At 63.3% G+C, this 51,551-nt stretch carries 37 protein-coding genes and 1 pseudogene; 19 read left to right on the plus strand and 19 right to left on the minus strand.

What is annotated here, in order from left to right:
* Window positions 1-21 precede the first annotated feature (21 nt).
* Window positions 22-1,077 (plus strand): tetratricopeptide repeat protein, encoded by a 1,056-nt coding sequence (locus tag APH36_RS24910; protein WP_060500907.1) that lies wholly within the window; start codon window positions 22-24, stop codon window positions 1,075-1,077.
* Between the two features lie 10 nt (window positions 1,078-1,087).
* Window positions 1,088-1,812, plus strand: a pseudogene (locus APH36_RS31220) (response regulator); the annotation flags it as partial.
* 5 nt (window positions 1,813-1,817) lie between these two features.
* Here the strand turns inward: APH36_RS31220 and APH36_RS24920 are convergent.
* On the minus strand, window positions 1,818-3,881 hold the full coding sequence (locus APH36_RS24920; protein ID WP_060500911.1) for a PAS domain-containing sensor histidine kinase: 2,064 nt from the start codon (window positions 3,879-3,881) through the stop codon (window positions 1,818-1,820).
* A gap of 194 nt (window positions 3,882-4,075) precedes the next feature.
* On the opposite strand from APH36_RS24920, the gene APH36_RS24925 reads away from it, so the two are divergent.
* Entirely contained in the window at window positions 4,076-4,762 is a 687-nt protein-coding gene (locus APH36_RS24925; RefSeq protein WP_060500913.1) for a type 1 glutamine amidotransferase domain-containing protein, read from the plus strand.
* A 133-nt stretch (window positions 4,763-4,895) separates the two neighbouring features.
* Window positions 4,896-5,702 (plus strand): CSS-motif domain-containing protein, encoded by an 807-nt coding sequence (locus tag APH36_RS24930; protein WP_060500914.1) that lies wholly within the window; start codon window positions 4,896-4,898, stop codon window positions 5,700-5,702.
* 22 nt (window positions 5,703-5,724) lie between these two features.
* Here the strand turns inward: APH36_RS24930 and hppD are convergent, their stop codons facing one another.
* Complete coding sequence (gene hppD, locus APH36_RS24935) at window positions 5,725-6,801, minus strand: 4-hydroxyphenylpyruvate dioxygenase (protein ID WP_016714000.1); 1,077 nt, start codon at window positions 6,799-6,801, stop codon at window positions 5,725-5,727.
* Between the two features lie 299 nt (window positions 6,802-7,100).
* On the opposite strand from hppD, the gene APH36_RS24940 reads away from it, so the two are divergent.
* Complete coding sequence (locus APH36_RS24940) at window positions 7,101-8,687, plus strand: EAL domain-containing protein (RefSeq protein WP_060500916.1); 1,587 nt, start codon at window positions 7,101-7,103, stop codon at window positions 8,685-8,687.
* Between the two features lie 33 nt (window positions 8,688-8,720).
* The gene (gene rarD, locus APH36_RS24945; protein ID WP_060500918.1) at window positions 8,721-9,608 is read left to right on the plus strand and encodes an EamA family transporter RarD; all 888 of its coding nucleotides are present in this window, start codon (window positions 8,721-8,723) and stop codon (window positions 9,606-9,608) included.
* Here the strand turns inward: rarD and APH36_RS24950 are convergent.
* Entirely contained in the window at window positions 9,571-11,142 is a 1,572-nt protein-coding gene (locus APH36_RS24950; RefSeq protein WP_060500921.1) for a TerC family protein, read from the minus strand. The genes rarD and APH36_RS24950 overlap by 38 nt on opposite strands.
* Before the next feature lie 270 nt (window positions 11,143-11,412).
* Between APH36_RS24950 and APH36_RS24955 the strand changes: the two genes are divergently transcribed.
* The gene (locus APH36_RS24955; protein ID WP_060500923.1) at window positions 11,413-11,994 is read left to right on the plus strand and encodes a LysE family translocator; all 582 of its coding nucleotides are present in this window, start codon (window positions 11,413-11,415) and stop codon (window positions 11,992-11,994) included.
* Here the strand turns inward: APH36_RS24955 and APH36_RS24960 are convergent.
* From APH36_RS24960 to APH36_RS24970, 3 genes are all read right to left on the minus strand, one after another.
* Window positions 11,987-12,775: an AraC family transcriptional regulator gene (locus APH36_RS24960; protein ID WP_060500925.1), complete on the minus strand. Its 789-nt coding sequence runs from the start codon at window positions 12,773-12,775 to the stop codon at window positions 11,987-11,989. The two genes, APH36_RS24955 and APH36_RS24960, sit on opposite strands and share 8 nt — an antisense overlap.
* Window positions 12,776-12,817: 42 nt before the next feature.
* Complete coding sequence (locus tag APH36_RS24965) at window positions 12,818-13,936, minus strand: glycosyltransferase 61 family protein (protein ID WP_060500927.1); 1,119 nt, start codon at window positions 13,934-13,936, stop codon at window positions 12,818-12,820.
* A 73-nt stretch (window positions 13,937-14,009) separates the two neighbouring features.
* A complete protein-coding gene (locus tag APH36_RS24970) occupies window positions 14,010-15,164 on the minus strand; it encodes a hypothetical protein (protein ID WP_060500929.1) in 1,155 nt (384 codons plus the stop codon).
* 457 nt (window positions 15,165-15,621) lie between these two features.
* Between APH36_RS24970 and APH36_RS24975 the strand changes: the two genes are divergently transcribed.
* The 3 genes from APH36_RS24975 to APH36_RS24985 all read left to right on the plus strand — a co-directional run bounded on the left by APH36_RS24975 (window position 15,622) and on the right by APH36_RS24985 (window position 19,064).
* Window positions 15,622-17,241, plus strand: a complete 1,620-nt coding sequence (locus APH36_RS24975) for an NADP-dependent glyceraldehyde-3-phosphate dehydrogenase (RefSeq protein WP_060500932.1) — start codon at window positions 15,622-15,624, stop codon at window positions 17,239-17,241.
* 110 nt (window positions 17,242-17,351) lie between these two features.
* Complete coding sequence (locus APH36_RS24980; protein WP_060500934.1) at window positions 17,352-17,819, plus strand: VOC family protein; 468 nt, start codon at window positions 17,352-17,354, stop codon at window positions 17,817-17,819.
* A gap of 63 nt (window positions 17,820-17,882) precedes the next feature.
* On the plus strand, window positions 17,883-19,064 hold the full coding sequence (locus APH36_RS24985) for a hypothetical protein (protein ID WP_060500936.1): 1,182 nt from the start codon (window positions 17,883-17,885) through the stop codon (window positions 19,062-19,064).
* 137 nt (window positions 19,065-19,201) lie between these two features.
* Here APH36_RS24985 and ilvA read toward each other — a convergent pair whose 3' ends face one another.
* A complete protein-coding gene (gene ilvA / locus APH36_RS24990) occupies window positions 19,202-20,761 on the minus strand; it encodes a threonine ammonia-lyase, biosynthetic (protein WP_082426453.1) in 1,560 nt (519 codons plus the stop codon).
* Window positions 20,762-20,942: 181 nt separating this feature from the next.
* Window positions 20,943-21,374, minus strand: coding sequence for a PACE efflux transporter (locus APH36_RS24995; protein WP_060500938.1), 432 nt, complete (start codon window positions 21,372-21,374; stop codon window positions 20,943-20,945).
* Between the two features lie 192 nt (window positions 21,375-21,566).
* On the opposite strand from APH36_RS24995, the gene nrfB reads away from it, so the two are divergent.
* The 4 genes from nrfB to APH36_RS25015 all read left to right on the plus strand — a co-directional run bounded on the left by nrfB (window position 21,567) and on the right by APH36_RS25015 (window position 28,810).
* Window positions 21,567-23,741, plus strand: a complete 2,175-nt coding sequence (nrfB, locus tag APH36_RS25000; RefSeq protein WP_060500940.1) for a cyclic di-3',5'-guanylate-activated glycosyltransferase NrfB — start codon at window positions 21,567-21,569, stop codon at window positions 23,739-23,741.
* The gene (locus APH36_RS25005; protein WP_060500942.1) at window positions 23,738-26,743 is read left to right on the plus strand and encodes a phage receptor; all 3,006 of its coding nucleotides are present in this window, start codon (window positions 23,738-23,740) and stop codon (window positions 26,741-26,743) included. Before nrfB ends, APH36_RS25005 begins: the two co-directional genes overlap by 4 nt.
* Window positions 26,743-27,582 carry a DUF4434 family protein gene (locus APH36_RS25010; protein WP_060500943.1) on the plus strand — a complete coding sequence of 280 codons (840 nt, stop codon included), beginning with the start codon at window positions 26,743-26,745 and terminating at the stop codon, window positions 27,580-27,582. The genes APH36_RS25005 and APH36_RS25010 overlap by 1 nt, the downstream gene beginning before the upstream one ends.
* Window positions 27,583-27,718: 136 nt before the next feature.
* Window positions 27,719-28,810, plus strand: a complete 1,092-nt coding sequence (locus APH36_RS25015) for a diguanylate cyclase (protein ID WP_060500945.1) — start codon at window positions 27,719-27,721, stop codon at window positions 28,808-28,810.
* Here the strand turns inward: APH36_RS25015 and APH36_RS25020 are convergent.
* Window positions 28,785-30,083, minus strand: a complete 1,299-nt coding sequence (locus APH36_RS25020; RefSeq protein ID WP_060500946.1) for an ATP-binding protein — start codon at window positions 30,081-30,083, stop codon at window positions 28,785-28,787. The two genes, APH36_RS25015 and APH36_RS25020, sit on opposite strands and share 26 nt — an antisense overlap.
* 6 nt (window positions 30,084-30,089) lie before the next feature.
* The gene (locus tag APH36_RS25025) at window positions 30,090-30,791 is read right to left on the minus strand and encodes a response regulator transcription factor (RefSeq protein WP_060500948.1); all 702 of its coding nucleotides are present in this window, start codon (window positions 30,789-30,791) and stop codon (window positions 30,090-30,092) included.
* A 159-nt stretch (window positions 30,792-30,950) separates the two neighbouring features.
* Here APH36_RS25025 and APH36_RS25030 point away from each other — a divergent pair, with 159 nt between their 5' ends.
* From APH36_RS25030 to mobA, 3 genes are all read left to right on the plus strand, one after another.
* Entirely contained in the window at window positions 30,951-32,126 is a 1,176-nt protein-coding gene (locus APH36_RS25030) for an efflux RND transporter periplasmic adaptor subunit (protein WP_060500950.1), read from the plus strand.
* An 11-nt stretch (window positions 32,127-32,137) separates the two neighbouring features.
* Window positions 32,138-35,266 carry an efflux RND transporter permease subunit gene (locus tag APH36_RS25035; protein ID WP_060500952.1) on the plus strand — a complete coding sequence of 1,043 codons (3,129 nt, stop codon included), beginning with the start codon at window positions 32,138-32,140 and terminating at the stop codon, window positions 35,264-35,266.
* Window positions 35,267-35,327: 61 nt separating this feature from the next.
* Window positions 35,328-35,903 (plus strand): molybdenum cofactor guanylyltransferase MobA, encoded by a 576-nt coding sequence (gene mobA, locus APH36_RS25040; RefSeq protein WP_060500955.1) that lies wholly within the window; start codon window positions 35,328-35,330, stop codon window positions 35,901-35,903.
* Between the two features lie 51 nt (window positions 35,904-35,954).
* On the opposite strand, the gene APH36_RS25045 is transcribed toward mobA, so the two are convergent.
* The 5 genes from APH36_RS25045 to peaA all read right to left on the minus strand — a co-directional run bounded on the left by APH36_RS25045 (window position 35,955) and on the right by peaA (window position 42,228).
* Window positions 35,955-37,628: a fatty acid CoA ligase family protein gene (locus APH36_RS25045; RefSeq protein WP_060500957.1), complete on the minus strand. Its 1,674-nt coding sequence runs from the start codon at window positions 37,626-37,628 to the stop codon at window positions 35,955-35,957.
* A 76-nt stretch (window positions 37,629-37,704) separates the two neighbouring features.
* On the minus strand, window positions 37,705-38,826 hold the full coding sequence (peaD, locus tag APH36_RS25050; protein WP_060500959.1) for a quinohemoprotein amine dehydrogenase subunit beta: 1,122 nt from the start codon (window positions 38,824-38,826) through the stop codon (window positions 37,705-37,707).
* 32 nt (window positions 38,827-38,858) lie between these two features.
* On the minus strand, window positions 38,859-39,182 hold the full coding sequence (gene qhpC, locus APH36_RS25055) for a quinohemoprotein amine dehydrogenase subunit gamma (RefSeq protein WP_012272119.1): 324 nt from the start codon (window positions 39,180-39,182) through the stop codon (window positions 38,859-38,861).
* A gap of 1 nt (window position 39,183) precedes the next feature.
* Window positions 39,184-40,614: a quinohemoprotein amine dehydrogenase maturation protein gene (gene peaB / locus APH36_RS25060; protein WP_060500961.1), complete on the minus strand. Its 1,431-nt coding sequence runs from the start codon at window positions 40,612-40,614 to the stop codon at window positions 39,184-39,186.
* Window positions 40,615-40,662: 48 nt separating this feature from the next.
* The gene (gene peaA / locus APH36_RS25065; protein ID WP_060500962.1) at window positions 40,663-42,228 is read right to left on the minus strand and encodes a quinohemoprotein amine dehydrogenase subunit alpha; all 1,566 of its coding nucleotides are present in this window, start codon (window positions 42,226-42,228) and stop codon (window positions 40,663-40,665) included.
* A 433-nt stretch (window positions 42,229-42,661) separates the two neighbouring features.
* Here peaA and APH36_RS25070 point away from each other — a divergent pair, with 433 nt between their 5' ends.
* On the plus strand, window positions 42,662-44,155 hold the full coding sequence (locus APH36_RS25070; RefSeq protein WP_060500964.1) for an aldehyde dehydrogenase: 1,494 nt from the start codon (window positions 42,662-42,664) through the stop codon (window positions 44,153-44,155).
* 155 nt (window positions 44,156-44,310) lie between these two features.
* A complete protein-coding gene (locus tag APH36_RS25075) occupies window positions 44,311-45,624 on the plus strand; it encodes a hypothetical protein (RefSeq protein WP_060500968.1) in 1,314 nt (437 codons plus the stop codon).
* Between the two features lie 174 nt (window positions 45,625-45,798).
* On the opposite strand, the gene APH36_RS25080 is transcribed toward APH36_RS25075, so the two are convergent.
* From APH36_RS25080 to APH36_RS25095, 4 genes are read right to left on the minus strand one after another with little or no spacing between them, the layout of a single operon-like run.
* The gene (locus tag APH36_RS25080) at window positions 45,799-47,091 is read right to left on the minus strand and encodes an NAD(P)/FAD-dependent oxidoreductase (RefSeq protein WP_060500969.1); all 1,293 of its coding nucleotides are present in this window, start codon (window positions 47,089-47,091) and stop codon (window positions 45,799-45,801) included.
* Window positions 47,084-47,761: a hypothetical protein gene (locus APH36_RS25085; RefSeq protein ID WP_060500971.1), complete on the minus strand. Its 678-nt coding sequence runs from the start codon at window positions 47,759-47,761 to the stop codon at window positions 47,084-47,086. The genes APH36_RS25080 and APH36_RS25085 overlap by 8 nt, the downstream gene beginning before the upstream one ends.
* Window positions 47,751-49,484, minus strand: coding sequence for an ABC transporter ATP-binding protein (locus APH36_RS25090; RefSeq protein ID WP_060500974.1), 1,734 nt, complete (start codon window positions 49,482-49,484; stop codon window positions 47,751-47,753). Before APH36_RS25090 ends, APH36_RS25085 begins: the two co-directional genes overlap by 11 nt.
* A gap of 3 nt (window positions 49,485-49,487) precedes the next feature.
* Window positions 49,488-51,398, minus strand: a complete 1,911-nt coding sequence (locus APH36_RS25095) for a sigma-54-dependent Fis family transcriptional regulator (protein ID WP_060500976.1) — start codon at window positions 51,396-51,398, stop codon at window positions 49,488-49,490.
* Window positions 51,399-51,551 lie beyond the last annotated feature (153 nt).

Consider the following 51,551-nt stretch of genomic DNA (forward strand, 5'->3'; position numbering starts at 1 on the left):
CCCGCCGCCACGGACCGTCCGATGCCCAGACGCAACCGCTACCTGATCGCCCTGCTGTTGTTGATCCTGGTATTGGCCCTGTTCGGCTACCTGTGGCGCGACACCCCGCCAGCCGCACCGACCCTGCCGGCACACAGCTACGCCAAGGCCCTGCGCCAGGCCCACGACGGCCAGCCCGGTGCGGCACGGGTGCTGTATCAGCAATTACAACGTAATGACTTGCCCGCCATCCGGCGTGCAGCACTGTACGCCGAACTGCCCAATTACCCCTCGCCCCAGGCATTGAAGCTCGCCCGCCAGGACCTGGAGCATGCCGACCCGCTGGTGCGCCGAGCGGCCATTGCCGGTATCCGCCGTCTGTTACCGGCGGCGCAGCGTAGCCTGGTGCTCGGCCCGCTGCTGGACGACGACGAGCAAAGCGTGCGTTTTGCCGCCGTGGATGCCCTGCTGGGCCTCGACCCCGACGCCATTGGCCTGTATTTCGGCCCGCTGCAAGCAGCCCTCGAGCAATACCAGCAAGCGCTGGAGCAACAGCCCGAGGATGCCGATGCCCAAGTGCACCTGGCGCGCCTTTATCTGCACGAGAACGACTACACCCAGGCCGCCACAGCCCTGCAACGAGCGCTGGCGGTCGCCCCCGGTAACCTCGACGCCCTGGCTACTCAGGTACGCCTGCTCGAGCGCCAGGGGCATCACGATGCCTCCCGCCAGGTGCTGGGGCAAGCCTTGGCGCTAAGCCCCGACTCGTCCTTTCTGCAGTACGAGCTAGGGCTTTGGCTAAACCGCCACGAACAGCGCGAATATGCCTTGCTGGCCCTGTCCCGCGCCGTCGAGCTGGAGCCGGACAACGCTGACTACCGCTATACCCTGGCCGTTACCCTGCATGAGCTGGGCCAACTCGACGCCGCACAGAAGCAACTGGAAACCGTGCTCAATCGCCAGCCAGCCAATCGCCGGGCGCGGGTGCTGCTGATTCAGTACTCGAAGGAGTCCGGCCAGCTTCAGAACGTGCAGGTGCTGCTGGCCGAGCTGGAGCGGCAAAACCCTGACGACCCCGTGCTGCAACAGGGCTTGTAGGTAACGACTGACTTTTTGCGCGGTCGGCCTGGCCAACCTGCAGGCGCGCCTGGCCGAAGGTGCAGGGTTGGCAATCATCGCCGAACAAGCGTTCAGCCAAGGCCCGAGCGCATCGCTGCAGGCCTTCATCGACCAACAACCGAGCTGGTCGGATTTGCCTATCGTGCTGGTCGCCCAGCGGCGTTAGCAACCATCCGGTGGGCAACCTGGTATTGCTGGTGGCACCCTTTGAAAACGCCCAGCTGTTGCACATGACCCAGTCCGCGCTGCGCAATCGGCCAAGGTACCCAGGTAGACCTTTACCTGCCGCGTCATACCGGCCCGGTCAGACAATCGCGTCAGCCGGCGCAACCTGTGCATCCTGACGGCGGCCGACATGTACTGATCGTCGAGGACGACCTACATGTGCGCCAGTTGCTGTGCCAAATGCTGCGCGATGAGGGGCTCACCTGCCACAGCGCCGCCAACGCCAACGAGGGACTGAAGGTGCTGCGCTCGACACAAACGGTGAATCTGCTGATCAGCGATGTCGGCCTACCCGGCATGAACGGCCGGCAACTGGCCGAGATTGCCCGCAGCCTGCGCCCACACTTGCCGGTGCTGTTCATCACCGGGAACGCGGAAACGGCCATGGCCCGCGAGTATTTCCTGGGGGCGGGCATGCATTTGATCTGCAAGCCGTTCGAACTGAAGCAACTGCAGGCTCAAGTGTCGCAAATTCTTGGCAAGCCGTGATGCCATTATTCATCAAGCATGCGTAGCGCTTGGTCGGCAAGCTCCGCCAGCAGAAATGGCTTGCTCATCAACGCCGTACCCGGCTGATCGAGCAATTGCGCTTCGATGGGCTGGTCCGCATAACCGGTAATGAACAGGATTTTCTGTTGCGCAATCTGCGTGCGCATGGCGCTGGCCAGTTGCCGGCCACTGAAAACGCCAGGCAAGCCGATATCGGTGATCACCAGGTCGAAGGGGCCAGCATGGCGGAAGCGTTCCAGGGCAGTGTTCGCATCGCCTGCTACCGTCACGTCGAAACCACGCTCGGCCAGGTATTCGTGCATGACCACGCGCAAATTCACCTCGTCATCCACCAGCAGCAGGCGTTCGCCCCGGGCCACGCGCTGCGAGGGCGGTGCGGGCTTTGGCTCTTCCGGAACGGGCTCATGCCACCTTGGGAAAAGCATGGAAACCTTGGTGCCCCGCTCCGGGACAGACTCGATCCAGACATACCCGCCCGATTGGCTGACAAAACCATACACCATCGACAACCCCAGCCCGGCCCCACGCCCGACGGGTTTGGTGGTGAAGAACGGTTCAAAGTCCCTGGCGATGTCCGCTGCCGACATAACAGAGCCGTCGTCCTCGACATACAAGGCTACGTAGTCGCCAGGTGGGAGGCCCCGCGCATCCGGAAAAGCACTGGTCAAGCGCTTGTTGACCGTACGCAACGTGACACTGCCCTGCGTCAGACACGCTTCCCGGGCGTTGGTGCATAGGTTGATCAAGGCATTTTCAAGCTCATGAACGTCCAGGTTCACCGCCCACGGCACTACATCCAGCTGCCAGTGCAAGCCAACCTCCGCGCCCAACGTCTTCAGCAGCAATGGCTCGCAAAGGCGTAGTTGCCGATTGAAGTCCAGCGGCCGGGTGGCCAAGGGTTGAGGGCGAGAGAGCGCCAGCAGGCGGTGAGTCAGTTCCGTGGCGCGTTGCACCGACTCGCGCGCTACTTCCACGTAGGCATCCACCCCCTCCAGGCGTCCCTCCCGCAGGCGCCGTTGCAACAACTCAAGGCTGCCGTTGACCCCGGACAGCAGGTTATTCATTTCGTGGCCCATACCCCTCGCCAACTGGCCGACCACCTGCATACGCTCGCTGTTACGCATCAGCGCCTTGGACCGACGTGCAAGCTCGTCGCGATCTCCGGTAATGTCTCGGCCAACCGCCGTCAGCAGCCTGCCATCAAACCGCGCGTTCCAGCGAAACCAGAGGTAATGACCATCACGGTGCCGCAGGCGGGTCTCGATCTGTTCCGTGTTGCTGTCTTGCAGCAGCCCGGACACTGCCAGCTGCACGTCGGCGCGATCAGCCGGGTGCACCAGGTCCAGCACCGGCATATCCTGCACCTGCGCTTGGGTCCAGCCCAGAATGCGGTACCAGGCCGGGTTGACGGCATGCAGTTTCAGTTCCGCAGTCACCGTCATCATCGCGTCGCGCGACAGTTGCCACAACTGTTCGCGCTCAGCCACATGGCGCTCGACCGGCTGCTCAAACCCCAGCGCCTGCGCGCGCCAATGGTGGGGCGCCTCGACACTGGCTGTCGTTTCGATCACCGTATGCAGAAAACCCGCCACATTGCCCAGCTCATCATGCAAGGGTGCAAAACCGAACGCGCACCATATCGGCTCCTCGCCCGCGATGCCGGGAACACTCAGGGGGAGATCCTCGACAAAACTCGAGCGCCCCTCCAGCGCCTGGAACACCCGGGATCCCACTGCCGGCCAGACATCGTGCCACAGCCTATCGAACGCGACACCCAAGGCGTCCGGAACTGCCCGCAGCATCCTGTAACCTTCGTTGTGCACCACACAAAGGTCAGCCCCCCAGACCACGGCACAAGGGAACGGTGACAACTGCATCATGTCGACGGCAATACGCAACGAAGCCGGCCAGCGCGGCAATGGCCCGAGCGAAGTACGCCCCCAGTCGAACCGTGCAATCCGCTGCGCCATCAAGTCGACCGGCTGCGAAACAGGCGGCTGCAGCATGACCGGCTGCAAAGGCCCGCGTGGCGTACTGTTTGCGACCAATATCGTGACTCCAGCAATGCTCCGGGTTGGCCACGGTGCTACCTGAACAGGCAGGCTCACCCGTGGAATCTGTTCACGTTAGCACAGCACGCACCACGTACCATGGCGCACTTGCAGGGGGCAGCTATGCTAATTAGGTTTTCCCTTGGGCCAGGGAGCACCGGCCTGTCTAGGTTGCCGAGAGGAGCATGGTCATGAGCAAGAAAATGCTGGTAGTGCTGACCAATACAGCCAAATACCCAACCCTCAAGCGGGCGACCGGGTTGTGGCTGGGCGAGGCCGTGCACTTTGTCGAGAAGGTCGAAAAGGCCGGCTACACGGTCGATTATGTTAGCCCACAGGGCGGCTACGTGCCCATCGACCCGCACAGCCTGCAGATGGCTCCAGAGCTGGACTGGCAATGGTATGACGACAAGCGCTTCATGACGCGCCTGGGCACCACCTTGAGCCCCGATCAGGTAAAGGCCGACGAATACGGCGTCATCTACTACACCGGTGGGCATGGCGTGATGTACGACTTTGTCGATAACCCGCCCCTGCAGGAGCTGGCACGCAAAGTCTACGAAAAAGGCGGCATTGTAGCGGCGGTCTGCCACGGCGTGGTTGGCCTGCTCAACATCAAGCTCAGCGACAAAAGCTTGCTGCTGAAAGGCCGCAAGGTGACCGGTTTCTCAAATATCGAGGAGCAACTGGCCGAACTGGACAAAGTAGTCCCATTTTTGACGGAAAACGAGCTAGGTGGCCGCGGCGGCGAGTACAGCAAGCATGATGATCCGTGGATGCCATACGTGGTCGAGGATGGTCGATTGATCACAGGGCAGAACCCAGCCTCGACCGCCCTGCTCGCCGAACATGTACTGGCAAAACTCAAGGCGAGCTAAAGCCTGACATCAACCTTGTAGTTTTCCTCTGCCGCATACTGCACAAGGACTACAGCCGATCGGCCATTGAATGCATAGGCTCAGGGTTCAGTTGTTCACCCCGAACAGCTTCGGCCCGGAGAGCGATTGCCCTATGTTGAAAATCCTGAACGCAGGATACCGCCTGCGGGAGCTGTTGCTGCTCATCACGGTGGGCCTTGTACCTGTGATTTCCGGTTTGTTGGTGATGATTGTTCAGCTGGAGATGAAGCTTTCGGAAAACGCCGCCATCTCTGTTCAGGAGGCTGTGTTCAGCATTGACCAGGCGCTGAACAGGATGCATGAAGCTGCCCAGCGCGCCTTGCCGCTCGCAGGCAAGCCATGCGACAGGGTCAAGAGCGCATTACAGGAGCAAGTTGTGAGCCGCTCCATGATCCGATCGCTGACCTTGGTAGAAGGTAATGAAGCCTCCTGCAGCAGCACTTCAGATTCTTTGGAATACCTATCGTCCTTTGCCGGGTCCGGCCAGCAGGTCGAGTTGTCCTATGGGCAACCCGACAAGCGCCGCAAGCTGCTGGTCAACTATTACTTGCAGGGGAATCATGGCGGGGTAATCGTGACCGCCTATGCCCTTTTGCTACGCAACGAACTGGACGCTTTTCAGGATGGCCTGACACTGCTGCTGGAGTTCGACGACCGCTACATCTGGAGCAAAGGCGATAGTCGAGACACACAGCGCCCTTCGCAGCCCGAGTTTTTTGCGAGCGCGCTGTCGAACAAGTATGGGTATAGGGTAAAAGGCGGTTACGCCGAAGGTTTCACCGCCAAGGAAATTCAGCAGTCAATGGTGCAGATCTTTCCCTCACTGATGCTGGTAGGGATCGTGACCGGCTCGATCGTGTATCTGGGCCTGTACGGGGCGAGAGCCCACAGCCGTGAGGCGACCGCCAAGCATGCATGATGGCGGCGCCCCTCAGGCTGGATCAGTCGGTGCTCAGCACTCCACGGCGCACCTGGTCCCGCTCGATGGATTCAAACAGCGCCTTGAAGTTGCCTTCACCAAAGCCATCATCACCCTTGCGCTGGATGAACTCGAAGAACACCGGACCAAGCAGGGTTTCCGAGAATATCTGCAGCAGCAGGCGCTTGTCTTCGGGCTGCGAAGCGCCATCGAGCAGGATGCCACGCGCTTGCAGCTGATCCACCGGCTCGCCGTGGCCAGGCAGGCGCTCTTCGAGCATTTCGTAATAGGTTTGTGGTGGCGCCGTCATGAAGCGCATGCCGAAGCCCTTCAGGGCGTCCCAGGTCTTGAGCAGGTCGTCGGTGAGGAAGGCGACGTGCTGGATGCCTTCACCGTTGAACTGCATCAGGAACTCTTCGATCTGCCCGGCCCCCTTGGACGACTCTTCGTTGAGCGGGATGCGGATCATGCCATCGGGCGCAGTCATGGCCTTGGACGTCAGGCCGGTGTACTCACCCTTGATATCGAAGTAGCGGATCTCACGGAAGTTGAACAGTTTCTCGTAGAAGCCGGCCCAGTAAGCCATGCGCCCGCGGTAAACGTTATGGGTGAGATGGTCGATGATTTTAAGGCCCGCACCTACCGGGTTGCGATCCACGCCTTCGATAAAGTTGAAGTCGATGTCGTAGATCGAACTGCCTTCGTCGAAGCGGTCGATCAGGTACAACGGCGCACCACCAATGCCTTTGATTGCCGGCAGGCGCAACTCCATCGGGCCGGTTTCGATTTCTACCGGCTGGGCACCCAGCTCCAGGGCGCGGGCATAGGCTTCATGGGCATTGCGCACGCGGAACGCCATGCCGCACACCGAAGGGCCGTGTTCCGCCGCGAAGTACGAGGCGATGCTCTTGGGTTCGTTGTTCAGGATCAGGTTGATGCCACCCTGGCGATACAGGTGCACATCCTTGGAGCGGTGGGTAGCCACCTTGGTGAAACCCAGTATCTGGAAGACCGGCTCGAGTACGCCAGGCGTAGGCGAAGCCAGCTCAATGAACTCGAAGCCCATCAGGCCCATTGGATTGTCGAAGATATCAGCCATGTTCGTGTCCTCATCTGCAGCGAAAAATTATTGATTGCGTGGGATGTGGAACAGAAACGGCGGTGAGCACGGGATGCCCCGCACGCTGCGAGCGAGGAAGTCACCTATGATCAGCTTGAACCCATGGTATGTCATATGGACCCATTCTCGGCGGGCTTGATCCTTCGGAGCTGAAGGACCTTATTGTTGTATTCGTAAACGGATTCTACATTGCGTAAAATGGTTTGTCGCGTTTTAGTTGGTCCTGAGCGCCGACAAACGGCTATGCTCTCGTTATCTCTCATCGTAGCCAGGTCAGCATGCCCCTTACCGTAAAACGCCGCGCCGCATTCAGCTGGCGTACCCTGTTGCCCTGGGGCGTCGGCGTGCTGCCAGTGGTGTGCGGCCTGGCCATCATGAACTGGCAGGTCGAGCGCGAGATGCAGGCCAGCAGCCAGGCCACCACCCGCCAGGCGGTGGAGCACGTCGAACGCATCCTCGACAACCTGTCCAGTGCTGCCAATGCATTGCTGCCCCTGGCTGGCGGCCCCTGCGATCAGGCCCAGCTCACGCTGCGTGCCCAGGTTACCCGCAACGCCTTCGTGCGCTCGACCAACCTGTTCAGGCACAACAACCTGTATTGCACCTCGCTGTTCGGCGAGTTCGACGAACCGGTCAACGCCAGTGACTATATCGACGGCAAACTGTGGCTGATGGACGGCAACTCGGTCACCCCGGGGCACGCGCTGCTGGTGTACCGTGTTAGCGACGGCGACAAAGGAGCAATCACCACGGTGGATGGCGACCACCTGCTAACGGCACTGCGCCTGATCGGCCCTGACGAAGACTTGCAAATCCGCGTGGGCGATGCCTGGATGGGCAAGGACGGTGTCGTGCACAAAGGCGTACCACCTGCCGCCGCCAGCGCCAACGTGCTGCTGGGTTCGACCCGTTACCCGTTCAGCGTGCAGGGCGGCTACAGCACCGGCAAACAGGGCCAGCTGTTACGCAGCCACTACCCTGCCCTCATCAGCTTGCTGCTGGTGCTGGGTGCCGTGGCGGCGCTGGTATGCCGCTGGCAGATTCGCCGGGCCACCTCTCCCCGCGCCGAGCTGGACCGGGCGCTGCAGGCCGACGAGTTTCTGCCGTATTTCCAGCCTGTGGTGCGCAAGGGTGACTACCGCTGGGCCGGTGCCGAAGTGCTGATGCGCTGGAACCACCCGCGCGAGGGCCTGGTAAGGCCCGACCTGTTCATCCCTTATGCCGAGCACAGCGGGCAGATCGTCGCCATGACCCGTGCGCTGATGATGCAGACCGCGCAAAGCCTGGCGCCCTATGCGGGGTTGCTGGAGGACGGGTTCCATATCGGTGTCAACATCACCGCCGATCATTGCCGCGACCTCAGCCTGCTGGACGACTGCCGCACCTTCCTGCAGCACTTTCCACCGGGCCGGGTGGTGCTGACCCTGGAGTTGACCGAGCGCAACCTCATCGAGCCTACCCCGGTGACCCTGGAACTGTTCGAAAAGCTCCACGCCATGGGTGTGATGATTGCCCTCGACGACTTCGGCACCGGCCAGTCGAGCCTCAACTACCTGCGCCAGTTCCAGGTCGACTACCTGAAAATCGACCAGAGCTTTGTCGCCATGATCGGCGGCGATGCGCTGTCCGTGCACATTCTGGAAAGCATCATCGACCTGTCGGCCAAGCTGGGCCTGGGTATCGTGGCCGAAGGTGTGGAAACGAACACCCAGCGCGACTACCTGGCCAGCCATGGGGTGGACTTCCAGCAGGGCTACCTGTTTGCCAGGCCCATGCCGGCCGCCCAGTTCCTGGAGGCACTGGCCACACGCCCGGGCGCTGCGCAGTTGCCGCAAGGCGCGGCCCCTGAGATCATGCGCGGCTGATCCACCCGCTCAACTCCCCTATTCGAGGCACTCGTGTCAAAAGGCATCGTTTCATCGGTCATGGCGTCCTGTCTGTTCGCTGTGATGTATTTCTATACCTCGCTGCTCACGCCACTGGATGGCGAAGAGATCTTTGGCTGGCGCACCCTGCTGACGCTGCCCTGCCTCACCTTGTTCATGCTGGTCTCGAAAGACTGGAAACGCGTGGGCGAGCTGCTGGCCCGGGTAAAGCGCACGCCTGTCCTGTTGCTGGGCATGGTCGGTACCTCGTGGCTGATGGGCGTACAGTTGTGGCTGTTCCTCTGGGCACCCTTGCATGGGCGCAGCCTGGAAGTGTCGATGGGCTATTTCCTGCTGCCACTGGCCATGGTCCTGACCGGGCGGCTGGTGTACGGCGAGCGTCTATCACGCCTGCAAAAGGTGGCCGTGGCCTGTGCCGCACTGGGCGTGGGCCACGAGCTGTACCAAAACGGCAGTTTTGCCTGGGAAACCCTGTTGGTGACGATCGGCTACCCGATCTATTTCGTGCTGCGCCGACGCTGCCGCACCGACCACCTGGGCGGGCTGTGGTGCGACATGTGCCTGCTGCTACCGTGGGCGTTGTACTTCGTTATCCAGGGCCCGCTTTCCAGCGCTGACCTGCAAGCCCACCCTGGGCTGTATGCGTTGATCCCGATCCTTGGGGCGATCAGCGCCTCGGCCCTGATCGCCTACGTGCTCGCCAGCCGCATGCTGCCATTTAGCCTGTTCGGCCTGCTCAGCTACGTCGAGCCCGTGCTGCTGGTGGGCGTGGCGTTGCTGCTGGGCGAAACCATCGGCCCGGATCAGTGGCTGACCTACCTGCCGATCTGGGCCGCGGTGCTGGTGCTGGTGCTCGAGGGTTTCAAGCACCTGCTGCGTCAGCGTCGCCGTTCGGTGTAAGCCGAACCTGGCGCACCCGCCGCTCTTCCACCGCCTCCACGGTCAGCGTCCAGCCATTCCAGGCCAGGCGGTCACCCACCATCGGCAGGCGGTCGAGCAGGCTCATCACCAGGCCGGCGAGGGTCTGGTAGTCCTCGGTAGCACGGGCACTGAAGCCGGTACGCGCATGGACCTGGCTCAGGTTCAGCGCACCACTGACCACGAAGCCCTCGCCCTCCTGGACAATGCCGGGGCCTTCAACCTCGCTGGCATCCGGCAGTTCACCGGCAATCGACTCAAGGATGTCGGTCATGGTCAGCAGGCCGGTGAAGTCACCGAACTCGTTGACCACGAAGGCGATGTGAGTCGACTGGCCACGCATCTGCTCCAGGGCGTTGAGAATGCTGAAGCTCTCCAGCAAATTCAGCGGCACACGCGCCATGCCTTCCAGGTCCGGCTGGCTGCCCGACAGCAGCTCCTTGAGCAATTCCTTCTTGTGCACGAAGCCCAGAGGCTCGTCGACACGGCCATTGCGGATCAGCGGCAGGCGCGAGTACGGCGAGTTGGCCAGGGCCTGGGTAATGGCGTCGGCCGGTTGCCCCAGGTCGATCATGTCGACCTCGGCACGGGCGGTCATCACCGTACGGATAGGCCGCTCGGCCAGGTTCAGCACGCCACTGATCATCACCCGCTCACGGCGGTCGAACAGCACCTGCTCCTCACCCCCCTCGACCAGGTCGGCGATTTCCTCACCCACTTCGTCCGCCTCAACACGGCGGCCACCCAGAAGGCGCAGCACGGCATGGGCAGTGCGTTCACGCAACGGCCGGTGCTGCTGCAAGCTGCGCTTGCGGCGGGCACGGGCCAGCTGGTTGAACAGCTCGATAAGGATCGAGAAGCCGATGGCCGCGTACAGGTAGCCTTTCGGGATATGGAAGCCCAGGCCTTCGGCGGTCAGGCTGAAACCGATCATCATCAGGAAGCCCAGGCACAACATGATGACTGTGGGGTGGGCGTTGACGAAGCGGGTCAGCGGTTTGCTGGCAACGATCATGATACCGATCGAGAAAATCACGGCGATCATCATTACCGACAGATGCTCGACCATGCCCACCGCGGTAATGACCGCGTCCAGGGAGAACACCGCGTCAAGCACCACGATCTGCGCCACGATCGGCCAGAACGCAGCATGACGCAGCGTACCACTGGCCTGGGTTACATGGCCCTCAAGACGTTCATGCAGTTCCATGGTGGCCTTGAACAGCAGGAACACACCACCGAACAGCATGATCAGGTCCCGGCCGGAGAAGCTCTTGCCGAACACTTCGAACAGCGGCGCGGTGAGGGTGACCATCCACGAGATGCTGGCCAACAGGCCCAGGCGCATGATCAATGCCAGGCTCAGGCCAATCACCCGCGCGCGGTCACGCTGATGCGGCGGCAGTTTGTCTGCCAGGATGGCGATGAACACCAGGTTGTCGATACCCAGCACCAGCTCAAGGACGATAAGCGTCAACAGGCCTAGCCAGGCCGTGGGATCGGCTAGCCATTCCATTAGCGGGTACTCACAGGGGAAGCGTCACGAGGACGGGGGAAGGATGGCCAGAAAGGCCGAAAACTGGGGGGCTCCGCGAAGGTGCTCATATAGACCTTGTTAACAAATTGGGAAAATGATCCTACAAGCAGCACTGGTTTCTGTGATAGCGCAAAACTATTACAAAATCTGTATCAGGTGTGGGGCGGCATTTAGGGGGTACTTTTCTTCAATACCCTCGACAGCCAAGGGCTGAAAATAACGGTTCCTTCCAGCCACCGGATCTTTCTCATGAGCCTGTCCCTGTCCATGGCCGCCTTCGCACTGGCGGCGTCGATTTCCCCCGGCCCGGTCAACATCATTGCCCTGGGCAGCGGCGCCAACCATGGCTTACGCGCCAGCCTGGCGCATGTGGCCGGCGCCACGCTGGGCTTCTGCCTGTTGCTGGTGCTGGTCGGGCTGGGCCTGCATCAACTGCTGCTGCGCTGGCCGCTACTGGGCCTGCTGTTGCACTGGGGCGGCGTGGCGTTTCTGCTGTACATGGCGTGGAAGCTGGCCCGCGACGACGGCCGGCTGACCGGCACACACTCGACAACAGCGCCTTCAGCCTGGCACGGCGCGGCAATGCAATGGTTAAACCCCAAGGCTTGGCTGGCGGCAGTGGCCGGGGTCGGCGCTTACACGGGGGGTGAACAGCACCTGCTGTGGCTCTTTGCCTGGATCTATGGCCCGATCTGTTTTGTTTCGGTTGCGTGTTGGGCATGGGCCGGGAGCATGATTCGCCAGTATCTGGGCAACCCACGGCACGTGCGCTTGCTCAATCGAGGGTTGGCGGTGTTGCTGGTAGGCAGTGCTGTCTACCTGGTTATCTGACGCCAGCGGCATCGCGGTAATGCCCCGGTGTCGCCGCCAGGTGCTGCTTGAATGCCCGCTGCAGGTGCGCCTGGTCGGCAAACCCGGCCTCCTGCGCCACCTCGGCAATCGCGCGGCCTTGGCGCAGCTGCGCCCTGGCCAGCTGTACGCGCTGATCGAGCAGGTAGCCATGCGGCGTCAGCCCGAAGCGTTGGCCAAATGCACGAATCAGGTAGGAACGTGACAGGCCGCAGGCGGTGCAGATGTCTTCCAGGCTCAGCGGATCGCTACGATGGGCACGTATGAAGGCTGCCGCCGCGTCCAGCCGTGGGTTGCCTGCTTCACCCTCGCCAGTTTCACCCGAGAGAAAGCCCGGCAATGCGCAAAACAGGGTCGCCAGGCGCGCCTCCCTGTCAGGCACGCTGGCGTCGAACAGGTCGGCAAAAGCCTGCATCAAACGTTGGTACAGCGCAGGCGAGCTACTCCAGGTTTGCGTCGGCAAGGTGAAACCCAGCGCCTGTAACCAAGGCATGTCGACAAACAGCATCAGGTAGGACCAAGGCTCGCCATCGATGGGGTTGCAGGTATGCACCACGCCCGGGTTCATCAGCACCGTGGTGCCGGCCCCCACCTCAATGCGCAGGCCCCCGTTCAGGTAGGTGCTGCGTCCACCGGTGATCACACCGATGGAAAAGCTCTCGTGGGAATGTGCGGCATAACACACCTGCCGCCCGTCCCCTACCCGCCGGGCTTCGACGAAGGGTAACGCAGGGTCACGCCAGAACCGTGATGCCTCTATCATCCTCTCGCCCACGCGTTGCTCAGATGCCCCGATACTACACGGTTATCGCGCAAACAGATCGAGCGTGCGTTCCACTTCACCGATATCGATCCTGAAACCATCGCCCTCCGGTATCCCCACCACAAAGCCGAACTGCTGGTGGTCGCGATCCGTCAGGTATTTGTAGTAGCTGACAAACCGGTTAGGCGGCTGCAAGGTCAGCAGGCTACCGCCAGGCTGCAGCACATTCACGCCATGTACCAACTGGCTACCCTCTACGCCAATGACCACGTTTGCCCCGGCACAGGCTGCGACAATACTCGGTACATCAGACTTCAGCGGGTTGACCACGCGAAAACCACGGGTAACCCGCAGATGCTCGGCAAGCTCCAGCTCATTGCGCAGCAGGCGCAGGTCGCCGTCGCCGCCCCGCAGCAGGAACACGCCTGGGTGCGGGGCATGCGGCACATGCGACAGCAGCTTGTCCCCCATGGCCCGGTAGCGGGCGTGGCGGCTACGGTTGTTGCTCTGGTCATCGAACAGCACCAGCTCACGGAAAAACGCACTGCGCAGGCGCAGCGGCTTCATGTCCAGCCAGTCTTCATAGGCGGGGGCCTGGGTGAACAACGGGTATTTGGCCGAGGGGGCGGTGGTCACCGGGATGCCTTCGTTACAGGCCAGCGCATAGGTCGGGCAATCTTCCATCAGCCAGGTGCCGAACCAGGAGTTGCCGTTTTGCGTGCAATAAATGGCTGCACGATCGATTTCGTTGTCCACGATGATGCCCGGAAAGGTGCTGGGTTTCAGTGACAACCAATGGCTGGCCTTGCCCTTGTACAACGCACCATCGACCAGCCACACATTCTTGATCAGGTAACCCCGGGTTGGCCCTTGCAGCGTACTGATGCCGCCCTCCATGGTGCGCGCAGGGTGTACGTAGGGGTAAAAACGCTTGCCCTCCCAGCCCGTCACCCGCTCCAGCTGGCCGGGCAGGTAGATGGCCGGTGGCGACACCGTGGTCTCGCCCGGCGCAATGTCCCAGCTCCTGGTAGCCACACTCTTGAGGTCAATGGCCGTGTTCTTGCCCAGGCGTTTTCGGGCCATGTAGCGGTAGGCAGCCAGTGTCCAGGTGTGCTGCTTGGCTGCGGGCGATGCACTGAACTGCGAGATGTCGCTTCCCATGAAGCGTCCTCCCTTGGTAACGAAATCAGAAACCGGGCGCATCGCGCCCTCTCAACGCATCCCTGGCTAACACTCAGTTGGACATCACCCTTTCCATCGCGGGGGGGGATTGCAGGTTGGCATACCGGCTGCGCAATGCTTCCACAAACGGTTCGCCCGCACCGTTGCCGCCATACAGGTAAATCTTGTGCAGCCCGCCAAACACCATTTCGTGGTAGCGGCTGGCAAATTCTTCTTCACTCGGCCCCTCGGGCAACCCCAGGTGCAACGTGAGTTTGTCGCCTTCGACCGCGAACATCGGCGTGTCCCACAAAAACTTTGCCGTGCCGGCCTTGGGCAAGCGAACGAACAGGTAGGCATGGTTGCCCAACGAGTCGATATCGCCGCCACGCCGGCGCTTCCACTTCAACAGCCCGTCATCTGGCCGCGCCAGGCACAGGCCGATGTCGTAATAATCGAAACCCTGTTCCAGTGCCCATTCAAGGGCCATGAACGTGGTGATGGAGTTCACTTCACGCAACTTCTTGGCATCGGAAAACACCGCTTCGCAATAACCAAAGCGCAAGGTGCTCCAATAGCGCTTGCCGCCGCGCACCACTTCGCACCCCAAATGGCAGCCGATTACCTCATCGCCCAAGGTAATCAGGTCGAGCCGGCCAACGCCCTTGGCGATCCGGAACACTTCGTTGGTGGGGAACTGTGCCGCATGAATGCCTTGTCTGGCCGTGGCATAGGGGCGCAGCAGGTCTCGGTCAGCCATGGCGATCTCGTCGTCCGAGAGGGTTTGGCGCATCTGGTAAAGTGGGCGGTTCTTGCGGATGCTGCGGCGCAGTTCGCTGTCGTACCGGGCCGTGATGTCTTCCAGCGGGCGCCCCAGCGGCACCACGGCACTCAGGTAATGCGGCACTGACAACGCGCCTGAGGTGGGCACTTCGCTGATCACCACAACATGGTTGGCCGCCACAGTCGCGCTTGCACCCTCCACGATCGACGCACTGCCCTGGCCCTTGCCGCCAATCAGCAGTTTGGCCATTTCCCGTTGCTGCTTGCGCCCTATGTAGAGGATTTCGTACGGGCTTTCCTGCTGCATCCGGAACCTGGCAACTTCCCAACGCCAGAAACAGGCACGCGCCAGCACTTCACGCACCTTGCTGGCCAGCAGCCTCATTTCGTAGCGCATGGAGGGCGACAGGAGTTTTCGCGCCACAGCCGTCAAGGTCTCTTTCATTTCTTCTTCGACGTCCTTTGAAGTGCTCTATGGTCTATCGGAAAAAGAGAAAAAATCAGCAAAAACACCTAACGTCTTGATTTTTATAGTATGAGCTCAAACTTATTTATCACATTCAGTAACAATTTAAGATGCCTGCAAACGCTTTGGCAAGCGGCCTCCCGCTAACTTTAGATCAAGTTTCATGGCGTCAAATTTCCTGCATGAAGTCCATACCCGACAAGCACTTTGCTATAACCGTGCCCGGTGCGCGCCGATGCAATTATCACTTCGCTATCAATCGATAACCCTTGATGCCGTCTTTGCATAACAACCCTAGAATCCGAAGGCAGCCTGTCGACAAGCACGAGGGGCCCTGTTGAGCCAGACTGGTGTTTTTTCGGCAGCCGGTGCATGCTCGCAGCTGAAGCGATTCACCCGGCTTGAAACCCGCCCCGCTAAGTGAGGTGCAGTACCCATGGACCGTCTGCTCGATTCACTCTTCCCCAACGCCGATAGCATTCCGCAAATCTGGCGCCTGGAAGCCCCCCTGGAACAACGTGATTACCTGGTGAACGGCGAGCTCAGGCGCTGGGACGGCCCCTTGGCCACGGTACGCAGCCCCGTCTGGCTCAAGGAAGGCGGCGAAGAACGCCAAGTGGTGCTGGGCAGCGCCCCACTGCTTGATGCCGACACCGCCCTTACCGCGCTCGACGCCGCCGTTCAGGCCTACGACAAAGGCCGTGGTACCTGGCCGAACATGCGTGTGGCCGAGCGTATCCAGCACGTCGAAACCTTCCTGGCACGCATGCGCGAGCAGCGCCAGGCCGTGGTCAAGTTGCTGATGTGGGAGATCGGCAAAAACCTCAAGGACTCGGAAAAGGAATTCGACCGCACCTGCGACTACATCGTCGACACCATCAACGCCCTCAAGGACCTCGACCGCCGCTCCAGCCGCTTCGAGCTTGAACAAGGCACGCTGGGCCAGATCCGCCGGGCGCCGCTGGGTGTCGCCCTGTGCATGGGGCCCTACAACTACCCGCTCAACGAAACCTTCACCACGCTGATCCCCGCGCTGATCATGGGCAACACCGTGGTGTTCAAGCCCGCCAAGTTCGGTGTGCTGTTGATCCGCCCGCTGCTCGAAGCCTTCCGTGACAGCTTCCCGCCCGGGGTGATCAACGTGATCTATGGTCGAGGCCGGGAAACCGTGAGCGCGCTGATGGCCAGCGGCAACGTCGATGTGTTCGCTTTCATCGGTACGCACAAGGCCGCCAGCGACCTGAAAAAGCTGCACCCACGCCCTCACCGCCTGCGCGCCGCGCTGGGGCTGGATGCCAAGAACCCGGGTATCGTGCTGCCCCAGGTCGACCTCGACAACGCCGTAGAAGAAGCGGTCACCGGTGCGCTGTCGTTCAATGGCCAGCGCTGCACGGCACTGAAAATCCTGTTTGTCCACGAGGATGTGGTCGATGCCTTCCTCGACAAGTTCCAGCGCAAACTGGCCGCGCTCAAGCCCGGCTTGCCCTGGGAGCCCGGTGTAGCACTGACACCGCTGCCCGAGCCTGGCAAGGTCGACTACCTCGACGGCCTGGTCGCCGATGCCACGGCCAAGGGCGCTCGAGTGCTCAACGAAGGTGGCGGGCAGAGCCGCGGCTCATTCTTCTACCCAGCCTTGCTGTACCCGGTCAGCCAGGCCATGCGCGTGTACCACGAAGAGCAGTTCGGCCCCCTGGTGCCCGTAGTGCCCTACCGCGACCTGCAAACCGTGATCGACTACGTGCTGGACTCCGATTACGGCCAGCAACTGAGCCTGTTCGGCAACGACCCGGCTACCATCGGCAGCCTGGTCGACACCTTCGCCAACCAGGTCGGGCGCATCAACATCAATGCGCAGTGCCAACGTGGCCCGGACACCTACCCGTTCAACGGCCGCAAGAACAGCGCCGAAGGCACCCTGTCGGTGCATGATGCCTTGCGTGTGTTCTCCATCCGCACTCTGGTCGCCACCCGCTTCCAGGAGGCCAACAAGGCGCTGATCAGCGAAATCATCCGCAACCGCCAGTCGAGCTTCCTGACCACCGACTACATCTTCTGACGGCCGCGCTTATAGGAAATCGATCTAGGGCCATTGTCGATTTTCCCTCTGTGCAAACGACTCTAAGCAACAGGGCGCCCTCCGGCGCCCACTGCGAAGGAGAGTCGAACATGGCAGCCAAACCCATCCCCGAAGGCCAGCACAGCCTTACCCCGTACCTGGCCATCAACGATGCCGCCAAGGCCATCGAGTTCTACAAGCAGGCCTTTGGCGCGGTCGAGATGTTCCGCCTCGATGCCCCAGGTGGCCGTGTGGGCCATGCCGAGCTGAAAATCGGTGATTCGTCGCTGATGCTGGGCGACCCCTGCGACATGGAGGGCGGCCTTACCGCCAGCCAGAAACTCAGCGGCGCAGGCGTGGGCCTGCACTTGTATGTCGAAGACTGCGACAAGGTCTACGCTCAAGCATTGGCGGCCGGCGGCACCCAGTTGCACCCGTTGACGGACCAGTTCTACGGCGACCGCAGCGGCACCCTGAAAGACCCGTTCGGCAACATCTGGTTCGTCTCCACTCACAAGGAGGACCTCACCCCGGACGAAATTCGTGCCCGTGCCGCGAAGCTGTTTGGCGGCAACTGAGCGGCAAGTTGAAAGCAGCGCGACTTTGCTTGAAGCTTGGGGCTCGTAGCTTGGAGCTGCTTCATGCGAATCATCGACAAATCCGCCGCCCAGGTGCGCAGCCTGACCCCCGCCGAAGAAGAGCTGCTGGTCGGCTTTGCCACCGGTAGCCTTGGCGGCCCGCGCCTGCTGCAGGCCAACCAGCTGCTGATGAACGTGCGCAACGCAAACCAGTGGCTGGCCTGTGACTGCCGCAACGACGCCTTGCCGGTGCTCAATGTCACCCTTAACGGCAGTACCGGCACGCTGTTTCTCAAGAACAACCCGGGCACGGCAGAACACGCGCCTGGCTGCCCGTTCACCAAGGACGAGCGGGAGGCAGCCGAGCGTGAAAACGACCCTGCCCCACCTGCGGCCTGGCTGCCACCCGACACGCCGCTACGCCTGATCGGCGACTTCCGCAGCTCCACCAGCAGTGCCAGCGGCGAGGGCAACGACCGCCGGGAACAACAGCGCCTGCTGTCGCTGCTGCTGACCTGGATCGAAACCAGCGGCCTCAACCTGTATGCCACCCACCTGAAAAAGGACCTGACCACCCAGTTTGCCGAACTGCGCAGCGTTGCCAGTCGCTACCCGCTGCTGGAGCGGGTGCCCGCCAGCAACTACCTGGAAACCCGCCTGGACATGAAGCACATGATGATGCTCAAGGCCCGCCTGCGCGATGCCTCTGTGTTCGGCAACCACCGCCGGCACGGCTTGCTGCTGGACTGTGTCGACCAGATCAAAGGGCGCAAGCTGTTCAACAACCGTAATGAAGACGGCTTCGATTTCCAGGGGCACCACCTGTATTGGGGCGGTAGCCGTACCACCGGGCCGCTCCTGGCGCTGATGATCTACTCGCCGACCAGCGCCGGCAGCCATTTCTATGAGCTGATCCATGTGGCCAGCGTACCGGTACTGTCCCGCGCTCACCTGTTCCCGGTGTACCGCGACGAAGAGCGCGAGCCGCTCAAGGCGCTGGTGTCGTTGATTGACTGGATGGCCAGCAAAGGTGTGAAAGTGCAAATGCGCAGGCCGGTGATTGGCGGGCAGGTCATGGATGAACTGGTGCTGACCTCCGACCGGGACCGGGTGCTGTCCGTGTCGTTGCTGGAACAGCCGATCGGGCCTGAGCCGGATGCCGAGAATTTCAAGCGTTATGCCGACTTCAAGAGCATGGAAACCTTCAGCAGATTCGTTGCCGGCTTTTTCATGCGGGAGCGTTGAAATCCCAGGGCCGCTTTGCGGCCCATCGCCGGCAAGCCAGCTCCCACAAGTACTGCATAGCTCTTCAGCATTGCGCGGTCCCTGTGAGAGCTTGCTGTCGGCGATGAGGCCAGTACAGGCAGCCTCAAGCTTTCAAGTCAGCCCAGGAACAGCTTGTAAGCCGGGTTATCGGTCTCATCCCAATACCGATACCCCATCTCATCCAGCGCCAACGGCAACCCCGCTACCTCGTCCCCCGGCACCTCCAACGCCGCGAAAACCCGGGCCTCTGCCGCGCCATGGTTGCGGTAATGGAACAGGCTGATGTTCCAGCGCTTGCCCAGCCGCTCCAGAAAGCCCAACAACGCCCCAGGCCGCTCGGGGAATTCGAAGCGCATGACCCGCTCATCAGCCCCCGGTGCAGCATGGCCACCCACGGTATGGCGCACATGCAGCTTGGCCAGCTCGTTTTCGGTCAGGTCCAGCACGCTGTAACCCTGCTCGCGCAGGTTGGCCAGCAACTGCTCACGCGGATCGTGAACAGGGTGGGTCTGCACCCCGACAAACAAGCGCGCCTCTTTACCGGGGTAATAGCGATAGTTGAACTCGGTGATCTGCCGCTTGCCCAGCGCCTGGCAAAACGCGCGGAAGCTGCCCGGCTGTTCCGGAATGGTCACAGCGATGATCGCCTCGCGCTGTTCCCCCAGCTCCGCCCGCTCGGCCACATGGCGCAGGCGGTCGAAGTTGACGTTCGCCCCGGAATCGATGGCAACCAGGGTCTGCCCCTGTACGCCGTCGCGTGCCACGTATTTCTTGATCCCGGCCACCGCCAAGGCGCCGGACGGCTCGGTGATCGAACGGGTATCGTCATAGATGTCCTTGATCGCCGCACACAGCTCATCGCTGCTCACGGTCACCACCTCGTCGACGAAGTGCCGGCACAGCTCGAAACAATGGGCGCCGATCTGCGCCACCGCTACACCATCGGCAAACGTACCGACCTGCGGCAGGATCACCCGCTCGCCAGCGGCCATGGCAGCCTGCAGGCAGTTGGAGTCTTCCGGCTCCACGCCGATCACCTTCACCTCTGGGCGCAGGTACTTCACATAGGCAGCAATGCCGGCGATCAAACCGCCCCCACCGACCGGTACGAAGATGGCATCCAGCGCACCCGGGCGCTGGCGCAGGATTTCCATGGCCACCGTGCCCTGCCCGGCGATCACGTCCGGGTCATCGAACGGCGGCACAAAGGTAGCGCCTTCGCTGTCGGCCAGCTTCAACGCGTGTGCCAGGGCGTGCGGGAAGCTTTCACCGTGCAGCACCACATGGCCGCCACGTGAACGCACCCCTTCCACCTTCAGCGATGGCGTGGTGGTGGGCATGACGATGGTGGCTTTCATGCCCAGGTGCGAGGCTGCCAGGGCGACGCCTTGGGCATGGTTGCCGGCCGAAGCGGTAATGACCCCGCGCTCACGCTGCGCACGGGTCAGGCGCGACAGCCGGGTGTAGGCACCACGGATCTTGAACGAGAAGGTAGGCTGCAGGTCTTCGCGCTTGAGCAATACCTGGTTACCCAGGCTGGCAGACAGGGCAGGCGCGGCTTGCAGGGGCGTTTCGATGGCCAGGTCGTACACCGGGGCGGCAAGAATGCGCCGCACCTGCTCCGACAGCAGTTGCTGGGGGGTGACGGCAGTACGCGGGACGCTGAAGCTGGTCATCGATGACTCCTTGGCTGTTTTCAGTTTGCCCAGGAGTCAGAGAGAAGAAACCCGCCTCCAGGGCGGGTTCGGTGCACGTACGCGCTAGCCCGCCAAGCTGATAATGGCGGTAATAATAATGGCGTTCACGTTCGGGAATGTATTCATGGGGTAGGAACTTAGCCGGTAGCGCGGCACAAAGTCAACACTTGGCTTGCTGCGCCGAAAGCGGCACATCGAACACCTTGTCGAACCCCCACTGGAAGACAAAGGCGTAAACGAAGAAGAACACGAACAACGCCAGGTTGGTCAGCAGTGCCGCCCACAGGCTGACGTCCAACCAGTACGCCACCAGCGGCAGCAAAATCACCACCAGCCCCCCCTCGAAACCCAGTGCATGCAGCAAGCGCCGCATGAAAGTGCGCTCCCGCTGGTGCTGGCGCGCCTCCCAACGTTCGAACACCCAGTTGTAGCCCATGTTCCAGCTCATCGCGATGCCCGACATCAGCACCGACAGCACGGTCGAATGCGCCATGCCGGCACCGAACGCCAGCTCCAGCGCAGGCGCCACGCAGGCCACAGCGATGGCTTCGTAAAGAATGGCCTGGACGATCTTGCGCGCCTTGCCTTGCATGTTCAGCTCCCTGGGTAAACGACCTGTAAAACTACAAGATGTGGCCCACAAGAAAAAGCCCAAATTTGGACAACCTCGCATTCGGCTGCTTGTATCTATCCCGTACAAACGGCGACATGTCGTACAACTTCGTCGAGGGAACCGAGCGAGGATACAGACGATGGCCTATTCCATTCTGCCGGTGACTGCCGCATGAGCCTGGCATTCATCGATTTTCTCACCTATGTGCTGTTCGGCCTGAAGATCCTGGCGATCATTCTCGCCTCGTTGATGTTCCTGCTGGGCCTGGACGACCTGTTCATCGACCTGTGCTATTGGGGGCGAAAGCTGATCCGGCGTTTTCGCATCTACGACAGGTTCGAGAAGGCCGACGAGAAACGCCTGTACGAAGTCCCGGAAAAACCTTTGGCCATCATGGTCCCGGCCTGGAACGAAGTGGGCGTGGTTGGTGAAATGGCGCGCCTGGCGGCCTCCACCATCGACTACGAAAACTACCAGATCTTTGTCGGCACCTACCCGAACGACCCGCAAACCCAGGCCGATGTCGACGCGGTGTGCCTGCACTACCCCAACGTGCACAAGGTGGTATGCGCCCGCCCCGGCCCCACCAGCAAGGCCGACTGCCTGAACAACATCATCGACGCGCTGCTGCGCTTTCAGCAGGACGCCCGTATCGAGTTCGCCGGTTTTATCCTGCACGACGCCGAAGACGTGATTTCGCCCATGGAGCTGCGCCTGTTCAATTACCTGCTGCCGAAAAAGGACATGATCCAGATCCCGGTGTACCCCTACGCACCCGAATGGAAGGGCTTTACCGCCGGCCACTATGTCGACGAGTTCGCCGAAAACCACGGTAAGGACGTTATCGTTCGCGAAGCACTCACCGGCCAGGTGCCCAGTGCCGGGGTCGGCACCTGTTTCAGCCGTCGCGCTATCAGTGCGCTGCTGGAAGACGGCGACGGCATCGCCTTCGACGTGCAAAGCCTCACCGAAGACTACGACATTGGTTTTCGCCTGAAGCAAAAAGGCATGAAGTGCATTTTCGCCCGCTACTCCATCAGCGACCCGGCGCTGACCCTGAAACAGGAATGGCGCCCGGGCATGAGCCGGGAGTTTTCCCAGGTAATCTGCGTACGCGAGCACTTCCCGCGGGACTGGCAGCATGCCATTCGGCAAAAGTCGCGGTGGATCGTCGGCATCGTGTTCCAGGGCACCAGCAACCTGGGCTGGAGCCGCGAGGGCGCGCTCAACTACTTCCTCTGGCGCGACCGCCGTGGGCTGTTCGCCTACCTGCTGAGTTTTCTGGTCAACCTGTTGCTGCTGGTGTTGCTGGCCATGTGGCTGGTCACGGTGATTGCGCCGGATTCGTGGCGCTTCATGTCGATCCTTAGCGACAGCTGGCTGCTCTCGACCCTGCTGTGGCTCAACGGCCTGATGCTGTTCAACCGCCTGTTCCAGCGCGGCTGGTTCGTTACCCGTTTCTACGGCATTGGCGAAGGCCTGCTGTCGGCACCGCGCATGATGTGGAGCAACTTCGTCAACTTCTTCGCCAACCTGCGTGCCCTGCGCCAGGTCATGGAGATGGGTGACTCTCGGCGCGTGGCCTGGGACAAGACCACACACGAGTTCCCCGCCATCGCCGCCCCTGCCCGCACGCCACTGGGCCAGCGACTGGTGGCCAAAGGGTTGATCAGCGACGAGCAGTTGCAACAGGCAATCAACAGCCCTGTGCGCCGGCGCCTGGGCCGCGAACTGCTGCTGCGTGGCTGGGTAAACAGCGAACAGTTGGTGGCCACCCTGGCCGAGCAGCTAGACATACCATGGGCTCCGCTGAACCCGTTCAAGCTCGAACCGCTACTGATCGCCAAACTGCCGCGCAAACTGGCGACGCACTACGGCGTGCTGCCGGTGGCCGAGGACGGCGACACGCTGATCCTGGCCAGCGAAAGCCCGGTCAGCCAGGTGTCACTGGGGGTAATCAGCCGCCACCTCAAACGCCCGGTACGCGTGCGCCTGGCACCACAAGGCCGGGTAACCCTGGGCCTGCGCTACCACTACCCAAGCCCCTGGCAGAAGCCGGAAACCCGCGACATGCTGGCCACGCTCGCACGCCATCAGGACGACGAGGCGCTGCTGGAACGGGTCAGCCACCACCAGGTCATGCTCGGCACCTTGCTGCAGGTGCGCGGTATGGTGCCCGTCACCTTGTTCAACCAGGCACTGATCGACTTCGACCCCGAACACCAGAGCCTGGGCGAGCACCTGATCGCGCGCGGCATCATCACCGAGCAGGTGTTGCAGCAAGCACTCGACGAACAGGCCAGCGAACAGCAGGCTGCCCTTGACCTGACCCGGGAGGTGGCATGAAGCCGCGTTTTACTCTCACCTTCACCGGCCTGTTGCTGTGCTCCGCCGCACTGCCCGTCGCCGCCTCGGCACCGATGACCGATTTCCAGCGGTTCACCAGCTTTCCGTTCATGGACCGCAGTTATCGTGAGGCCAGGAAAGACAACTGGGCCGAGGTCGAGCGCCTGACCCGTCACGTGCTGGGCCGCGTGCCGAACAACGACGAAGCCCGCGCACTGCTGGTAGAAGCCCTGGCTCACCAACGCCGCTACAAGGACGCCGAAGCGCTGGCCGAACAACTGCAAGGCAGCCCCGAATACGCCGACGCGCTGCTCGAACTTCGCCTGACGTGGATCGAGCAGGACCCACCGCCAGCCAGCCAGGTCGAGCAATGGCTGGCCACCAGCGATGCCATGCACCGGGTGCGCCTGTGGCAGGCTTACAGCCTGAGCCTGGCCAAGTTCGGGGGTGCTGGCAAAGCGCTGGAATGGCTGAACCAGCTGCCACCGCGCGATGATGGTCAGGTACTGCGCCTGGCCCGCGCCAGCTTTGCCGAACAGCTGCGCAACTGGAAGGAAACCATCGAGCAACTGCAGCCGCTCGCCGACAAGGGCCAGTTACCCGCCGGAGACTGGCAACGCCTGGCCAATGCATATATCCAGCAGGTGGACGAAAAAGGGCTGAACACGCTGCTGGCCAGCGCACCCTCCCCTCAGGCAGCCAGCCAGGCACGCCTGGCCATGGCCAACCGCGCCATTGCCGTCGGCCACAACCAACAGGCCCAACGCTGGTTGCAGTCGCTGCCGCCCGATCAGTTGAATCAACCCGAGCAGCGCCAGCAACTGTGGGAGCTGGCCCGCGAAGGCGATGATGCGGCAATGGTAATGCGCTTGAGCAACGCCCTGCAGCGCCCCTGCCTGGAGACCGTGGACTGGCTGTCGCGCCATGATCCGGATCTGGCCCGCGAGCAGTTCAAAGGCTGCACGACCACGGCCGATGCACGCGCCTACGCCGTGCTCAAGCAACGCCTGTACGGCGACCCGCCACAGCCGCCGCAACCGCGTACCGCCAGCGAATGGGAAAAGCGCTACCGCCAAAGCGACGACCTGGCCGCGCTGGAGCAAGCCACCTTCCTGTTGGTGGAACAAGGCCAGGTGGCACACGCCCGGGAACTGCTGGAGCACGCCTACGACCGCCGCCAAGGCCGCCTCAGCCCGTCGTTGCTGCAACGCCTGGGCAACCTGTATACACGTACTGACGGGCCGTTGGACAGCCGCCGCATGCTTGGCCTGATACCACGAGTGGATGCCAACACCCGCGCCCAGTTACTCAGCCGCCTGGCCGAAGCCGGCCAGTGCGATGCCGTGCACCAGGCGATACCGGCCACCCCGAGCGAACCCGGCCAGTACCGCGCACTGGGCCGCTGCGCCATGCCTGACCAGCCCGGCGAAGCGGTGGTCTACTACCAGGCCGCCGAACGCTTGGGCGGCAGCGGCGATCGCCTGCCCTTGGCCTATGCCCTTGAAGCGGCGGGCGACTCCGAGGCGGCCCTGCCCATCTGGCGCAGCGTCCCGGACAGCGCCTGGACCGACAACGCCCGCCTCACCGCCGCCCGTGGTGCGCTGAATGCCGGCGATGCAGAAGCCGCTCGACGCTACTGGGACGCCGCCGCGCACCACAGTGCTGATGACTGGGCGCTGGGCGCCGCCATTGCCCAGCGCCAGGGCGATTACCCGTCCGCCTTGGGCTTCCAGCGCCAGGCATTGGCCAGCAACCCACGCGCCGACCACTACTACGCGGCCGCAAGCACCGCGCAGCTGGCCGGCGACAGCGCGCAAAGCATGGCCTGGCTGGCCGAAGCGGTGCGCCTGGCCCCCGATCAGCCACGCTACCGCGCCGATTACGGCATGCGCCTGGCCGGCGCCACAGACAAGTCCCAGCGCCGCCAGTCGATCCCGTACCTGGAGCAGGCGACCCACGACTTCCCCGAGGACTACCGCCTCGGCGAAACGCTGGCCTTACGCTACGACGAAGCCGAAGACAGCGCCTCGGCACGCCGCGAACTGCGCCGTATCCTCGATGTGGAGCAGAACCTGGTCGACGGTGACGACGAATACGGCAGCCTGGAAGCCCGCAAATACCGCCAGCGCAGGGCCCACGAAGCCCTGTCACGGCGTGACACCATCACCCTAGCCAGCACCTGGTCGCCCGCCGGCACCTCGACCAACGACAAGTTCCTCGACAACGGCCAGCGCAGCGGCAGCTCGCGCCGCGCACAATCGCAGAACGTGCAGCTGGTCATGTGGGACCACGCCCTGGGTGAAGAGCCCAGCCGCAACGGCAGCACCCTGTCGGTGTATGGCCGGGTACTGTTCGGTGGTCAGGGCCGTACCGATTACGCGCAAAGCATGGGTACCGGTGTTGGCCTGCGCTACAAGCCGCTCGGCCAGGCCAACCTCAACCTGTACGCCGAGCTGTATCACCAGCGGCAGATCGACGAAGAACACTATCGCAGCCTGAGCCTGGGGCAGTTGTTGAGCCCGGCCAAGGTCGGCGGCAACTGGGGCGACCTGCGCCACAACGCCGAGTCGAGCAACGACCTGCTGCTGCGCGCCACGGCCTCATTCCTTGACCAAGGTGACTGGCGCAACGACTGGCGGGTGGATGAAGACGACTGGAACGAGCGCTTCCTCTACCTCGACGCCGCCTGGTGGACACGTGCCGGCGACCATGCCTGGCTGTCGCGCTACCAGCAGGGGCATGCCTGGAAGCTGCCCAGCAGCTCACCGCAAACCCTGATGCCCTACGGCTTTGTCGAGTTCTCCAGCCAGGACCCGAGCAACGACTGGCGCCAGGACGCCCGTGCGGGCGTGGGTGTGCGTTGGCAGTGGTGGTTCGATGACGACCGCTACAACGCCTACCGCGGCTCGCTGAAAGTGCGTGCCGAATACCAGCAGTCGCTGGGCGGCAATCTTTACGAGCGCGCCAACGGCGTGCTGGTCGGTGCGGAGATGACCTTCTGATGCGTACGATCCTCGCCCTCTGCCTGCTTGCCCTGTGCCTGCCGGCCACAGCTGACCAGCGCCTGTTCTACCAACCCCTGAACCGCGACGCCAGTATCACCCCTGCCCAGTGGCAACAGCTGTGGCACGCCACCGTGGCGCAGGGTGGCAAGACCCTGATCGTGCAGTGGAGCGCGTATGGTGACAGCGATTTTGGCGGTGCCCAGGGCTGGCTGGCAAACAGCCTGCGTAGCGCACGTGCCCAAGGCCTGCAACTGATCGTGGGGTTGTACATGGACCCGGCCTACTACCAGCGCCTCGACGAACTAGACGGCGAAGGGATGAACAGCTACTGGAAAGCGCAGCTGGGTCGCTCGCTCAGTCAGTACCAGCAATTGCGCCAGACCTGGCAGTTGCCGGTGGACGGTTGGTACCTGCCGATGGAGCTGGACGACCAGCACTTTCGTGAGGCTGAACGGCGCGATGCGCTGTACAGCCAGTTGCAGGCCTTCAACCGCCAGCTGGACAAAACGTTGCATATCAGTGCGTTCAGCGCGGGCAAATTGTCGCCAAGAATCAACGCCGCGTGGCTGGAGCAACTGGCCGGGTTGGGCTTGACTGTCTGGTGGCAGGATGGCGCCGGGACCGGGCGTTTGCCCGCGTTGGTACGCCAAGGCTATGAACAGGCTTTGCCGTGCCGGGTGGGCGTGGTGCGCGAGGCGTTCCGCCAGGTGAGCGGACCAGGGCAGGCATTCAGGGCTGAGCCCGCCGAACCGAAGCTGGGTAGCGGGTGCCATGCCGAGGCGGTGTTTGCCTTGCGCTACCGGCCCTGGGCGCGGAACGTTCTGCCACAGAATTGAGCCACCAGGCCCGGCCTGTTCGCGGGCATGCCCGCTCCCACACAGACCGCACAGCACTCGAACGCTGTGGGGGACCTGTGGGGGTTTACCCGCGATAGGGCCGGGCCTGGCAAAGCAGTACTCCCAGGAGCCCCCGATGTTCAAAACCATCGAAGCACACGTACGCCAGCAGGTCGCCCCCGCCGCCCTGCGCGCCGAATTCCGCCAGCACGAATTCGAGTCCATGCGCCCGTTCTGCCTGCTGGTGTTCTGCATCAGTATCCTGATCTGGCTGGTCTTCGACCTGATCGTCAGCTTCCTCGGCGGCCAGGGTTTCACCTGGCTGTCCTACCTGTTCATCGCCCTGCTGGGCTGCCTGACCATCGTGCTGCACTTCACACGCCGCAGCCATCACTTCGACGTGCTCAACCTGCTGTTCATTGCCGTCATCACCTTGGGCATGCGCCTGGTGATCGAAGGCATCCCGGTAGCCCTGCGCCCGGTGTGGCTGGTGCTCGGCGTCTCCACCGTGCTGTACGCCGTGTCGGTGCAGCCGGTGCGACGCTGGTCGTTCTTCTGCGCCATGGTCATCACCTGGGTGATGCTCAACCCTTTCTACCACACGCGCATTGAACCGGGCGCCCTCGAAGGCGCCATGCTCATCAGCTACGCCATTTTCCTCAGCGGCCTGGTGAGCTACAGCTACCTGCAAATCCGCAAGGCCAAACTGCACAACTTCTACCTGTCGAAGGTGCTGCTTGAGCAGGCTTATGTCGACGCCCTGACCGAAATCCCCAACCGCCGCTCGTTCATGGCCGAAACAGAGCAGCAATTGAAACGGGCGACGCCCGGGCAGTATCTGGCGATGGTCGACATAGACAACTTCAAGAAGGTCAATGACCGTTTTGGCCACGACGTGGGTGATGAAGTGCTCAGACGCGTGGCACTGCACATCAAGGCGGCCATGGCCGGTTCCGGGTTTGCCCGATTGGGCGGTGAGGAATTTGCCATTTTTCTTGAGGGGCTGGACCAGCAAAGTGCTGAACAGCAGGTAGAGGCATTGGTACGCAGAGTGCGTGAAGATGCAGGCACACACCCGGTAACCATCAGTATCGGCCTGGCGCAGGTGAGCGCGGGCGATACATTGACCATGGCACTGATCAAGGCCGACCAGGCGCTGTATGAAGCCAAGCACACGGGCAAGGACCGGTTTGTGTTGTGGACTACCCGGCTGGCAGCCGAATCCTGAACTGCGCACCACCCAGCGCCGATTGCGCCACCGTCAAGGTGCCGCCCTGCCCCTCGATCGCTCGCCGGCTGATCGCCAACCCAAGGCCAAACCCGCCGGTGTTGCGATCCCGGCTGCGGTCCAGGCGGTAGAACGGTTGGAAAATCCGCTCGCGCTCCTCAACCGGTATGCCAATGCCGTCATCCTCCACGGTCAGCAGGCAGGCACCATCGTCCTCCAGCCGCAGCCGCAACAACAGGCTTTCATCGCAATAACGCATGGCATTGCGCACCAGGTTCTGCACCGCACGCGCCGTCAAGCGCGGGTCCAGCACGAACCGGGGCAGATTACCCTCGGCCTGCACTTCCCAACGGATACCCCGGCCGTCGAGTTCCTCGGCAAAACCACCGAGCACGCTGTCGACCAGCTCCAGCAACGACACTTCGACCCGCTCGCGGGCCTGGTCGGCATTGTACAGCCGGCTGTAGGACAGCAGTTCCAGCACCAGTTCATCCAGCTCACGCACATGCCCCACCAGTTCCAGCAGGCGTTTGCGGCTGGCCGGCGGCACCTCGTCGAACAGCAATACCAGGCCGAAATCCAGCCGGGTCAGGGGTGTGCGCAATTCGTGCGACACTGCATTCAGCAGCTCGCGCTGCTGGTTGACGTGGCGCTCCAGGTCGCTGGCCATGGTGTCGAACACGCCAGCCAACTCACCAATGTTGGAATGCGGCGAAATATGCGTACGTTCGGCCATCTGCCCCTGGCCCAGGCGCCGAGCGGTTTCCTTCAGGCGCTCCAGGTCGCGCCAGTGCGGCCATACCCACAGCAGCAGACACCCCAGCATGGCCGCACCAATCAGCACGGTCACCCCCCACGACAACACGTTGATGTCCAGCGGGTCTGGCGGTGAGTGCAGGCGCACCAGCCATTCCTTGTCCAGCGGTGCCAGCACGGTTTCGTAGTAGCCCCACTCGGCAATGCGCACCGCGTACAAACCATGCTCCAGGCGCGCCTGTTCTTCATCGCTCAGGCCGGCCTGGTCCATGCGCAGGAGTTGCAATTCCAGCGGCGCGAAATCACTGGCCAGTTCTTGCTCCACGGCTGGCCACTGCTCGCGCGGGGCCTGCCGGAACTGGCGCACGATCAACGCCTGCACGCCCTTGGCCTGGTCCAGGTTGTAGGCCATGAAGCGGTCGCGGAACAGGCCGACAATGGTGTCGGGGATGAACAGCAACGCACCGGCGTAGGCAACGATGATCACCAGGTACAGCCGCACCAGGATCTTGAGCATGGTCGATCAGCACTCCCACTCGACACGGCTGAACAGGTAACCCTTGCCCCACACGGTCTTGATCTTGCGCGCTTCGCCGGCGCTGTCGTCGAACTTGCGCCTCAGTTTGGAGATGGCCACGTCCACGGAGCGATCGGTGCCATTGAACTCGATACCCCGCAGTTGTTGCAGGATACGGTCGCGGTTCATCACCTCGCCCGCATTACGCGCCAGCACCACCAGCAGGTTGTACTCACCGCTGGACAGCTCCACTTCTTCGCCGCGCCAGCTAACCGTGCGCTCGGCCAGGTCGATGCGCAGCCCCCCGATCAGGATCAGGTCGTTGTCCAGGCGCGGCTCATTGATGCTGCTACGACGCAGCAGCGTACGCACCCGGGCCAGCAGCACGCGTGGTTCGCAGGGTTTGGTGACGTAATCATCGGCCCCCATTTCCAGGCCCAAAACCTGGTCATGGCTGTCATCACGGGCCGTCAGCATCAGAATCGGCAGGCTCTGCGACTCCTGGCGCAGCAAGCGGCACAGTTGCAGGCCGTCGATGCCCGGCAGCATCAGGTCAAGGATGACCAGGTCCGGCTTTTGTCGGCGGTACTCGTCCAGCACATGGTCGCCCCGGGCGATCACCTGGACATGAAAGTCGTTGCGTTGCAGGTAGCTGGCGATCAGTTCGGACAGGGCGCTGTCGTCTTCGACCAGGAAAATATTCGGCATAGGTGCTTGGGAATCTGGGTACAGGTGTACGCAGAATATATAACCCTACTGGCCCGGAGGATTGATCTTCACACTTTTTCACACTCACCCTACAGGTATTAACAGCCGTCAGTGCAACAGCTGCCGTAGCATATACCCGGTCATCATCGGAAGATCCGCATGCCTACTACTTTCTCCCCTCGCCTGCGCCCAGTGGCGCTTCTGGCGTTTCTGAGCTTGTCCCTGGCTGGCTGTGGCGACAGCGCCGAGCAAGACGAAAAGGCCCCTACCCCGCAGGTGCGGGTCGAAACCCTACAATTGCAGCCCTTGGCAATAATCAGCGAACTCAGCGGCCGCATCCTGGCACCGCGCACCGCCGAAGTGCGCGCACGGGTCGCGGGCGTGGTACTCAAACGCGTCTACCGCGAGGGCAGCGACGTCAAGCAAGGCGATGTGCTGTTCCTGATCGACCCGGCGCCATTCAAGGCCGACCACGACAGTGCCCGGGCCACCCTGGCCAAGGCCGAGGCCACCCTGTACCAGGCACGCCTGCAAGAGCAGCGTTACCGCGAGCTGGTCGACGACAAGGCCGTCAGCCGCCAGGAATACGACAACGCCAAGGCCAGCTTCCTGCAGGCCGACGCCGACGTGGCCGCCGCCAAGGCCGCCCTGGAGCGCACCCGCCTGAACCTCGGCTACGCCACGGTAACCGCGCCGATTTCCGGCCGTATCGGCCGTGCCCAGGTCACCGAAGGCGCCCTGGTCGGGCAAAACGAAAGCACGCCGCTGGCGACCATCCAGCAGCTGGACCCGATCCACGCCGACGTCACCCAGTCCACCCGCGAGCTCAACGCCTTGCGCCGGGCCTTGCGCGCAGGCGAGCTGCAGCAGGTGGGTGACGGCCAGGCCCGCGCCACGCTGATCCAGGACGATGGCAGTGCCTACCCGCTGCCAGGCAAGCTGCTGTTCTCCGACATCAGTGTCGACCCCAGCACCAACCAGATCACCCTGCGCAGCGAGTTCCCCAACCCGGACCTCGACCTGCTGCCCGGCAGCTATGTGCGTGTGCGCCTGGAGCAGGCCGTACAGCCCAAAGGCCTGAGCGTGCCGCAGCGGGCCATCCTGCGCGACAGTGCCGGGGTGCCCAAGGTGCTGGTGGTCGACGCTCAGGCCCGGGTCAGCGACCGCCAGGTGGTACTGGGCAGCGCCCAGGGTGATCGCTGGGTCGTCAGCGAAGGCCTGACGCCAGGCGAGCAGGTAGTGGTCGAAGGCCTGCAACACGTCAAGGCCGGTGACCAGGTGCAGGTCGACAACGCAACGGGCGCAGCGCCCATCGCACAGCACACCGGCCAGTGAGGGCCTGATTCATGCCGCAATTCTTCATCGACCGCCCGGTGTTCGCCTGGGTGGTCGCACTGTTCATCCTGTTGGCCGGCGCGCTGGCCATCCCGCAGCTGCCGGTAGCCCAGTACCCGAACGTGGCCCCGCCGCAGGTGGAAATCTACGCCGTGTACCCAGGCGCCTCCGCCGCGACCATGGACGAAAGCGTGGTCAGCCTGATCGAGCAGGAGCTCAACGGTGCCGACAACCTGCTGTACTTCGAGTCGCAAAGCAGCCTGGGCAGCGCCACCATCACCGCCACCTTCGCCCCGGGCACGAACCCGGACCTGGCCCAGGTTGACGTGCAGAACCGCCTGAAGGTGGTCGAGTCGCGCCTGCCGCGCCCGGTCACCCAGCAGGGTCTGCAGGTAGAAAAGGTGTCTACCGGTTTCCTGCTGCTGGCCACCCTCACCTCCGAAGATGGCAAACTCGACGAAACCGCGCTGTCGGACATTCTCGCGCGCAACGTGATGGACGAAATCCGCCGCCTCAAGGGCGTCGGTAAAGCCCAGCTGTACGGTTCGGAACGCGCCATGCGCATCTGGATCGACCCGCGCAAGCTGATCGGCTTCAACCTCACGCCCAACGACGTGGCCGAGGCCATCGCCGCGCAGAACGCCCAGGTCGCGCCCGGCAGCATTGGCGACCTGCCCACCCGTGACACCCAGGAAATTACCGCCAACGTGGTGGTCAAAGGCCAGCTCAGCACACCGGAGGAGTTCAACGCCATCGTCCTGCGCGCCAACCCGGACGGTTCCACGGTCACTGTCGGTGACGTCGCCCGGGTCGAGATCGGCGCCCAGGAATACCAGTACGGCACCCGCCTGAACGGCAAGCCGGCCACCGCGTTCAGCGTGCAGCTGTCGCCGGGGGCCAACGCCATGGAAACCGCCACCCTGGTGCGGGCGAAAATGCAGGACCTGGCGCGCTACTTCCCGGAAGGCGTCAGGTACGACATCCCCTACGACACCTCACCGTTCGTCAAGGTGTCGATCGAGCAGGTCATCAACACCCTGTTCGAAGCCATGCTGCTGGTGTTCGCAGTGATGTTCCTGTTCCTGCAGAACCTGCGCTATACGTTGATCCCCACACTGGTAGTGCCGGTGGCGCTTATGGGCACCTTCGCGGTCATGCTGGCCATGGGCTTCTCCGTCAACGTGCTGACCCTGTTCGGCATGGTGCTGGCCATCGGCATCCTGGTCGACGACGCCATCGTGGTGGTGGAAAACGTCGAACGCATCATGGCCGAAGAAGGCCTGCCGCCCAAAGAGGCCACGCGCAAGGCCATGGGCCAGATCAGCGGCGCGATCGTCGGCATCACCCTGGTGCTGGTGGCGGTGTTCCTGCCCATGGCTTTCATGCAAGGTTCGGTGGGGGTGATCTACCAGCAGTTCTCGGTGTCGATGGCGGTGTCGATCCTGTTCTCGGCATTCCTGGCCCTCAGCCTGACCCCGGCGCTGTGCGCCACCTTGCTCAAACCGGTCGCCAAGGGTGAGCTCCATGAGCGCAAAGGCTTCTTCGGCTGGTTCAACCGCCGCTTCGAAAGCCTGAGCAATGGCTACCAACGCTGGGTGATGCAGGCGCTCAAGCGCAGCGGCCGCTACCTGCTGGTGTACGCGGTGCTGCTGGCGGTGCTGGGCTACGGTTTCAGCCAGTTGCCCACAGCGTTCCTGCCCACCGAAGACCAGGGCTACACCATTACCGACATTCAGCTGCCACCCGGCGCCAGCCGCATGCGCACCGAACAGGTGGCCGCGCAGATCGAGGCGCATAACGCCGAGGAAGCGGGCGTAGGCAACACCACGCTGATCCTGGGTTTCAGCTTCTCGGGTAGCGGGCAGAACGCAGCACTGGCATTCACCACGCTCAAGGACTGGTCCGAGCGTGGTGCCGACGACAGCGCCCAATCGATTGCCGACCGCGCGACCATGGCCTTCACCCAGCTCAAGGACGCTGTGGCCTATGCCGTGCTGCCGCCGCCTATCGACGGCCTGGGCGAGTCCACCGGCTTCGAATTTCGCCTGCAGGACCGTGGCGGCATGGGGCACGCCGCGTTGATGGCTGCCCGCGACACGCTGCTGGCCAATGCCGGCAAAAGCAAGGTATTGACCAACGTGCGTGAAGCATCGCTGGCCGAAAGCCCGCAGGTGCAACTGGAAATCGACCGCCGCCAGGCCAATGCCCTGGGCGTTTCGTTTGCCGATATCGGCTCGGTGCTGGACGTGGCGGTGGGCTCCAGCTATGTCAACGACTTCCCCAACCAGGGCCGCATGCAGCGGGTGGTGGTGCAGGCCGAAGGCGACCAGCGTAGCCAGGTCGAAGACTTGCTGAAAATCCACGTGCGCAATAACAGCGGCAAGATGGTGCCACTGGGCGCGTTCGTCCAGGCCAAGTGGGTCAGCGGGCCGGTGCAGCTGACCCGTTACAACGGCTACCCGGCGGTGTCGATTTCCGGCGAACCGGCAGCAGGCTACAGCTCGGGCGAGGCGATGGCGGAAGTCGAGCGCCTGGTCGCCCAGTTGCCGCCTGGCGCCGGCCTGGAATGGACGGGGCTGTCGCTGCAGGAGCGCTTGTCCGGCAGCCAAGCACCGATGCTGATGGCGCTGTCGTTGCTGGTGGTATTCCTGTGCCTGGCAGCGCTGTACGAAAGCTGGTCGATTCCCACCGCCGTGCTGCTGGTGGTGCCCCTCGGCGTACTGGGTGCGGTGCTGGCCGTGACCCTGCGCGGCATGCCCAATGACGTGTTCTTCAAGGTTGGACTGATTACCCTGATCGGTCTGTCGGCGAAAAACGCCATCCTGATCATCGAGTTCGCCAAGCACCTGGTCGACCAGGGCGTGGATGCCGTCGACGCTGCGGTGCAGGCCGCCCGCCTGCGCCTGCGCCCCATCGTGATGACCTCGCTGGCATTCATCCTCGGCGTGGTACCGCTGGCCATCGCCAGCGGCGCCAGCTCGGCCAGCCAGCAGGCCATCGGTACCGGGGTGATCGGCGGCATGCTCAGCGCCACCTTGGCGGTGGTGTTTGTGCCGGTGTTCTTTGTGGTGGTGATGCGGCTGGCTGGGCGTCGTCAGGCGCGTAACGCCGACACGCAACCGGTTGGCAGCGAAAGCTGACTGGACAAGCCCCGCGTGAAATGGGAGGGTTCCCGGCAATGACTGCCCGGAGCCCTTTTTCATGCCTGATGCAATCCCCCCCTGCTCCACCCTCATCCTTGCCGGCGGCCGTGGCCAGCGCATGGGCGGCCGTGACAAGGGGCTGATCGAATGGAAGGGCGAACCGCTGGTGGCGCATGTGCAGCGGGTGGTGCGGCCATTAAGCGATGATCTGGTGATTTCCTGCAACCGCAATCAGGAGGCCTACCGGGCGTATGCCGACCAGTTGGTGGGCGATGCCGAGGCGGGCTTCCCGGGGCCGTTGGCGGGGGTGATTGCCGGGCTCAAGGTGGCGCGGCATGAGTGGGTGGTGCTGCTGGCGTGCGATGCGCCGCAGGTTGACCGGGTGTTGATCGAGGATTTGCTGCGGTTGGCGGTGGCGAGTGACAGTGCGGCGATGGTGCGCCAAGGGGGGTATTGGCAGCCGATGTTCAGCGTGCTGCCACGGCGGGTGCTGCCGTTGCTGGAGCAGGCATGGGCAGCGGGTGAGCGGAGTTTGCAGAAGGCCTTGCTGCGCGATGTGATTCAGGGGTTGGAATGTCCCGACAGTGATCCCCGGCTAAGCAATTTCAACAGTCCGGAGTTGCTACAAGGCTGAAGTCATCTACCGCCTGTTCGAGCCCGCGAACAGGCCGGAACAGGCAGTAAGTCATCCGGCCGACAACTCCTCGACACTGATCTCACGCATCCTGAACTTCTGCACCTTGCCCGTCACCGTCATCGGAAACTCGTCGACAAAGCGGAAATACCGGGGCACCTTGAAGTGCGCAATCCGCACCCTCGCCCACTCACGCAGTTCATCCTCACTGGCGGTATGCCCCGGGTGCAGCCGCACCCAGGCCACGATCTCTTCGCCATACTTGCTGCATGGCACGCCAATCACCTGCACATCGGCCACCGCCGGGTGGGTGAAGAAGAACTCTTCCAGCTCACGCGGGTAGATGTTTTCGCCGCCACGAATGATCATGTCCTTGCTGCGCCCGACAATGCGCACATAGCCCTGCTCGTCCATCACCGCCAAGTCGCCAGTGTGCATCCAGCCTTCACCATCAATGCTTTCTGCGGTGGCCTTGGGGTTGTTCCAGTAACCGAGCATCACGCTGTAGCCACGGGTACACAGCTCGCCTATCTCGCCACGCGGAACGGTGTTGCCGTCAACGTCGACCACCTTGTTCTCCAGCCGTGGCTGGGTGCGGCCGACACTGGTCACACGGCGCTCCAGGTCATCGTCCGGCCCGGTCTGCAATGACACCGGGCTGGTCTCGGTCATGCCGTAGGCAATCTGCACCTCGGCCATGTGCATTTCGCCGATCACCCGGCGCATCACTTCGATCGGGCAGGTGGCACCGGCCATGATCCCGGTGCGCAGGCTCGACAGGTCGAATTCCGCGCGTTGTGGGTGGTCCAGTTCGGCGATGAACATGGTCGGCACGCCATACAGCGCGGTCGCCTTTTCCTCTGCCACAGCGCGTAGCGTGGCCAGTGGGTCGAAGGCATCGTTGGGGTAGATCAGGGTGCTGCCGTGGGTCATGCAACCAAGGTTGGCCATGACCATGCCGAAGCAGTGGTAAAGCGGCACCGGCACCACCAGCCGGTCGTGCTCGGTCAGGCCCAGGCTTTCGCCAACCATGTACCCGTTGTTGAGGATGTTGCTGTGGCTGAGGGTCGCGCCCTTGGGGAACCCGGTGGTACCCGAGGTGTACTGGATGTTGATTGGGTCGTCGCAGTGCAGTTGCGCCTGGCGCTCGGCCAGGGCCTCACGGCTGATTGCATCGGCACGGGCCTGCAATTCATGCCAGGCCAGAAAGCCTGGTGGTGGTGCGGTGGCCAGGCTGACCACGCCGCGCAGCTCCGGGAAGCGCTCGCAGATCAGCGCCCCCGGCTGGCCTGTGCCCAGGCCCGGCACCAGGCCCAGCAGCATGGCGTGGTAATCGGAGGTCTTGAACGCGTCGGCGCAGATCACCCAACGGCAGCCGGACTGGCCGAGGGCGTAGTCCAGCTCGCTGGAGCGGTAGGCCGGGTTGATATTGACCAGGATCGCGCCGACCTTGGCACTGGCGAACTGGGTGATGCACCACTCGGCGCAGTTGGGTGCCCAGATGCCCAGGCGGTCGCCGGGTTGCACGCCCAAGGCCATCAGGGCTCGGGCGTGCTGGTCGACTGCAGCGGCCAGTTGGCGCCAGGTGTAGCGCAAGGCTTGGTGGCGGACTACTAAAGCTTCGCGATCGGGGAAGCGGGCGACGGTGGTGTCGAAGGCATCACCGATGCACTGGCTGAGCAGGGCTTTGTCCTGGTTACCCTTGGAGTAGCTTGGCTGGGGCATGGGTGTTCTCTTGTTGTTTTTATAGTGTTTGTACTGGCCTCTTCGCGGGCAAGCCCGCGAAGAAGGCAACTCCGGTTTAACGGATGAACACCTGAGGCGTCGTGGTCGACATGTCACCACCCGGTAACTTGATGTTCTTCACCTTCTCCAGCGTCTCCGGGTTGAACACCGCCAGGTCGTTGAAGGTGCCGCCCAGGTACAGCTTGTCGCCCTTCTTGTCGAACGTGACGCAGTAATAGGTGTGCTCCAGATTAGCCGCCTTGATCAGCTTGCGCTGCTTGATGTCGTACTTGGCCAGGCGGTTGAGCACGCCGTAGATCTGGTTCGGGTCCTTGGGCGAACGCAAGCCGGTGAAATACAACTCGGTCAGGTCGGCAAACTCCTGGGTGTGGGTCTTGCCGGTCTTCAGGTCGACGCTCAGGTAGCCGTACAACAGCTCGGCCTCGTTCGGGTCCTGCTTGGCGTCCTTGAACTTGGCAATGGTGTACAGCATCGAGAACTCGTGGCGCGGGTTCTGGTGCGGCCAGAAGTACAGCACGTCCGGGGCGCTGTAGCCTTTGCGGTTCCAGTTGCGCAGCGGCAAGGCCACCGAATGCCTGCCGGTCTTCACGTCCATCTTGTAGATGTCCGGTCCGGCAAAATACAAGGTGCCATCGTCGGCGGTGCGCATGAGGTAAACCTGACGCGGCATCGGGAAGGTACGCACTGGCTTGGCCTGCAAGCCATCGGCAGTGTTGAACACTTCCAGCCGTGGCGGCTTGACCACGTAGTGGTCGTTCAGCATCTGGGTCGGGTTGACCGTGGCGTACACTTCCTTGCCGTCGGGGCTGATGGCGAACGAGTACATCGACCGGCCCACTTCACCCGCCACACTGGACAGGTTGGCGTGGAAGGTGTTCTTGCAGGTGTCCAGGTCGATGCCGTAGATGTCGCCGTAGTGGTTGTTCAACACGTAGGCGGTGCGGTTGTCCGGCGCCATCATTGCGGTGCCGGGGCCGAACTTGTCGGGCATGACGCAGCTCTTGTACACCGTATCAGTGGCCACATCGACCACATGCAGGTTGTTCGGGTAGTTGGTCACGATCATGTATTCGTGGCCAGCCTTCAGTGCCGGCGCGGTATCGTCGGCCTGTGCCAGGCCGGTACACGCCATGGCGGCGATGGTGAGCGCGAGTGGCGCGCAGCGTCCAGCTTTCATGCGGTTTCCCCTTGTCATTCTTGTTGGGCCGGTCACTTGTCTTTCGGGAACACAGTGCCGAGGTTGCGCCAGTCATCCGCCGAGTTGGTGGCCTGGGCGTTCCAGTCCTGATAGGTGCTCATCATGTCCGGCACCTGGGCCGGCCACCAGCAAGGGTCGGAGCAGCCATACAGGTCGGCTTCCATCGGCTGGCACAGCGAGCTCACGCCACCAAAGGCGTCCACTTCCCAACCCGGGTCGGTGGTGGCCGTACAGCCGGCCACTGCACTCATGGCCATGACTTCTTCGACGCGGTCTTCGGCAGCGGCCTGTTCGAGGATACGCGCCTTGTTGTTCAGGGGCTTCAAGTGCTTCATGTCAGTGCGCCTTCCGCGGGGTGATGTAGCGATCGATGAAGGCCGGGTTGGCGGCCATGATGCGGCTGTAGACTTCAATGCCGAAGTCGACCCAGTCGCGCATCAGTTCGCAGTAGTGATACGTCGGGTGCTGCGGGTCGCCGTAGCGCGCATAGCTTTCGTGGTAGCAGCCGCCAGAGCACAGGTTGCGGATACGGCAGCTCTCGCAGCCGGTGTTGCTGCGGTCCAGGCGCTGCGACAGGAAGTCGTTGAGCTGCGCCTGCTTCACGCCCTGGTGCACGTTGCCGAAGGTCGGCAGGCTGGAGCCGGTGAAGCGGTGGCACAGGTTCAGCTCGCCTTCGTGGTCCACCGCCAGCATCTTCAGCCCGGCACCGCAAGGCAGCGCCTTCTTGTGGCCTTCGTGGATGTCGGTAATCAGCTGGTGGAGGTTGGAGAACCCGATGTTGCGGTGTTCCAGCGCGGCCTCCAGGTACTTGCGGCCCAGCGCTTTCATATTGGCGAACACTTGCACCAGCTCTTCGCCAGTGAGGTTGAAGTCGGCCATGTCGCCCGAGGTGACCGGGGCAAAGCCGACTTCGGCGAAGCCCATTTCGTTGAACAGGTGGTTCCAGATGGTCTCGACGTCGGTGATGCCACGGGTCAGCGTGACCCGCGCGCCCACCGGGCGGCTGGTGTAGCGCAACAGCAACAGGTCGGCCTTGCGCCGCACCACGTCATAGGTGCCCTGCCCGCCCACGGTGATGCGGTTGCGGTCGTGCACGGTCTTGGGGCCGTCGATACTGATCGACAAGCCGAAGCGGTGGGCATTGAGCCAGTCGATGATCTCTTCGGTCAACAACGTGGCGTTGGTGGTCATGATGAACTCCACCGCCTTGCCCGCCTCGGCGAAACGCCGCTCGCAGTAAGCCACCATATGCTCGATCAACGGCCGGTTGGACAAGGGCTCGCCACCGAAGAACACCACGCTGTAGCGCTCCTCGTTGGGCGATTCCTTGAGCAGCATCTCCACCGAGGCTTCGGCGGTGGCGGTGCTCATCTTCTTGCCGGCGGACGGTTTGTCCAGGTCTTCCTTGTAGCAATAGGTGCAACTGAGGTTGCAGCCGGTGTTGACGTTCAGCACCACGGTATTCAGCGCGGTGCGCTCGACCTGCCTGAGGGCGATTTCCGGGGTCAGCGGCGAGCCGTCGCTGACCAGCTCCAGCGCGATCAGCTCGCGCAGGGTGTCCTGGATATCGTCGCCGGCAAACTGCTGGCCCAGGCGCTGCATCAGCTCCTCGGCCGAACAACCTTGCTGGCGCAAGGCGTCGATGATGCTGCCGGTCACGGCATCTGTGGCAAACAGCGAACTGCTGGGTATATGGAACAGCATGCGGTCGGCATCAACCTGCACTTCATGCAGGTTGCGTTCGACCAGGTTCAGTAGTGCGCCCATGGCGACCTCCCGATAATCGATCCGTTGGAAAACCGTTGCGCCCTGCCGTTACGGCAGCGGCGGGTTGTTCCAGCGCTGAACGGTGACAATCATGTGCCCTTCGCCAGTCTGGCCACCGTCGGCCAGGGTGGCGATGACCTTCAGGTTGCCAGCGTTGTTGGTCATCATCTTGCGCTCAGGGTTGGGGCCGGCACCGCCGGGCACGAACACGCCATCGGCCTGCATCTTGCCGGCGAACTTGACGTCCTCATCCTCGACCGCACGTTCGTTGAACGGCTCGACTTTCCAGGTGGCTGGCAGGTAGCCGATGCGCAGTGGCTGGCCGCTGGCGTCTTTACCCCAGGCCTCGGCTTCGAAACGGCCCTGCACTTTCGGTACCGAAGCACCGTTCTCGCCAATGCGGGCAATGGAGAATGCCGGCACGACCTTCACTTCCTCGACCTTGTCGTATACCGCCAGGTTTGCACCTTTGAGCGCGCCCACTGCAACCTCGCGCTGGCCAGGCTTGGCATCGGCGGCTGCGCGGGCCTTGACTCGCACCAGGGTGGGGGTTTGCTCCAACACTTCGGTCACTTCCACCCCGGCGCCCAGGTCGGGCTTGCCGTCCAGGCCGCTGCCTACCAAGGTGATCTCGCTTTCGCCGCCTGCCTTGATGAATGCCGGCTGTACGGCAAGCAGGCGTGCCTTGCCTTCCTTCACCGCAGTGAAGTCCAGGCCACGTTCATCGTGCTCGGCCTCGAACATGCGGCCTTTCATTTCGCCATCCAGTGCCGCGAACACCTGACGCAGGTTGGCGTCGCCCACCTTGACGTTGCCGCGCCACTCATAGCCGTTGTACAGGATTGCCGTGCCACTGCCGTTGAACGGCGTGCCATCGGCATAAGCGCCCTTGACCTCCACCTTGAAGGTGTCGCCCTGGTCAGCCGTAACGCTCATCACCCCGCGCACATCGCCCTTGGCCAGCATGTGCCCGCTGAAGGCCCATTGCCCCGGCAGCACATCGGCATTCGGCTTGGCCTTCTGCCACTCGGCCCAGGCCGGGTTGTCCAGCGGATAACGCTTGGCAAGTTCCGGCACCACCTGTTGCAGGGCAATCGGCAGCCAGTCGCGGTCACGCGCCTGGGCCTGGTATTCGAGGGACGGCCATTGGCCGAGGTGGAAGTTGACCAGGTGCTCCCATTCCTTGGCCGGGCGGCGCTGCAAGGCGACGCGGGCACCGGAGTGACAACGGCCACAGGTTTCGCTGAGTTGGGTATCGAAGTGCTCGACGGTGTTCAGCCGGCGTTCCATGGCGTAGCGCACACCCTCGGTTTCGCTGGGCGCCAGGCCCTGCTTGTCGGCCAGGTACTTGACCAGCGTGCGACGATCGTCGTCGCTGATCTGCAGGCCATGCATTACCTGCATGCGGGCGATACTCATCAGCCAGCCTTCCGGCGTTTTACGCTGGTGGCTGATGCGGCTGTAGGTATCGTTGCCTTCGGGGATATGGCACCCCATGCACTTGTTCTGCAACAGGCTCGGGCCCTGCTCGGCCGCCATGGCCTGGGTGCTCAGCAGCGCGGCGGCGACCAGCGCCAGTTTGCCCGCATGCCGCCGGAGTCGAGTCGTCTTCAAGGTCAGACCTCCACGGTTGTTGTTCTTATCGTTTTTCGCACGCTTTGGTAAAGCAGGTGTGCATGTGACGGTTGTGATACAGGAACTGTGCCAGGTGTCGTAAAAACGTTTTCTTTCAGGCTTTTAGGCCGTTTTCCTGGTTTCAATGCCCGCAGGGATGGCCAATTGCAGCGTGCCATTTCGCGACAGGGTGTTTCATCCTGAGACAGGGGCCTGCCGTGCAGGCCGTCGCGGGCTTGCCCGCGAAGAGGCCGACACAGCTTCTGTTTCACTACCGTCTCACGCCGTCTCAATGTGCAACAGCGCACGCCTGCAATCACAACCTTGCACCCTGGCAAAACCCAACGCCTTCAACACTTTGCGGCCATTTGCCCACCTTGGCACGGCCATTGCGCCTGAGCCCGTCACACCCAATGACAAGAGGCACAGCCCCATGCTTTCCGAACTGCCCATCCTGCCCGCCACCCGCGCCTTTCTCGAACGCAAGCTGAAGATGCGCATCGGCGCCGACTGGCAGGACGCCGCCAGCGGTCGCACCCTGTCGTTCCGTAATCCGGCCACTGGCGAAGTGCTGGGTGAAGTGCCCGCCGCCGAGGCCGAAGACGTTGACCGCGCCGTGCGCGCTGCACGCCAGGCCTTCGACGGCTCGCCGTGGAGCCGCCTGCGCCCGCGTGAACGGCAAAACCTGCTGTGGCGTCTGGCCGACCTGATGGAGCGCGACGCCCGCCAGCTGGCCGAGCTGGAGTGCCTGAACAACGGCAAGAGCGCCGCCGTGGCTCAGGTGATGGACGTGCAGTTGGCCATCGACTTTTTGCGCTACATGGCCGGCTGGGCCACCAAGATCGAGGGTAGCACCGTCGACGCCTCCATGCCGTTGATGCCCAACGACCAGTTCCACGGCTTCGTGCGCCGTGAGGCCGTCGGCGTGGTAGGCGCCATCGTCGCCTGGAACTTCCCGCTGCTGCTGGCTTGCTGGAAGCTCGGTCCGGCCCTGGCCACCGGCTGCACCGTGGTGCTCAAACCTGCAGATGAAACCCCGTTGAGCGTGCTCAAACTGGCTGAACTGGTCGATGAAGCCGGTTACCCGGCGGGCGTGTTCAACGTGATCACCGGTACCGGCCTTAATGCCGGTGCCGCGCTCAGCCGCCACCCCGGCGTGGACAAGCTGACCTTCACCGGCTCTACCGAAGTCGGCAAGCTGATCGGCAAGGCGGCCATGGACAACATGACCCGCGTCACCCTGGAGCTCGGCGGCAAATCGCCAACCATCGTCATGCCCGACGCCAACCTGCAGGAAGCGGCTGCGGGTGCGGCCACGGCGATCTTCTTCAACCAGGGCCAGGTGTGCTGCGCCGGCTCGCGCCTGTATGTACACCGCAAGCACTTCGACAACGTGGTGGCCGACATCGCGGGCATCGCCAATGGCATGAAACTGGGCAGCGGCCTGGACCCGGCCGTGCAAATGGGGCCGCTGATTTCAGCCAAACAGCAGGACCGCGTCACCGGCTACATCGAGCTGGGTCGCGAATTGGGCGCGACCATCGCCTGCGGTGGCGAAAGCTTTGGCCCAGGCTACTTCGTCAAGCCGACGGTGATTGTCGATGTCGACCAGCGCCACCGCCTGGTGCAGGAAGAAATCTTCGGGCCGGTGCTGGTGGCGATGCCGTTCGATGATATCGACGAAGTGATCGGCATGGCCAACGACAACCCCTACGGCCTGGGCGCGAGCATCTGGTCCAACGACCTGGCAGCGGTGCACCGGATGATCCCGCGTATCAAGTCGGGGTCAGTCTGGGTCAACTGCCACAGTGCGCTGGACCCGGCGTTGCCGTTTGGGGGGTACAAGATGTCTGGCGTTGGCCGTGAGATGGGGGCCGCTGCCATCGAGCATTACACCGAACTCAAATCGGTGTTGATCAAGCTCTGACCTTTTGCCTGTACCGACCCTATCGCCGGCAAGCCAGCTCCCACAGGATAACCACAAGCCTGAAATCTGTGGGGACTCTGTGGGAGCGGGCTTGCCCGCGAAGTGGCCGGCCCAGGCAACACAAAAACAACAATAAAAAAACCTGGAGCACACCCATGAGGCACACACTCGCCTGCACTTTGGCCCTGCTGTTAACCGCACCCGCCAGCCAAGCCCACGAGCTGTACAACCACAACGGCACCACCCTCAACGCCGACCTTGAAGCCCTGTTTGGCGTCTTCCACAGCGACGAAAGCTTCAACCAGGCCGGCAACCGCCAGCCCGGCAGCACCGCCTGGCAGGAGGGCTACATCAAATACGGCCTCAGCGGCAGCCAGGCCCTGCCCGATGCCGGCGCACTCTACGGCGCGTTCAACCTGCTCAGCTCCGCCACCTGGGGCGACGGCGATGCCGCCGGCCTGACCCTCGGCGACGAACGCCGCACCGCCATCGAAGACATGTACCTGGGCTGGCGCTCGGCCAACCTTTTCCCGGCCCTGGGTGAAGACGGCGTGGACATTTCCGGTGGCCGCCAGGTGGTGACACTGGGCGACGGGTTCCTGATCCAGGGCGACCCGGTGAACCTGGGCAAGGTCGACCTGGGCGCCAACTTCAACCGTGGCGGCGCCTACTACCTGGCCGCCCGTAAGGCCTTCGACCGCACCGCAGTCTTGCGCCTGGGCGGCAAACAAGGCTGGCGCGGTGACCTGATGTGGCTTAAGTCCGACAACCACTACCAGGCCGACACGTCGCTGGCAGTAGCCAACCTTGAACACGTCGCCGACGCTGGCACCGTGGGCGTCAGCTGGATACGCGGGCAGGACGTTGACCAGCGCTACGCGCAGATCATGGGCCTGGAGCACCGCGACGGCATGGACACCGCCAGCCTGCGCGGGCGCGGTAACCTGGGCGTGAAAGACCTGGAGCTGGCCGCCGAATACGTGACCCAGGACAAGACCGGTGGACGCGAGAATGCCTGGTATCTGGAGGGCAACTGGACGTTCTCCGAGCTACCCTGGTCGCCCACCGCGACCTACCGCTACAGCCGCTTTTCCGAAGGTTTCGACCCGCTGTTCTATGGCCTGAGCCGGGGCTATGGCACCTGGTTCCAGGGTGAAGTGGCGGCCAACTATGCCGGGCCGTTCAACAAGAACAGCCAGGTACACCACGTAGCGCTGAAGGGCAAGCCACGGGACAACCTGACCGTGGGCGCACTGTACTTCGACTTCGACACGCTGGACACCGACCAGGGCAACTTGGGCGGACGGGAGCTGGACCTGTATGTGGAATGGATGGTCAATGACCACCTGCTGATCAGCCCGCTGGTGGGCTTCTACAAGCCGGAGCGTAGTGCGGATAATGGCGGCACACAACTGGGCGGGCGGGATACCGGGGCCTACATGCAGTTGATTGTGGGGACCTTCTTCTGACTCAAGGGCCCTATCGCCGGCAAGCCAGCTCCCACAGATCAGAACAAGACCTGAGCCTTGCTCAGAGCCTGAGCTCTTGGACAAGACCAGGGCCTTGCACAGAGCCTGAGCCTTGCACAAAACCTGTGGGAGCTGGCTTGCCTGCGATAGGGCCGCAAAGCGGCCCCGGCGATCTCAAGCAAAACCTTGCTCCAGCAGCCAGCGCCGCACCATCTTCTGCTGTTCATCCGCAAGACCTGGCAACACTGCCTCAAGTGCTTGCCCGCCCTGTAGCTTCTGCACGACAGGCGCCAACTCCACCCCCTGCAAATGCCAAACCCCCAACGGCTGATCCGCCGTCACCACCACCTCAGCCTCATCCACCCACCCATCACGCAGTACAGGCCGCCGCTCGACCCGCACCGTTTTCCAATCCGCAGGCCTATGCAACGGCTGCGCATCCGGCCAACCTTGCCGCCGAGCCCAGAACGGCTGCCCTGCGCGCCCCTGCTCCTGCCCATAGAAATCCCGCCCGATCCGGGCAAAGCGCAAGAACAGCTGCTCGACCCGCTGCTGGTGAAACTGCCGCGCCAGCCCCGAGCGCTCGGGCTTGCGCAACAACGTATTGATCACCACCGGCGCCTGCAACGCCGAAGACAGTGACTGGAAAATCCCGTTGCCCGACAGGGGATCAACGGCCATCGCCGCATCGCCGACCCGTATCCAGTCCTGCCCGACACATTCGCCGGCCAGAATTGCAGTGCTGCTGCGTGCATGCACCTGTGCCGGAACCAGCGCCTGGGCATCAAACAACTCGGCAACCAGCGCGCTGCAGGCCCGCCGCGCCAGGCAGTAATCCGCCAAGCCGGCCTTGCCCGGCAGCCCGGCCGCGTCAAGGGTGACTTGCCAGTAACAGCGGCCATCCTCCAACCGCGCCATCCACGCCCAGCCATCCTCCAGGCTTTCCACCGCCGACGCAGGCGCCCCCGGGCTACCCTGCCACACGTTAAGCAGGCTAACCGTTTCCGGCCCACGCAGGCGATCCGGGGCCAGCGGTGCCTGACGGCCTCGGGCCTCGACGAGGAAATCAACCATCAGCACCTGCCCATCGTCCAGGCGCACATGATGACCGCCCTCGTGCACAACCTCGCGCACCCGGCCCTCGACCACACTCACGCCGGCACGCTGAAGGTCGTCGCGCAGCGCCCGGTCAAAACGCTGTCGATCCAGCAAGAACTCCTGGTTCATTTGCAGGTGCTGGCCATTCCAGTGCACCTGCCGGGTAGCCGGCATGGCCGCCTGGCTCAAGGCCCCGCCAAGGCCTGCATGTCGCAAGCCCTCCAGCACCCGCTGCGAAACCCCTTCGACTGCCGCGAAACGGCGCCACTCCGACACCATCGTCACGGAGTAGCCCAGCCGCCGCAAGCCAATGGCCGTGGCAGCACCCGCCGGGCCAGCACCCAGCACCACAATGCGCGGTTCAGGCATGGCCAACACCTCGTCGCTCGGGGCCGGTATACGCCGCATTGCTGCGCAGCCAGTCGTAAACCTGCTGGCGACCCATGCCCGGCTCGTCGCGCAACAACGCTGCAATCCTTCCGCTCAAGGCCGCGCAGCCCAGGCTCGCGCCCGCCCTGTCGCCCGTGCCCACGTAACCGCCAAAGTCCGCCTGCCGCGTACCCAGCCACGACCACTCGCCCGGCGCGCAGCGGGCATCGCCGGTCACCCGGATCACCCCGCAGTAGCTGGCCGGGAACACTGCCCCGCCTTGCGCCGGGCTGGATGCGCACAACAGCACACCCGCTGCCAACGCTTCGGCGCAAGCCTGGTGCAGCACAGGGCGGTCCTGCTGCAGGCCAAGGCTAAGGTTGACCAAGGTAGCCCCCGCCTCCACCAGCCACAGCAGCGCGGCAGCCACCTGCAAGGCGCTAGTGCTGGCCTGGACGCTGAACACCTGGGCCACCAGCAGCGGCACCGGCCCAGCCTCACGCTGCACGCCGGCAAGCACCGCGCTGCCATGCCCCAGCTGGTCGGGCTGCAGCTCTCCTTCACGCAACTGGCCGTCTTCCAGCCAGAAACGGCGGGCAGCCAGCAAACCGTTGGCATGCTCCGGCGAGCAGCCGCTGTCGATGATGCCAACACGCACGTCAGTGCCCATGTTTGATTGCCTCCTGCCGCAGCACCTGCAACTGGCCATCATGCAGTTGCAAGTGCAGGTCGGCATCGGCCAGTGTCGAAGCTCGGTGGCTGATCAGGATGCGCGTGCGGCCAGAGAAAAGCTGGTCGATGGCCGCGATCACTTCGCGCTCGGTGGCTTCGTCCACTGCGGACGTTGCTTCGTCCAGTACCAATATAGCCGGGGCCTGCAACACTGCCCGGGCGATGGCGATGCGTTGTTTCTGCCCGCCGGACAACTGCTGGCCACGTTCGCCCAGCAGGCCGTCCAAGCCCAGAGGCAGGCTTTCGACCAGGCTGTCCAGCCGCGCCAGGCGCACGACCCGTTCCAGCTCTGCACGGCTGGCCTCAGGTACGCCGTAGGCCAGGTTCTGCGCCAGGGTGCCACGGAACAGCACGATGTCCTGGCTGACCACCGCAATACGCCGGCGCAACGCGGCCAGGTCCAGGTCACGCAGGTCGGTGCCATCCAGCAGGATGCGCCCGGCGTCCGGGTCGTAGAAGCGCTGCAACAGGTCGATCAGGGTCGACTTGCCCACCCCCGAGGCACCGCTGATGGCCACCTTCAGGCCACCCGGCACACACACCTGCACGTTGCTCAGTACGGCACCTTGGCGCCCTTCATGGGCAAAACTCAGGTCTTCAAGGCGCAGCTCACCGGGGCCATCGGGTATCGGCTTCAAGTTGTTCGCCGGGCGCACGGCCACAGCCTCCTGCTTCAGCTCCATCACCCGCCCCAGGCTCACGGCCATGCGCTGTACCGCCACGTACAGGCCCAGCAGGCTCTGCACCGGGCCTACTGCCATGCCCATGTAGGTGGAAAAAGCGATCAGCGCGCCCAACTGCCAAGTGCCCTGGATCACCCACCAGCCGCCGACCAGAAACGCGCAAGCGCGGCACCAGGAGGTGAGCGTGCCGGGGATGGCCTGGGTGAAGAACTCGGTCACCTGCACTTTCAGCAACTGGCGCATGTAGCCTTGCCCAAGCTGGTCCAGGCGCCCTGCCTCGCGGCCTTGCTGCCCGGACGCCTGAATAAACTTCATCGCCGGCAAGGTCTCGACCAGGAACGACGACACATCCGCCGAACGCTCACGCAGGTTGCGCACTTCGCGCTCCACCTTGCGCCGCATCCAGCGCAGCCACAGCACTTCCATCGGTACCAACAGCGCCAACAGCAACGACAGTTGCCACGACAGCATCAACATCAGCGCCACCGCGCCCACCAGGCCGATCACCGCCGACACCGCCGAAAACAGTGAGTCCACGGCAAAACGCTGGATCTCCGCCACATCGCCGTCCAGCCGCGAAAGGATGTCGCCCATGCGCCGCCGCCCGTAGAACGTTGGCGACAACTGCTGCAGGTGGCGGTAAAGGTCATCGCGCAGGGCGAACAGGATGCGCCCCGACAGGCGCGTGTGCAGGTAGCGGTTGACCCCGGCCAGCACCGTGCCCAGCAGGCCTGCGCCGATCATGATCGCCGCCATGTGCCAGAGGGTCTGGTAATCCTTGGCCAGCAGCCCCTCGTCGATCAGCGTCTTGACCAGCCAGGGCTGCGCCAGCGCCAGCAGCGAGGCGCCCAGCGACAGGCCCAGCAGCAGGCCGATGGCGCGCCGGTGCGGGCGCACGAAACCATACAGCCAGGCCAATGCCTGGCGCATGAGTACAGGGTCGCTGGACTCCACCAGCCTTGCGAACAGTGGGCCCATGGGTCAGCCGCGCAACTGTTTGAGCTTGCGGTACAACGTTGCCCGGCTGATGCCCAGCGCCTCGGCGGCGGCAGACACGTTACCCTGGTGACGCGCCAGCGCACCGCGAATCAATTCCAGTTCGTTGTCCTTGAGGCTGCCTGAGGGCGCCGTGCCGCTGGCCAGTTCGTCCAGCAGGCAGTCAGTGAGGTGGTCCAGAGTCAACACCTGCTCGCCGTCCTCGCGCATGGCCAACGCCGTGCGCACCACCATCTCCAGCTGGCGGATGTTGCCCGGCCAGTCGAAGCATTCGAGCAAAGTGGTGAGTGCCGGGTCCAGGGTGACGCCACGGGCATCGGACTTGTCCAGCAGGCCCTGGATGATCGCGCCCAGGTCATCTCGCTCGCGCAGCGCCGGCAGTCGCAGCGACACGCCGTTGACCCGGTAGTAAAGGTCTTCACGGAAGTTCTGCTCTTGCACAAGGCGTTTGAGGTCGCGGTGAGTGGCGCAGATCAGGGCCACATCAATGTCCTGTTCGTCGCCCGCCCCCAGCGGCGCTACCCGGCGTTCCTGCAATACTCGCAGCAGGCGCGCCTGCAAGGCCAGCGGCATGTCGCCGATTTCGTCGAGAAACAGCGTGCCGCCATGGGCCTGCATCAACCGCCCGATCATGCCGCCCCGGCGGGAACCGGTGAAGGCGCCCTCGCGATAGCCAAACAGTTCTGACTCGATCAAGCCTTCGGGGATGGCGGCGCAGTTGACGGCCACGAACGGTTTGTCGGCACGCGGGCTGGCCTGGTGCAAGGCGCGGGCGACCACTTCCTTGCCGGTACCGGTCTCACCCAGCAGCAGCACCGGCAGGCCATTGCCCAGCCCTTGGCGGGCCATGCGCAGGTTGCGCGCCAGGCGTGGATCGCCACCGGCCAATGCATCGAGCGCGGGAGACTGCTTGCCGAGCGTCGGTTTGCTGGCTGGCGTACCACCATTTACCCGGCCATGGCGCGGCAACTGCAAAGCGCGGAAGTAGAACTCGCCCTTGGCCGTTTGAACGCTGCTCACGCCACCCTGCCACAGGCGTGCAATAAACGCAGGTGAACGCTCGCCGAGCAGATCAGTGCTGCGCCGGCCAATCAGTTCATGGCGTGGCACCTGCAAAAGCTGGCAGGCACTGTCGTTGGCGGCCAGCACCTCACCGTCCAGGCTCAGCGCCAGCAGGCCGTGCCAGGCGCTGTTGAGGTATTGCGGGCGGCTGTGGAAGGCCAGCACCAGTTGCTCGGGGTGGCACAGGCCGAACATGCGGCTTTCGATGTTGCCGGCCGCCAGCATCAGCGTGGTCAGGCTGTCCTGTGGCTGCGCCATCACCCCTTCGCGGGTGATGTCCAGCACACCGATCACCTCGCCACGCGGGTCACGCAGGGGCACGGAGGTGCAGGAGAACGGGCTGAGGCGGTCGAGGTAGTGTTCACCGCAGTTGATCAACGTTGGCCGGCCTTCCACCACGGCCGTGCCGATGGCATTGGTGCCGCGCAGCGACTCGCTCCAGCAACTGCCCGGGTGCAGGTCACGCAGGCCCTCGCGGCCGAGCACGTGGGTCTGGCCTTCGATGGCCAGCACATTCGCCTTGGCGTCGCCAAGGATGACGATGCCCGACTTGCCCTGGCGTGCGACCAGGTAGTCCAGTTCGGGGGTAACGGCGTCGACCAGCAGGCGGTTGCGCTCCAGCAGCACGCGCAGGTCATGGCCCTGCTCCAGGCCCAGGCCGACTTGCTCGCCTTGCAGGCAATCCAGGCCATGGCCCAGGCTGCGGCGCCAGGAGGCGTCGATTTCGTCGCGCAGCATGCCCAACGGCAGCTCGCCTTCACTGGCCAGTTTCAGGCGGGCCTGGCGGGATTCGTGCAGCGGGTCTTGGGCGTTTGTTATGAGTTGTCGCGCCATTTTCTACTCCGGCTGTACCCCGCGAAGGTGGCGGGGAACGGGCATCAGGACTTGCAGCAGTGTGCTGCAGCCTGACGCCTGCGTAAAGCCAGTGTGGTCAAGCCTCCGCAAGAGCCCCTACTTGCTCAGAAAGGAGCCTCATGAGATCTGGGC

It is taken from the genome of Pseudomonas sp. NBRC 111133, from assembly GCF_001320605.1.
Classification (GTDB): Bacteria; Pseudomonadota; Gammaproteobacteria; order Pseudomonadales; family Pseudomonadaceae; genus Aquipseudomonas; species Aquipseudomonas monteilii.

Coding starts and splice junctions, on each gene's coding strand:
- APH36_RS24910 (WP_060500907.1), top strand. CDS start 22: ATGCCCAGACGCAACCGCTACCTGATCGCCCTGCTGTTGTTGATCCTG.
- APH36_RS24925 (WP_060500913.1), top strand. CDS start 4,076: ATGAGCAAGAAAATGCTGGTAGTGCTGACCAATACAGCCAAATACCCA.
- APH36_RS24930 (WP_060500914.1), top strand. CDS start 4,896: ATGTTGAAAATCCTGAACGCAGGATACCGCCTGCGGGAGCTGTTGCTG.
- hppD (WP_016714000.1), bottom strand. CDS start 6,801: ATGGCTGATATCTTCGACAATCCAATGGGCCTGATGGGCTTCGAGTTC.
- APH36_RS24940 (WP_060500916.1), top strand. CDS start 7,101: ATGCCCCTTACCGTAAAACGCCGCGCCGCATTCAGCTGGCGTACCCTG.
- APH36_RS24950 (WP_060500921.1), bottom strand. CDS start 11,142: ATGGAATGGCTAGCCGATCCCACGGCCTGGCTAGGCCTGTTGACGCTT.
- APH36_RS24955 (WP_060500923.1), top strand. CDS start 11,413: ATGAGCCTGTCCCTGTCCATGGCCGCCTTCGCACTGGCGGCGTCGATT.
- APH36_RS24960 (WP_060500925.1), bottom strand. CDS start 12,775: ATGATAGAGGCATCACGGTTCTGGCGTGACCCTGCGTTACCCTTCGTC.
- APH36_RS24965 (WP_060500927.1), bottom strand. CDS start 13,936: ATGGGAAGCGACATCTCGCAGTTCAGTGCATCGCCCGCAGCCAAGCAG.
- APH36_RS24970 (WP_060500929.1), bottom strand. CDS start 15,164: ATGAAAGAGACCTTGACGGCTGTGGCGCGAAAACTCCTGTCGCCCTCC.
- APH36_RS24975 (WP_060500932.1), top strand. CDS start 15,622: ATGGACCGTCTGCTCGATTCACTCTTCCCCAACGCCGATAGCATTCCG.
- APH36_RS24980 (WP_060500934.1), top strand. CDS start 17,352: ATGGCAGCCAAACCCATCCCCGAAGGCCAGCACAGCCTTACCCCGTAC.
- APH36_RS24985 (WP_060500936.1), top strand. CDS start 17,883: ATGCGAATCATCGACAAATCCGCCGCCCAGGTGCGCAGCCTGACCCCC.
- ilvA (WP_082426453.1), bottom strand. CDS start 20,761: ATGACCAGCTTCAGCGTCCCGCGTACTGCCGTCACCCCCCAGCAACTG.
- APH36_RS24995 (WP_060500938.1), bottom strand. CDS start 21,374: ATGCAAGGCAAGGCGCGCAAGATCGTCCAGGCCATTCTTTACGAAGCC.
- nrfB (WP_060500940.1), top strand. CDS start 21,567: ATGAGCCTGGCATTCATCGATTTTCTCACCTATGTGCTGTTCGGCCTG.
- APH36_RS25005 (WP_060500942.1), top strand. CDS start 23,738: ATGAAGCCGCGTTTTACTCTCACCTTCACCGGCCTGTTGCTGTGCTCC.
- APH36_RS25010 (WP_060500943.1), top strand. CDS start 26,743: ATGCGTACGATCCTCGCCCTCTGCCTGCTTGCCCTGTGCCTGCCGGCC.
- APH36_RS25015 (WP_060500945.1), top strand. CDS start 27,719: ATGTTCAAAACCATCGAAGCACACGTACGCCAGCAGGTCGCCCCCGCC.
- APH36_RS25020 (WP_060500946.1), bottom strand. CDS start 30,083: ATGCTCAAGATCCTGGTGCGGCTGTACCTGGTGATCATCGTTGCCTAC.
- APH36_RS25025 (WP_060500948.1), bottom strand. CDS start 30,791: ATGCCGAATATTTTCCTGGTCGAAGACGACAGCGCCCTGTCCGAACTG.
- APH36_RS25030 (WP_060500950.1), top strand. CDS start 30,951: ATGCCTACTACTTTCTCCCCTCGCCTGCGCCCAGTGGCGCTTCTGGCG.
- APH36_RS25035 (WP_060500952.1), top strand. CDS start 32,138: ATGCCGCAATTCTTCATCGACCGCCCGGTGTTCGCCTGGGTGGTCGCA.
- mobA (WP_060500955.1), top strand. CDS start 35,328: ATGCCTGATGCAATCCCCCCCTGCTCCACCCTCATCCTTGCCGGCGGC.
- APH36_RS25045 (WP_060500957.1), bottom strand. CDS start 37,628: ATGCCCCAGCCAAGCTACTCCAAGGGTAACCAGGACAAAGCCCTGCTC.
- peaD (WP_060500959.1), bottom strand. CDS start 38,826: ATGAAAGCTGGACGCTGCGCGCCACTCGCGCTCACCATCGCCGCCATG.
- qhpC (WP_012272119.1), bottom strand. CDS start 39,182: ATGAAGCACTTGAAGCCCCTGAACAACAAGGCGCGTATCCTCGAACAG.
- peaB (WP_060500961.1), bottom strand. CDS start 40,614: ATGGGCGCACTACTGAACCTGGTCGAACGCAACCTGCATGAAGTGCAG.
- APH36_RS25070 (WP_060500964.1), top strand. CDS start 42,662: ATGCTTTCCGAACTGCCCATCCTGCCCGCCACCCGCGCCTTTCTCGAA.
- APH36_RS25075 (WP_060500968.1), top strand. CDS start 44,311: ATGAGGCACACACTCGCCTGCACTTTGGCCCTGCTGTTAACCGCACCC.
- APH36_RS25080 (WP_060500969.1), bottom strand. CDS start 47,091: ATGCCTGAACCGCGCATTGTGGTGCTGGGTGCTGGCCCGGCGGGTGCT.
- APH36_RS25085 (WP_060500971.1), bottom strand. CDS start 47,761: ATGGGCACTGACGTGCGTGTTGGCATCATCGACAGCGGCTGCTCGCCG.
- APH36_RS25090 (WP_060500974.1), bottom strand. CDS start 49,484: ATGGGCCCACTGTTCGCAAGGCTGGTGGAGTCCAGCGACCCTGTACTC.
- APH36_RS25095 (WP_060500976.1), bottom strand. CDS start 51,398: ATGGCGCGACAACTCATAACAAACGCCCAAGACCCGCTGCACGAATCC.